Consider the following 57671-nt stretch of genomic DNA (forward strand, 5'->3'; position numbering starts at 1 on the left):
ATGCCCCGAAATTTCCAATTTACACCGCTACATTTTTTCGGGGAGACGTCACAGATTAAATCGGAACTATTCCATATTAGCACACTCTTTCAATTAGTATCAAGTTTCACTGGAGAGTAATCAAGGACACTTACGGGTCTCTGGCTCATCCAACTAGGTAATTTATCGCCTTTCAAATAGTAATTAAAAAACTCTAAAAGTCGATTGGTATAATCAATAGAGGCATCGCCATAAACTGAGTGCCCACAGCCATTATATTGCAACATATAAGCAGTCTTACCTAATCGTCGTAAGCCCGTAAACAATTCAACGCCCTGTGTAAATGGAACATCATCATCTTCTTTATTGTGCATAATTAAAAGTGGGGTTTGAATCTTATCAATTTTCATCACCGGGGAATTCTCCAAGTAGAGGTCAGGACGTTTCCATAGTGTTGTCCCAATTCTATCACGATACAATTCATATTGTCCCTGCCTAGAAAGACCACCGCCTATTATCGATCCATAAGCACTGACAAAATTAGTAAACCCGGCGGCAGAACATGCTGCAGCGAACCTATTGGTATGAGTAATAATATAATTTGTTTGAAACCCACCAAAACTGTGTCCCTGCAGCGCGATTTTTGTCGAATCTATATACGGATACTTACTAAGGACTCTTGCCGCACCCATAACTACATCAAATGAACTCCTTCCAGGATATCCAATTTTAAACTGTATATCGGGAGTAAAAACCAAAAAACCATTGCTAACAAAAAAAGGAATATTTATTGGCCCTCTTGATGCTCCAGCATCCTGAAACAAATGCAAGCACTCACTTATTTTCTCGTAGTAATAAATTATTACCGGGTACTTTTTCTGGGGATCAAAATCCTCAGGTTTATATAAAATACCTTGTGCCTCTCTATGATCATCTGTTCTAAACGTAACCAGTTCTGTAGTCAACCAATTGAAGCTCTTTTCTGGATGTACATTACTTATAGGTTTATATTTTATGAAATCTTTAGTCAAATAAAAGTTAGGGGCATTACTTGCATCCATTCTTTGTACAAGAAAAACATCAGCAGCCTTCGCTTTAATAGGCATAAATCGATTAACATACTTACTTTCTTCAGGTCCAGTAAACATTTCAGGAGACATGATCAACTTCTTTACAGCGTTATGTTTATCTTTTAATAAATAGTAGAATCCATCTTCCTTAGTGACTCTATTAAATGCTGTAAGTAGTATCTTATTTCCCTCCCAACTAGGAGGTGGGAAAGCAAAACGGAAAACAATATTTTGAAGCTTCCCATTGCCACCTGTCACGTTATGCGGTGGAGAACTGTTTGTCAAATCCACCTCATATATATCATACTGATCATATATATAAACCATACTTTCGGTCGAATCAAACCCAGCTATACCTATGTTAATAAATTTAGCAAATGGAATATCATCTTTGTCAAAAGTCGTCCATTTTGCGGAAACTCCTGCTGTAATATTTCTTCTCTCTTGGGTTAATACATTATAACTAAAATAAGAATCTGAATCCGCGTCGAAGTAAATTACCCAGCGACCTAAAGGAGACAAAATACAAGAATAGGCATTCCGATCAGGGGGGGCTAGAATAACTTTTTTTGATCCCTTCTTAAAATCAATTAGGCTACAGGAGTATATCGCACTCTCATTCCAATTCCACTCGGAACGATTTGCAATAGACTTATATACCAACTGCGATATATTAGATTCGTAAGGCGATACTTGGGATTCCCCTTCATCCTGTATCTGTCTTACTATCCCTTCATTTAAATACCAAATTCCATTAAAATTATAGTTCTGGCTGTGGACTTTGTCATATATATCTTCACTTTTCAATTTCACGGCCGCTGAAGACCAAACATCAACTTTAGCACTGCCATCCTTTTTTTCCATTTTTTTCTTCCTGATAGTGCAAAAAACAAAGCTTCCATCAGCACTAAATCTATCTATATCGTAAAAAAACTTATCAGAATCTATTTCCATCTTCGAAATTCTTTTCTCCTCTGTTTTATTTATTTTTCGGTTATAGTATAAGATTCTACTCGATAATGCGACATCCTCGTTATCATCTTTAACCGTAAACAAAATCTGATTAGCATTATTATCCATGATACATTTAATTGGTTCTTTTCCTCTGTAAATTTCAGTCTCTCCTAAATAATCCAAGCTAACAACTTTAATCGAGTATGTAGAGGAATCGTATTTATATTTCACAGCGGCAAAATTACCTGACCCACTCAACCAATAATCTACAGCTTCAGGAAAAACGCGAACATTCCTTCCTTTTAATTTCCTAAGGTACAATCCACCACCTGTTTTCAAGAAAACCATCCAATCCTCGCCTCTATCTCTAAAAATATCATATCTACTAATTGAGTCAATTATCTCCTCCTTGAATCCACTTACATTAACCACCATTAGCCGACTTGCTGGCAGTTGACAGAGAAAGTATTCTCCATCTGGCGTCAACTTCTGATTAAATCCATCAACAATACTCTTTTCACCACCATCATTTACCTTCTTTACGCATATAGTACTTCTACCTTTGGGTTTATTGTAAATCATATATGAAATAACCATTCCATTATCGCTTATAATAGGCGTACGAATACCACACCAGCCATCTAAATCCGATATTTTGATATGCGGCTTTTGTGCGATACAAGTGTTAAACCAAAAAAACAGACCAATAAACCCAAAAAATTTCATAATTATTCAATTATACATTCATATATAATATATCAATAAAAACAGGTAATTAACTTCATTGCAATACAAATATTACAAACCAAAATATCCAAAGTGGTATATACACCCCAAAAAAACGACTTTATTTTACTTTTAAATTACCGTCCATAGCTCATCTTCTAATCCATGAATGCTAAATGGATTACAACCTAATACAAAAAAGAAGGAGGTCTTCGACCTCCCTCTTTCCAACTAATAAAAATATTAGTTGTGATTGAATGTGATAACGCGAGTCTGTACGGTCGGGCATGCGCCAGGAGACAGAGTAGCATATTGAAGAGTACCACCTACTGATGTAATAGCGGAAGCGTTCTGTGTAACAACGCAGCCATCAAGAGGTTTATTCTGATCAACAGGCACGAAAATCTGCAGATCTTGACGAGCTTGAGTAGCTACTGCACCGGCGATAACAGCAATAACAGCAACAGCTGATAACAAAACTTTAACCTTTTTCATGGTTTGATAATTTTGAAGGATTAATTAATTGCCTACTTTATTATTAGGGGGTTCGGCTTTTCCCTTTATTGCGCAATATTATTACAGTTTCAATATTGTAATTATAAAGAGTGTTAGCCAATTGGCTATCTAGGTAAATTTTTAACGGCAACCAGAATACTGTCTACTACAACTGGTCTAGAAAAAATTTCTCTTACAACATAATTTCTATATATGCTTGTATGGGGTACCGTTTTAACATTGAAATATTTTAAATACGTCCCAGATGTATCAATGCCAACATAAACATTAGGGAAACGACTAATTTCATTCGTTTTATAGAACTCTCTCGCATCTTGTAAACTTGATATTGTTAAAAAACAAAATTTTGTATCATGAAACTTTGCAATACCATCTAATATACCTCCAACCTCCTTTTGACAAAATTGGCAATAAGGGTCAAAGAAAACATACACTACATTACCTGACATTATTTCTGATCGGGTATTTAAAACAGAAGCACTATCTAAAAGTAAAATATTCATTGATGGAACTGAATCTATCAGATTCCTGTCAGACCATCTATTGCCATTTCTGCATGCAAGCAACCACAATAGACAAAAAGCGAGTAAAACCTTAAACTTGTAGATATTTCTATTGCCCATAATAATCGCAATTAACTTGCTACTTCTTGGTAAAAATTCTTAATCCTCTATTTGGCATCCTCCTCCGTCTCTTTTCGCAATAAGAAATCAAGCAAAATAAAGTTACACACCATACTGAGTGTCAAAGAAAACATTTGAAACCTTAAAGCAATAGGAGAAGCAAATACACTAAAAACCAGATTAATAGTCCAGCAGAGGCCAAATAGCATACAAATAATAAACAAATCCTTATTCAGTTTTTTCAATCCAATCATAAGCGAGATTATAAATAATGCAACGAAAACGGCATTCATAACTGCTGATATCGTCGGATATGGCTCAAGTATTTTTACATTATTTGTATTCAGTCTATTATTAAGTTTATATGTTGTATATCCAAACCAGGTTCTAACATCATTGGGAATAGTATCCATACTGAACCCATAAGTTGATAGGAATTCAACTGGTGGAACATAGTACTTTATAAGGTTCGGCCATAGATAGGATTTTACAAATGCCCATGGATAGGTTTTAATTAATGTTGATCCATACTCACTATACAATGGTGCCATGTTCGACCACTGTTTAAACTCAGTAGCCGTAGTATCGCCCTTGTACTTTTTATGCATATAGGTTCTAAGTGGAGATGTCGATTTCCACATATATACCGTGCTTGCGATCAGCATTTCCTCTGGGAACCTATTCAAAAAACGTTTTGTTGTATCAAAATATAACCTGACCTCTCTATCTATACCTTCAAATTTGGATGGAAGCTTTTTCCGGTCAACTGAATCTACAAATCGATACGCATACATACCATTATTTGCCAACTGCCATCCTGAAAAGGGAGAAAACTGAAAAACACCTGTCAATCTCTTATAACGATATGAAGTAGATAAAACGAAAATACCAATTAAACCAACAGTTAGGACTATCCCTATAAGTGTCATTTTTAATTCTCTGCGTTTTAACCAGAAAACAATCAAAGAAATAAATGGATAGTAAAGCGCATTATACCTCACCATAAACACCAACACGACCACCAAGGCATGAATAATAATTATCCCCAAAGAGGCACGCTTTAATATCCAAATTAAAGTAGTAACCCAACAAATACTTAGAGATAAAAACAAGCTGTCTGTCGAAACGTAATTCGCCATGTATAGATACACCGGATTTATCAAAACAAAGATCAAAACAGAAAACTGAATACCTTTGCTCGGACTGAGAAAATAAAATAGACTAAACAAAAGCGCCAGAATGCTAAATTGATTAAAAACATACTGAAATACAACTAAACTAGTATCTCCGGCAAAAAATACGCTAAATAATCGCAAAAACTTCGAATATCCAATTGGGTATATATCGATCCCCACATTGTAAAAGGCACATTGCACATACCCATAAGAATCAGCATTAATAAATGCTGCATACGGGTAAAAATATTTAAATACAGATAACTGCAAAGCTATTAAAAGCATACTAGTCCAAATCATTAGGCGATTAAACCGGTCCCTAATTATAAAAGATTTAAAATCTTCAAAATCAGAACTCCCATTCGCTAAAAAATCAGAAAACATCGGCATAGCAACTATTTCAGTTTTATATATTTTACTCACACCTTCAGTGGATATGAATCCTTGATTAGGACAACACACAAAACAGGTTTTCATACATTGAGATTAACCAAATCTAATCTCTAAATAGAGGATTCATTTAAAAATAAGGTCTTACTATTTCCAGAAAAAAAACAAGCCTAACTTTTCACAGGTCTTTTTAGTTATTATGAATCATAATATACAAAGTAAACAATATTACTTCAACCCAACAACTCATAACTTGCAACACTAACCGTATTCAGTGAACAAAAGCCGTACGACAACCACAGAATTTGAAAAGTGTCGAACCACATATATCTACAATCATCAACAACTAAGAATTATAAATTAGCCGCCGATAATTAATCTCGTATAAAATGTATAAGAAAAATACACCATCGCACTTTCACCACCTACAAACAATAAATTTTAACAGATAGCTATAACTAAATATTACACCAAAAAGAGGTTCGTTAATTATCAATAGTCTTGACGGTAATATAAACACAAGGCGATCCAGCAGCAATTGTTGCATAGGACAATTGAAACCCCATATTAGTCGCGGTGTATCCCTCTTGTCTAACACGACACCCTGCAGTCCAATCGTTTTGATCATAAGGAAAAAAAAGAACATTATTAATCCTAGCTTTTGACGCCAAAAGCCCGGAACACATCGCTATTGCAATAATGATGAAAGCAATCAATCTCTTTTTCATGATTATAATTTTAAAATTGATAAGAAACTATATCAATCATTCGGCTTAAATAAGTCATGAATCACAGGCATATCCATTCGCAAACAATAACTTTCTCCAACTTCCTTCACACAATATTCCTCAATCGTCTCATTAAACACTAACTTTTAAACACCTCATTATCATTTTACAAATGACGCCAAACAATATCTATTCACTAACTATGCAACATAGTTTCTAACTACGCTCAAATTAGAGTATAACCAGGAACAACAGGACTCGCTAGGATGTAATAAGGAAACAGAAAATAGTCCAACATCAATTATATACCCAGCAATTCAGATATTCTAACCGCTTCACTTACATTCCCCCGGCGTCTCCTGAAACACTCTCTGAAACGCTCTCGCAAAGCTCCCCGAAGTACTATACCCAAGGGTAATAGCCACCTCTTTCACTTGGTGATCCTCTTGCAATAGTTGCTTGGCATAATTCATAGCGCGTTCAAGTTGGTACTGATAAATTGTTACGTGGTAGAGCATTTTAAATCCTTTTGTTAGTTTGCTTTCACTAAGACCGGAGTAGTGGACCAGGTGCTGTATATCTATTCTTTTTGGGGGCTGTTCGTCGATGAATGCTTTGGTCTTAATAATAGCGTTCTCCTGGAACTTTGTCAGTTTCATCAATTGATGGTTATGAGGGTATTGGCAATATATCATGCGATATACGTTTTACTCTAAAGTGCTTATGTTGCAATCGCAATTAAAAGTTAAGACAATTTTCAGGGAAATTCAACATTTTTTAAGCAACAAAAACCGGCTGCAACATAGTCGCAGCAAGGGTCATATAAGAATAGGGCAAGGAGAGAACTCCCCGCCCGTGAGGTCTTGTTGAGTCTAAAAAAGGTTAGCTGATCTTCCAGGGTTCGTCGTAGTTCTGGAATTGATCATAGGAGATCTCTTTCCAGTTGAGCAGTATGGCGCCGCTGTCTTCCAGGAGCCGGATGGAATTGATAGTCTCCAACGGATGGTACGCAGTAACATTTTCCGTTATACGGCCATCACTCAGTTGGTAGGAGTACCAATAATATTCTCCTGATGTTTCCTCAGAGAACAGGTCCGACAGTGGAATGGGGCGATGAATACCATTGATCAGCAATGGCTTTCCTGTCATCGCGGCATGATAATGCTGCAGCTGATGCAGGTCTTCCATCATCAGGGGTTCGCATAGCTCATCATAGATGTCATCTATGTAGTAACCAGGTCCCAGGCGCCGTAGCCGTATCCCGTTTTTAGCGACGAACAATCCCCGTTTGCCGGCAACACCTTTAAATCCGGCCAGGTGCAGTATCCTGGGTGTCAGGGATACCCCTGCTACATCCATCATGGATGTCCAGGTGGTATGTCCTCCTTCCGGGGCATCTGCTAATAATACTTCATGTCGTTCCGTATTGATTTCACGAACGAACATAACGGAGATGTCGTCTTGTAGCGGACAATCTACAATGTCTCCGATTTTTAAATTTAATAACTCCATATTAGTTTCATTTATGGGTTAGGAAAGCGCAAATATAAAGCTTGATTACAAATCTCCAAACCCTTACCTGTATTTAGTTTCATAGAAAAAATATTAAAAATTATCAACTTGATTTTGTGGTTTAAAATATGATAAAAAGACTCTCAAAAAAACGTCCTATTGATTGACCAAAAGAGTTACATCCTCAAAAAATACCGTCACCTTTTCCCTGAGCGGTTCCGTCATTCACCGGGAGAGCAATAATACGTCAGTGCCTTCCTATACATTTAGTCCCTGAACCCTATACCTCAACCCGTCTAATAACTTAAAAAAAATGAGTAGTTTTATAAACAATGAAAAATCAAATGCAACAATACTACTGTCCATATTGCTGATTTCTACCCTCAAGGCAATCATATTCAAGCGTTTCTATCCCGATCTGGACTTCACCTCCGACACCGCCTTCTATGTTTCTGCTGCGATTAAAAACAGCTCCTGCGGTATATGGCCCATAGGATATGCGAAGTTCCTATGGTTATTCCATCAGTTCTCTTCCAGTGAAACGGCGTTATTTGTAGTACAGTATGCCCTTCTCGAATTCAGCGTGATACTTTTTTATTTTAGCTGTTTATACCTGTTCCGGACAACCCGGTATTTCAAGTGGGGATTCTTCTTATTTATGATGGTCAACCCACTTTTCCTTTTTATATCCAACTATGTCATAGCTGACGCGCTATTTACTTCATTAACTATTATTTGGGTCACCACGCTTATTTGGATGATAGACAACCACAAAAACGCTTTATACATACTGCAAGGTTTGATACTGTCAATTCTTTTCACGATCAGGTATAATGCCGTATTCTATCCCATCGTAATGATAGCGGCCATTCTCCCGGGCAAATTAAATCTTTACAAAAAAGCGATATCCATCTTAATCCCTGTCCTACTGATAACCGCTTTCATCAACTTCACCCAAAGCCAAACCTATAAACAGACAGGCAAAAGCGTTTTTGCTGTCTTTGGCGGATGGCAACTGCTGAACAATGCGATGTACATGCTTCAATACAACAACACCGACACTATCAATACCCCGCGTGAGTTCAGGCAGATCAACCTGCTGACATTTAATTATATTGACAGCCTCCAAAAGGCGCAAACCTACTTATCCCCTAAAAACGGATCGGTATTTATGTGGCATACCGATGGCCCCCTTAAACAATTAATGAGATCTTCCCGAAATAACCCATCCGACACAAGCAACCCGTTTAAAACATGGGCCATCATGACAAAACAATATCAACGGTATGGCCAATACCTCATTAAAAAATATCCTTTGGATTTCCTTCACCACTACGTATTCGAAAACGCGTTAATTTACTTCTTTCCCAGCCCTGAGGTGCTACAAACGTACCTTAGACCGGGAACAGATATGAATACCGTAAATAACGAGCTATCAAGCCTGTTTGGCAATGTCCGGACTACAATAAAGTCTCCTGATACCAAATTACAGGGAGACATCATGTCTTTTTTCCCATGGATAATTATCGCTGCTCATCTGATTTTGATTGTACAAATTTTCTGGATTTATCCCAAAGTCGAAAAACGAACCAAATTCACATATCTATTTAGTGTATTCCTTTTGACCAACTTCCTATTCAGCATATTTGCATCGCCAATTGTACTTCGATATCAAATCCCCATGATTATCATCGTCATCGCTTTCACGTTGATGTTGGCAGACGAAATAACCATCCATCACACAAGAATAATCACAAATATAACGGATGATTTCGAATCGCCAAATTCAGTACAGAAAAGGGTTTTGATGGTGCGTAACTAACTTTATCAAAATAATTCCAGGATTATCAATAACGATAGGAATACTTACAAAGTGACAATTTTTCTGTCAAAATAAAAGAGCGAAATTCAGTATGATCCGGAAATTATTTTCGGGGAAACAAAAAATATTTTGAGGAAAGGGCCAGATAGTTATCTTGTAAAGACACAAAACAACAGGAGCCTCCAAAAGAGGCTCCTTAAAATTTATTTGAGAGCAGATAATGCCTCTCCGAAATCCATCGTCACCTTCGCTGTAGTATCTGCCACCACCGCCGCCGCCAGGAGCTTGCATACCGGCTGTAATACGGAGAAATGGTTTTTCCCCCTTATCAGGTAATAATGGGTATACGGATTCCGCGGATTCTCAGACAACTCACTGAGCGCCTGCAGCATCTCCGCATTGCCGCCTTTTCCCTCAAAAACAAATACCGGGGTGGAAATAGAAGGCAGCCAATTCATAGGTGATCGTAGCTCACTTTCCCTTTTATCCTTCGTATCATAGGCTAGCTCTTCTGCGCCGTAATTATCCATGGAGAGCGCCGGACCGAAACTGAAAACAGCCCGGAACCTTTTACTGCATTCGGCAGCCAGCAATACTTTGGTACCGCCGGTACTATGCCCTCCCAGGTATATCCGGTTAGTATCGATTCCTTTTTGTTTCGCCAGGAAATCTGCTGCCGCCAGGATATCATCAATCTCTCCGAAACCGGATTCGTCATACCCGGGATTACCATTACCACCCCGCTGAGAAGGAAACATCATCACCACTCCTGCTTTACGGAACGGCGTAGCTGCCTGGTCGTTATCCGCCGGATGCTCACCCCATACACCGCCAATATCATTGCCAAAACCACCGCTGATCCAAATAATGGCAGGATGTAAGCGCCCATCGTCCGGTATCTCTCCCAGGTAAGCAGCCATTTTTCCGATGTCCGTTGGATAATATACCAGGGAGAAGGTTTTGTCAGGAGGTGTTTCAGCAGGACCATCCATCCGTAACTTTTTAGTCAGCCGGGTGGTAAAGGCTTTCCGCGCATGCGCAAAATCCCAGGGCGGAAAAAAATCAGCCGTCGCCGTCGTTTCGTCAGTACGATTAAGATTGATTGCCCGGCCTGTATCTTTATCTTCCTGTTTAATGTTATGCCCGGAGTTAAACGTACAGGAAGATATCCCCAGCAACAGTAAAGAATAATACCCCAGTTTCATAGGTTCGATTTGCTGCAAAAATACGGCAAGCATCTTTATTTTTTTAATATCTTTGCGGCTCAAGTACCTACGAAATATTAATATGTCAACCTGCAGATCCCTTACACTGTCAGCCCTGTTACTGTGCGCCCAAAGCCTGGTAGCCCAAAACAAACCCATTTACGATTTCCAGGATCTTTCCCATGCCTATTATGAACGCCAGAAAGACTCCCTGAAAAAAGCCTGGTCCTGCCCTGCTATCTATAAGGATAAGGATACCCAGAAAAAATATAAAGAGATCTGGAACGGCCGTACGGATTTTATTACCGAAGCCATTGACGACGACGGTTACCTGTACGAAAACGAGATGCATAATTATCTTGATGGTATTATCCGGCAGATCGCCCAGGCCAATCCGAAGCTCATTCCCCAGGCGCCTATGCTGCTGATAGACCGCGGCACATCTGTCAATGCCTATGCCACAGGCAGCAATCTGCTGGCGGTGAATATAGGCTTGCTGGCCTTCTCCCGTACCCGGGAAGAACTGGCGCTGGTGCTGGCGCACGAGATGTCCCACAATGCCCTGCTCCACCCCGAAAACGGGATGAAGAAACGGGCGGAATGGCTCACGTCCGATGAATACAAACAGTCCCTGAATGCCGTTCTCGATTCCAAATATGAGCGCTATTCCCGCCTGAAAAAAGTGTTTGAGGGGTATTCTTTTGATAGAAGTAAACACCAGCGTTATCACGAAGGAGATGCCGACTCCCTGGCGATCGTACTGCTGAAAAACGCCCATATCGGTGTAGATCCGGCTGTCTTCCTGCGATTGGACAGCGCCGACATCCAATACCGGCAACCGCTGAAGAAATCCCTGAAGGAATACTTCGCCGCTTATCAGCTGCCGGTGGACGAAAGCTGGATGGTGAAACGGACCAAAGGCTTATCTGCCAAGGCTTATAGCTTCAATACCACTACCGCCGGACTGGCCGACTCCCTGAAAACGCACCCCGATTGTGTAGAACGCTATAACAAAAACAAACACGAACAAACCAGTGGTCCGTTTACACCGATACCTGCCAGCTTGCGTAACAAAGCCATGAAGATGATGGTCTGGAACATCTACTGCAACGGCAACATGACCGCAGCCCTGTACCGTATCCTGCTGGAAAAGGACCTGGGTAATACCGACCCCTGGTACGATTTTATGTTCAGCAATGTGATGTCCGGCCTGTATTATGCGGATCAGAAACTGAACCGTTTTAATGCCATCGCGGTAAAACCCAAGGAATACATCTCCACCAACTATTACGAGCTGGAAATGATGTTTGAGCAAATGCCCCGGGAAAAACTGGAAGCCTTCCACAATACCCTGCAACAGGCTTCTTTCTGGAGTAACATGACGCCACCGGAACAAGGTTTTAAATCCCTGATGCAAACCCTTGTCACCAGTACCAGCGACAACGACAAACAGAAAACCGCCGCCAAATCATTTACCAGCAGCTTTCCCAATAGTCTGTACTGCGAATTTGCCACACCCTTTACCAAAAAATAACAGTAACCCATTTATCCCACAACTACCCACATGAAACAAGTATTCATTGCGTGTACCTTACTGCTGTCCGTCATCAGTGGTACCCGCGCACAAACCCGCGTGTTTAAGGAAGTAGGCAACGAAATATCCTCTTCCATGCGCGCCATCACCCAGGACGATGCTCTGGTAGGCTATCTCGTTTTCACCGAACTGGAACGGGCCAGCAAAGACTCCTTTAACTACAAGCTCACCATCATGGATGAAAACCTCAACGACATCGGGGTGGTTAACTTCCGGGAAATAAAACTGGACCTGAAGACGGTGTCTTTTGAACAGGATGTACTCTGCCTGGGCTACCTGAAAAGTAACCTGTTGGGCTACACGTATAATCACCGGAGAGACAAAAAAGAAGCTATCAGAAACGGTTACCTCGCGGTATATACGCAGTTTATCGATCTTACCGGCAAGATGTTAAAAACCAATACCATTAAGCTAACTACTAACCTGGGAGCCACATTCAATAACAGCGCCAACTACATCAGTTCAATTGGCCTGACAGAACCGCTGCGCATAAACAATGTGAGTGGCAAAGGTTTCGCCTGCTTCTTTGGCGACGACCGGGGCAAGTTCCTGTATGTGTATGATAAGAATGGCGACCAGACCTGGCAGAAAAGAGTAGGTCTTGAAGATGCCCGCTACAACATGCTGGTATCCGGTCATGATGTATATTTCCTGATACACCACAATACACCGGGTTCCGTGAGCGGATATGCGATTCAGGGCTACGGTCTCGATGACAGCACCACCATCTCCCGGGTAAACCTGAAAGACAAAAAAGGCAACCCGTTCCGGGTATACACCTTCGACAAGAATCCCGCCACCGGCAAACCCTTTGTTTCCGGAGCTATCATCAATCCACGCAGGGATAGGGGAATTGTCACCCTCAACTCCATTTCCAAAGGGAGGTACCTGGGCGTCTTCACTATCAACGTCGATGGCCGCGGACGCGATAGTATCAAAGCATTGTATAATTATTGGAACGATAAAAAAGCAGGACTGACCAATACTACCGGCCGTTTTGTTCACAACAAATCCTACCTGCTGGCGGGACCGGCATTCAAGGATTTTGCCGGCAATACCTACTTCGCTGGTTCAGCGGCCAACCGTAGCCTCGCTGTTGGCCTGGTGATAGCGGAAGTAGCCACCATCCCGCTGATCATTCCGCCACTCTATTTGTTGGGTGGCTCCGGTACTCATAAGGGATATTTCGGAGATGCGATGGTCATCAAACAAACACCGGAAGGTGTTTTGTCGGTGGATAATAACATCGCCGTAAAACGCAGCCGCCTCTGGCCGGCGAGAATTGTCACAGAAGACATGGATAACAAATCATACTACAGCATCCATTCTCCTGAAAAGAAAGCCACCTACCTGGTGATTACAGAAGCAAAGAATATTACCCTCTATCATGTAGATGGGAAGAAAGTGCTGCGTACCATCCCCCGCAAAGATGGTAACATAGAAACGATGATCTTCCCGGCTAAAGAAGGACATATGCTCGTAGCGGAATATGATAAAAAAGAAAAGACGAGGAAGTTTTCGATAGAAGCGCTATAAAAAAAGAGGTGGAAGATTTCCACCTCTTTTTTTGACCATCCTTAGCATATTGCAGGGATACCGCAGCAACAATTACAATTGTATATCCCCGACGCTTTCAGTTACCTAAATAATTGGAGTTCCCTCCAAAAACCACGTAACTTTCGGTCAGGAAACAATGATAGCTTATCACTATTCCAGCCGTCGAAGAAACCATTAAAAATTTCATGCCATGAAAAAAGCTATTATTTTACTATGCTTAACAATGGCTGTAGTAATAATTGTGGGGAATGAGGCGTCTAAAGCTCGATTATCGCATATCACCTATACCCATGCCTGGGTAGAACCAAGAAACATTTGTACAGTTACTGTTACCGCAATGGACTTCATGGAGATCCCCTCGGGTAGAGATCGTGCTACAACAATTTACGGCGCAGAATGTGCCTACGGATTTGCATATTCAGTCGACAATTGATAATTATATAAATGTTATGTTTATGAAAAAGAAAATTTCAATACTAGCATTCCTGATCTTCACCGGAGCTTTGATCGCAGGGTGGGGAGCTCCAAAGCAAGTACCTCCAGCCAAGTTTATCTGCATGGAGACAACGATGACCCCGGAAAATGTTGTGTAACTCAATACGGACGCTATTTTTCTGCAGATGAACAATATGTAGACACAATGGCGACAACGGTACCCTGTGCAGATTGTGTAAAAGGTTTTACAAGAGAGGTTCTTGACTAGACTGATAAAAAATACCGAAAATCTCCGGAACTCCTTAGCCTCGGGGACCAAATTATCAAATACCTCCAACCCATCACCTACAAGCGGTTTATGTTCCCATTAAGAACCTCTTGATCTCAGTGAGATAACATAATTTTGGAAGGAATACCTGCAAAATTCTTTCCCATCCTTACCTTACCAGAGTAGTCCGAAAGCACGTCGTACGAAACATCCCTGTTTCTATCAAAAGAAGAGAGAATTATGAAGGAATAACATCAACAACATTAACTAAAAAAACTCTACCACTATGAAAAAGATTATTATCCTTCTTTCGCTAACACTAATGGTGTCAATAATCGCAGGGCGAATGGCCTCCAATGCGCGTCTAAATAATATTGTTTATCTCCATTACCCAACAGATCCCCTTAACGTTTGTACTGTTCGGATGGACTCTGCAACCATCATAACAGATCCCTTCGGCCCTGTTCTTGCTACCACCATATTCGGCGCACCTTGTGTCCAAGCTAGGACTATTACGCTTTCCTATAATTAACCGGCAGCGCTTTCTTGAGAAAAGTCCTGGAACAGTAGTAATAACACAATGAGAAAAAAGAAAATATAGAAATCATTGATGGATCTCGAAAAATTTGAAAGAGGTGGAATTTTCCACCTCTGTTATTAAAACCTCCTTCTCTATAGACCGTAAATATTTAGAATCAATATTTAAACAAAACATCCATAATTTTTAACCAGAATAGTTCATCTCTATATATGGTTGGCAACGCTACCCTGTGTTACATACCTGAGATTCTTCAATCCTTAACAGAGCATCATCAGTAAAGTCAAAATCAGCATCCAATATCTCATATACAAACCCGCTCCATTAACTTCACCTGTTCTATACTAACCTTAGACGGATCATAAGCCAGGTACAGGCCATTCTTGGTAGGCACCCTCCCCTGCCATATCATCTTCAGCCCATCGTCCAGCATGTAGCCAACGGCTACAGTGAGCGCGCTGCAATGTTTAAGTGCCTGCAGGATCAGGTTCATATCTGGTATTACGCGGTGGGGTGTAATAGCCGGACGTTTAGGGAAATTCTTCTGCCAGAACCGGCGGATGATGGCCAGATCGGTGGTATAGGAAAACCAGCGCTGGGATTACAACCAGGCTTCTGCCTGATCCCAGTTTTCTTCCCGAACGTATTGATCAAATGCAGTAGTGTCGATTGATTTACTGCCAGCGTAAAATAGTCTGCCATAATCGGTCGGCACTATTTTCGGTTTTCTTTCAAACAGGTCTTGCCTACATAGGCTCCCAGTAAAGAAAGATGTCGACTCACATTGGGCCGTGAAATAAATAACACTTTTGATGCGGCTGTTAATGACCCTGCCTGATAAACTGCTTTAAATGTTCGGTACCATTCCAGATTGACCATGCCTTAAAGTTTATAATTCTTTTTATGACCGCCCATAAATTAAGCTATTTCCCTATTAGATTGCCGTGATAGAAATTTGCATTCAAATAATCATCAACATGGAAATCATTACCACAAGTACAGGAAGCATTGACTTACATGGACAATATCGATGTAACCCATATTGCGACCGGATCTAGGCTGACAGGGCGTTTTTTGAAGCGTTGATTCCCCTGGCGGGAGAAGAAGAAGCGGTATTCGCTGTCGAAAATAAAAGCGTTGCATTACCTGGCCGGGACATCAAAATCTGGATATACAGACCCAACGACCAGCAGCATTTACCGGCTGTCTTATATTTTCATGGCGGCGGATTCTATAAAGGCAGTCTGGACTCACACGACCGTTCTTTGCGGCAACTAGCCAATTTATCAGGTATCGTTGTTATTGCCGTAGATTACCGGCTGGCACCTGAATACCGGTTTCCCAATGGTTTCAATGACTGTCTCGATATCACGAAATGGGTATTCAACCAGGCCGCGGCGCTGAGAATAAACAATCATCGTATAGCCGTGGCCGGAGATAGCGGCGGAGGTACCTTAGCTACTCTGGTGGCGGCAAAAGTGCCGAATCTTGTCTGCCAGGTACTCATCTACCCTGCCACTGACCCCTCGTTTTCTACCCCTTCCTGGAAGGAGCTAGCAGACGGTCCAGGTTGGGCTATCCCAAAAAGCTATTCAGGTAAGTAGCAATAATGCCCGTCTGTTGCATCAGGCTTACATGCCCCTGTCCGGGCACAATGGCTAATTGTGTTTTGGGCGTCGCACCGAAGTCGAGAGGAGCAGTTCCCCCTAATAATTGAAATGTTTTTATCAACTCTATTTTATCCATCCCATCATGGTCGCCGGATATGATTAACACGGGCGCCTGAATATTGGCAATATTGTCGTCTCCCAGGTCAAATGGCGCCGCCGCAGAAGCAAACATCTGCTCCAGGAAGGCTGTCCATTTCGTTTTATCAGGTGCTACGGCATCGTACGCAGTTTTCATAGGCGTGTTTTCGAAAAATTCGGTCCTCATGTTTTTAAACGCATTGACCACCTCCGGCTGCCAGCCACTGCTTTTATAGGTGGCAGAAATGATGACCAGTTTCCTGAGTCTTTCAGGGCTTTGTATCGCAAACTGATAAGCTACTTTGCCACCAAAGCTATATCCTACGATATCCGCCCGGTCAATTTTCAGGTAATCCAGTATCCCAGCTACATCACTGGCTAACGTAGCCAGTGATAATGCCCGGTCTGAAAACGCAGTATGTCCATGCCCTTGCAGCTCTACAGCAATTACCTTTCTGGATTTCGACAGCTCCGGGATCAACGTGCTCCAATTCAAACCGATGGTCATATAGGCGCCGTGTAGTAAAACAAGCGGCTGGCCTTCGCCGTATACTTCGTAATACACTTCGATACCGTTCACTGGTATGTAGCCTTTTGCTGAAGGGCTGGTAGATTGTTCTGCAGTAGACATAATAATCTCAATTTTTGACCATACAAAGATGGGGCACATTTTAGTATTTAACACTGTGCAGAAACGACAATTTAGGGGGTTGATTCCGTCGATCGGTGCAGTTTGAGTGTTACCTGCATATTGAAATAAAAAAGCCTCACATTACTATGAGGCTTTTCGCGGAGCGTCAACCGCTAATATCGCTTTAAATATTTTTTAGGGAAATAGAAATATTGCAGAACAACAATGACTCCTCCCTACCTTACCATATCTTGATCCGCTTATCTTCGTCCAGGAACATCCTCTCTCCGGGTCGTACATTAAAAGCTGAATAAAAAGCGGGGGTGTTCATTAGCGGGCCATTTACCCGCCATATTGGTGGAGAATGGGGATCGTTATTAACCCAGTAGCGCAGGTATTCGTCTTTCATTTTCACCCGCCAGATCCTGGCCACTGAAAGGAAAAATCGCTGATCAGGGGTAAAGCCTCCGATCCTCGTTGTGTCCTGCCCTTGTTTAGTCATTTTAAAAGCATCATAGGCTACGGCGATTCCACTGATATCTGCTGTATTTTCTCCTACTGTAAGCGCCCCTTTTATATGAATACTATCCAGTACGGTGAAGGTGCTGTACAGGTCAATGACCTGTTGTGTTTTAGCCTTAAACTTTTTATAGTCTTCAGGTGTCCACCAATTTTTCACATTTCCGTCTTTATCAAACTGGGCACCCTGATCGTCAAATGTATGCGTCAATTCATGCCCGATCACCATGCCGATGCCACCGTAGTTAAGCGCGTCGTCAGCATTGTTGTCAAAGTAAGGAGGCTGCAGAATTCCGGCAGGGAACACAATTTCATTAGCGGCAGGATTGTTATAAGCTGTAACGGTGGAAGGTGTAGTGAACCACTCAGTTTTGTCAACCGGCTTTCCCAATTTAGCGAGGTTGTATTGGAAGTTGTTTGCGGCGGCCGATACCACATTTTCAAAATATTTATCCCTCACAATATTTACATGGTTGTATTCGCGCCACTTGTCTGGATATCCGATCTTTTTGGTGATGGCAAATAATTTCACTTTTGCTTTTTGCTTAGTGCTGTCGCTCATCCAGTCCAGCTTGTCCACCCTAACGGAGAATGCCTTCTGTAAGTTATTCACCAGCTCCAGCATCCGTACTTTGGCCGATTCCGGGAAATATAGCTTCGTATATAATTGTCCTAATGCCTGGCCAAGATAGGTATCTACTACGCTGGACATGATCTCCCCGCGCGTTTTTTGCATGGTTTGTCCCGTAAGGACTTTATTATATTCAAAGGATGACTTCACAAAGGGTTCGCTGAGGTAGTCTGCATAGGTACTAATATAATTTCCGCTCAGGTATACTTTCCAATCCTCGAGCGGAATCGATTTGAGGAGTGTGTTCAATTTGTCATAATAACCTGGTTGGGCTATATCCAGTGAATCTACGGTAGCACCCAGATGTTGGAAGAAAGCAGTCCAACCTATATTGGGTTGTTGCTTATTTAAAGCAGCCAGCCCTACCTTATGGAAATTGGCTTTTACGTCCCGCAGCTCAACATTGGTCTTATGTGATGTTGCCAGCTCCTTTTGGATATTGTAAACAAGTATTGCATTTTTTTGCGCTAATGCAGTATCGCTCCCTGTCAACGTAAAAAGATCTGCGAGGTACTTCTTATATGCCTGCTGTATAGCAACGGTGGCGGTGTCAGTCCTGAAGTAATAGTCTCTGTCCGGCAAGCCGATACCAGTTTGATAAATATGCCCAATATTCATGCTACTGTTTTCCTGATCGGGAGAAACCTGAAAAGCAATAAGGGCGGTGTTTGATAATTTGGTTTCTTCCGCCATGAATGTAAGCATATCAGGAATACCCTTGATAGCATTGATCCGCTGCAACCCGGCTTTGAGTGGCTCAAAGCCACGCTGATTGATGACATTGATATCCATTCCGGAAGCAAAGAAATCTCCGATCTTTTGTTCTATGCCTCCAGAGGGATTGTTACTTTTTGATACACTATCAAGGATACCCAGCAGCTTGAGACGTTGCTGATAATTCATAAACCGGTATGCACCTACTCCCGACTGGCTGGCCGGTATTTGTGCGGTATCATACCATTTCAAATTTACATAATTATAGAAATTATCACCCGGCCGAATGGTCGAGTCGATTCCTTCAATAGCAATGAAGGATCTTTCATTTGTTTGCGATTGGCAGGCAACAAAAACTAAGAAAACGGATAGCAAAAACCAGTTCTTCATATACATTTAGATTGGTTGCGAAGTGATGTTGATTGATTAATAAAGATATCGTTTATATCGAATACTTTTTCAAATAAAAAAAGATAAAAATATCCCGAACTTTAATATCAAAACGAGTGGAAAGAATAAAAAAGATGAGAGAAGCATCAATTCATAAAGAACAGCGTTGAGTCTTTTCTGCGGTAGTACGAATTGGAATGATGGAGGTTTTAATACGCAGTATAATTGCCAATGTCAGGATGTTTGTGATAAGACTACCACAATCCCCTTTAAAACAAAAGGCCTTTGGTGATGAACCAAAGGCTTTTTTAACTTTTGCGGAGAGTCAGGGATTCGAACCCCGGGACCTGTTACAGTCAACAGTTTTCAAGACTGCCGCAATCGACCGCTCTGCCAACTCTCCAGTGGCGCAAATGTATAAAAGGGAACGATGTAAAAAAAATTTTTAGCCCGTTTTTTTAAAAAAATTTACGCAGTGAAGCGGCCGCCCTGTTGCCGGACAGCGCCCAAAACGCAACAAATCAGCCACCACACCACCTTTCAGCACGGGTACATTTTTACGGTTATATAGTACCCTGAAGCACAATCATTTAGACAAACACATAAACATATCCATTTTCCTTAATTTTAGAGATGGACAATATATTCTTTGAAGGACCTGTCATGTGGTCTCAGATAGATGCCAACATGCACCTGCGGCACTCCGCCTATGCTGATTTTGCCGCCCAGGCCAGGCTGGCCCTGCTCGAAAAAGCAGGTATGAGTGCCCGCCAATTCGTTATCATGCATATCGGTCCCATTCTCTTCCGGGAGGAGCTGATCTACCTGCGTGAGGTGAATGCCAACGATACCCTGCGGGTAACCTGCGAAATGACCAAATGCCGCCCCGACGGCTCCCGCTGGTCCATACGCCACGAGATTTACCGGAAAGACGGCACCAAATCAGCCGTGGTGAATGTAGACGGCGCCTGGATAGATACGCAGCAACGTAAGCTGGTAGCCCTGCCGGACGATCTGATGGAGAAATTCAAAGCCATCCCCCGCAGCGCGGATTTTACGGAAGTTGTTCCAGGATAAAAGCCACCCTGCCGGCGACGCTCATACACGGCACCGTTACCAGCTGATACCCGCAACGGGTATAGGCTGCGTGCATGGCGTTATACGTAGCCACTGCCGTGGCATAGTCCTGTTTACGTTCGGTATCTCCCTGGTAGATCTCCTCCCAGGGCGGGAAGATAAATACCCGCGGATGATACCGCAGGGTGACGGCATATTCCGGCAGTACCGCCGGTACCGGCAAATTTTCCAGCCGGGAATAACCGATCAGATCGGGAATACCCCGGTCAAAAAATACAGGCTGCCCATCCGGCGGCAGGCGGTAAAAATCGTCCAGTGCCGCGCTGAGCATCTTGTCGCGGAACAAGATCTTATCTGCCCAGGGTAATGCTGTTCCCCCGCTGGCCACCTGTTCCTGTATAATCTGTCTTCCGGATTCCGGCACTACCGGAAACCCTTTTGCTGCCAGTGCTGTAATCACCGATGTTTTGCCCGCACCCGGACCACCGGTAAATACATACCCGTTCGTTTTAATCATGCTGATAAATAATTGGCTAAATACTGTTGGTGCAGTGTTCGCACCGGATGAGTGAGGGCACAAATCTATAGAAAATAGGGTAAACAAACAACGGACGAAAGTACAATCATCCATTGTAGGGAGGATGCTTTGGGGAACAATCATGGGAAAGGGACGGGGAACAAATAACGGTGAGTTAAAAACAACAGATCACGGGTCCTTCTGCATCACGGTCAGCGGTAAATATCCATGTTACCAGCGGGTGACGGGCTTAGCACTGGAAAATACCTGACGGTCAGATTCCAGGGCTTTGATGAAAGGCAGATCGTTTTGCAGGTATGCTCTGGAAGACTGTTCCAGGTAATTATCCATTTGAAAAAACTTGGCTGCGCGGGTTGCTCCCAGCAGTTTGTTCATACGCCGGAAATAGCGCATCTGCAAACGACCGAACTCAAGATCATTATTAATCAGCTGTTTGGTCAGACTATTCATTTTCTTCTCATCAAGGCAGGTAAATTCTTCATTATACATCCTTAGTAAAGCGATGCGTTCCGCCAGCCACGGACGCTTTTCATCTTCATATTCCAGAAAGGCATCTGTAAAAGCCCGTTGTTCCACAGGTGATATCTGCAGAAACTCATCATACAGGGTTCCTCTGTCCTTTCCAAAAATTTTGGTAACCAAATCCGGCTCATTATACAAATTGGCATCAACAGATATGGCAGATTGGGAGAATACTTCCAGTCCCGCCGACAGCAGGACCATCAACAAACAAAGTGATTTTTTCATGTTACCTGGGTTTTTAAAGGTGTTATCGGCATTCAATTGCCGCCCGCCGCGAAACTTTCATTTCTCAGGTCTCTTATGTTGTAACAAATGCACATCTATTGACAAATATCTCGTTCCCTCATGATGAGGCTGGTATAAGTCCTTTCGCTGCGACAGCAGTATTTTCTTTTAATGATTTTTCTGAAGATGTTCCGACCGGCCTGTCAGTACACCTGCCCTTGAGGATGGCAATCAGTTATGAAGTATGGAGGCGTTGGTTATGAAGTAACAAATTATCTCAGGGTTACGAAGGTAAGTAGAATAATCTTACAATAACAAATTTATTTTTCGACTAAAAATAAAAAGGCGATAAGCCCGGTAATGCTGGACTTATCGCCTCCCTCCTACGGAGAAATATCTAGTTCAGTGAATGGCCACTGGCCTTTAAAAACTGGCTATGCGCCTCTTTTGTCCATTGCTGATAATCTTCCAGGTTGATACCTAATTTCTCATCTCTTACCACCTCTTTATAGTCCCTGCAATCCCAGTATCCTTTGGCCAGTTCCTGCACGCTGATCAGCGTATCGGGCGTGCTGGATTCATACTGCGGATAACTTTTGTAATTACCAATTGCCAATTCCTGGATCTCAATTTTTACTGCTTGTACGGTTTGTTTAGCCATGGTTAAAATTTTTTGGTTCTACCCGGCTGAAAAACAAAAATGAAGCCTTTTACTGCCAGCCACGGACTTTTTAAGATTTCATTACCATAAAAAAATGTTAAGGAATCCTAACGCAACAGTCCGCTACAGGAGTATTCTTTTGATATATACCTTCCCCCAATTACCCCAATCCTTTAGCGTTTTGGAGATCGTTTCCCCCAGTTCCGTAATGGTTACCTTCTTCCCTTTCGCCGGCGGGTTAAGGCTTTCGGGCTTCACTTCATCTACCAGCACTTTGGTGGCAAACCAGGTGATATGCTCATGCGGCAATGCCAGTCCCAGTATCATCCCCGGCAATCCGGTAAAGGATTCCGGCCCGCCCGGCGTAACAATGGCATCGGTATAAAAAGCCACTACATACACCGAATCCATGATCACTGCATTGGCCCGCCGACAATCAAAACCAGCGATCTTGCGGGTTTCATCGGTGATCTTCCAACGTATACTGCGGATAGAATCCTGCTGCAGAAAGGTTTTATCAAATACCTCCTTTTGCGACACACTACGCCGCGCCGCCAGGTCTGAATAAACGATGTTATTCTCCGAAGGCATATCATTATCATGGTTCTCTCCCGGCAGCCGGCGCCCCGGCTTATAATAGGTAACAGTACCACTGAAATAAAGATCATGGTAGGACGTCTTAAACTGCGGCTGTCGCTTTTTTTCCAGCTCTTTCCATTCCTGCCCTTCTGCATCGCCCCACATCTCATCCAGGATGGCATGTATGTTCTGCTTCTTTTCAAATTCGATACGGCCCTTATCCAGGAAAACAGCATGCTGTGCCTGCCCGGCATGATAACCCAACAACAAAACCGTATATAAAAAAAGTTTGTGCATATATTTATTTTTGTGCGGCGCCACCACCCATTTTATTGAAGTTCCAGGTCACACTCAGCATAGCATAACGGCTAATGGCAGACCAGGTATTCTGCGTGATAAAATTACTGTTGACAGAGCGGTTAAAACCAATGTTCTGATTCAGGATATCCTTTACCGAAGCCCTTAGTTCGAGCGCTTCCTTTTTACCGAACTTCTTTGCCAGCCAGGCATTCCAGAGTATCACGTTATTATTGCCGGTAAATACAGGTGTCTTCTGCCTGAAATTACACACCACATCGGTTTGCAACTGGAACTTCCAGGGCAGGAACAGCGTCTCCGAAAAGGTAACGGTATAGGTCCAGTAGTTAGTGCGGAGCGATTGCTGTACAGAGGACCTGCTGGTATTATAACCTGCTTCTACAGATAGATAATGCTCATACTTCTTCTCTTTGGAACCCATCAGGTCAATTTCGGCAGTGGTATTGGTACTCTTTGTTACATTCAGCTGGTCGTTGATATAACCGGCATTCCGGTAATAGTTGCTCCGTAGCCCTGAACTGAGCTGCAGATACGAAGAAAGTTTCCAACCCAAGTTCACGTTCACACCCGCATTCTGATTACCATTGACATTCACATAACGGGTGGTGCGCCTTCCTTTTTCATCAATAAAGGAAGATTCTCCAAAATCATTGCTGGTGGTGGAATAGTTCATACTCACCCAAATGGAACGTTCAGACAACACCTTAAAATCATTATAGGATAGCCGGAAAGTATTGTTGAAAGAAGGTTTCAGTCCGGGGTTACCTATCCTCACATCCTGGTCGTCATCGTTGGAACGCAGCGGTTGTAACTGGTTCATGGACGGCTGCTGCGTGTAACCGTTATAGTGAAGTCCCAAACGCCGCTGCTGACTAAAGACATACCGGATGGAACCCGCGGGGTACCAGTTCACAAACCGGCGGTCCATGTTGTTTTGATGATACACGTCGTCCTGATGGAAGGTGGTAAAACCAAGGTTATTACCGGCTTGTATACGGAGCTTTTTCCCATTATACATATAAGCCAGTCCCGCTTTATGCATGAGTAAATTAAATACGTAACTATTGCTGTAAGTACTGTCTATCTTGTCGTACTTACCACCGTCCCCGGCATTGAAAGAATTACGGAACGATTTGCTGTTGGTCATCGTAAGGCCATAATTGGCCACCAGTGAGGACAATTCCGACAGCGGCTCGGTGTACGTTACAGTACCGGAGGCATTGATGTTTTCATTCCTGAACACCCTCCGCTGATCGGTAAGTGCAGAAGAATCAATACCTGTCACTTTTTTAAAATATTCGGTAAAAGAATATAACACACCATCGCCGTCACTAAGCGTGTAGTTCTCCGACAGGTTTACGGATACAGTACGTCCTTTTTTCTTCAATTTTTTGCGCCATAGCAGGTTGCTGTTTAACTGCCGGGTATCATCCGCTACAGACAAACTGCGGTTATTACGGTTTACCAGCGAACTGTCCGCATCCAGGAATTCAGACAGGAAACGGCTATTGGATTTTTTATGATCCAGCCCAGCGTTCATGTCCAGCCGTAAAGAGGAGGAAGAGTCCAGTTGCATCTCATAACGGCCATCCACGCGGTTGCGCAGGATATTATTATTGAAATGCTCTTGCTGACGACGATAACTGGTGGTGTTATCCGGCAGTATATTCTGGGTGGTAGTAGTACTGTTACCATCCACGTACATTCGCATGAACTTATAATTACCACCGAAATTTTGTTTATCCTGATTCCATTTATTGTTGAAGTGAATACCGCCTGTTTGCGACAGCGGATAGCCTTTACCGCTATACCGGCCATCCCACCCGGAAAATTCATCCTGGTTCATGAAAATAAGATCGTCTCCGTCGGGAGAAATCATATTCTCCACCTGGCTTTGACCATATTTCTCCTGTTCGTCCCAGGTGAGCCCTGTTTTGCCCGTACTGGAAATAAAACCATACCCTCCTACTTTCATTTTACCTTTGAACATATTGATCATAGCCTGGGTATCATGAATCCCATTGGTGCCGGCGCCGGTGCTCACCGTACCAAAATAGCCGTTTTTCTTGTTGTCTTTTAGTTTCAGGTTCAGTGTTTTGCTGTTTTGCCCGTCATCCACGCCGGTGAAGGCAGCCTGCTCGCTCTTTTTATCATACAGCTGTACCTTATCGATCATATCGGCGCGAAGGTTTTTGGTCACCAGCGTAGGATCGTCTCCAAAAAACTCTTCCCCATCTACCAGTACTTTTTTCACCTTTTGTCCCTGGGCTGTAATCTGGCCTTTATTATCCACCTGGATACCGGGCAGTTTCTTCAACAGGTCCTCCACAGAGGCGTTGGGCTGCGTTTGGTAGCTGCCGGCGTTAAACTCAGTGGTATCCCCTTTCATTTTGATGGCGGCTACTTTCTGTTGCACCACCACTTCCTGCAGCAGGCGGGAGCGCAACGTCATCATGATATTATCGTCATGCACATGACTGGTATCCGATAACGTTACCGGCTCTACGTAATCTGCAAAGGCAGGATACGTAATCATCAGCAGGTATTTCCCTGCCGGAATATGTTCAAACCGGAACGCTCCTGTTTCACCGGTCCGCACAAACTGATACAGGATAGAATCTTTTGCATGTAAGAGCGCTACGACGGTGTTGGATAGTTTAACATGATTCAGCGTATCAGTCACCTGACCGCTGATCTTCGCGTGCTGGGCGTGACTGGTACTATAAACGGCCAAACAAATAATGAATGCCAATAGTTTTTTCATGTGGGCAGCTACTACAGGTGAATGGATGTTATGGAAAACAAATTCCACAATAAAATCTGAAAAAGAGAGGAGGCAGATGATAAACATCTGTTAAATATGAATTTATTTATCATGTGTGAAACCGCATTGTGTTGCAAACTGTCGTTTTTAACCGCAGTCACATGGCAGGAAGACTTTGCCTGTAATGATAAACTATCTTATCAACCCCTAACAAAAACGTTATAGCACCGGCATACCCTCTATTATGACTCCGAAAAAAATTGTTGTATATTCAACAGCATGGAATCATCAACACTCAGAAGCAGCCAGTGGTTTGCCCGTGATGGCAAAGACGGCTTCATATACAGGGCATGGTTAAAAAAGCAGGGCATACCGGCGCATGAACTGGACGGTAAGCCCGTCATCGGTATTTGTAATACCTGGTCGGAGTTAACGCCTTGCAACTCCCACTTCCGGGAGCTGGCCGAATCCGTAAAACGGGGCGTGATCGAAGCGGGCGGTTATCCGCTGGAATTCCCGGTGATGTCGCTGGGGGAAACGCTCATTAAACCTACCGCTATGCTGTACCGTAACCTGGTAAGTATGGACGTGGAAGAATCTATCCGCGCCAACCCGCTGGATGGCGTTGTATTACTTTGCGGTTGCGATAAAACCACTCCCGCATTGGTCATGGGCGCCTGCAGTGTGGACCTGCCCACCATCGTGGTATCCGGCGGCGCTATGCTAACGGGCAGGCATATGGGAAGAAGTATCGGCACCAGTGATATATGGCGTTTCAGCGAAGAGCTGCGTTCCGGCAAAATGAGCACCGAAGAACTGGCCATGGCCGAAGCGGGCATGTGCCGCAGCGACGGACACTGCGCCGTGATGGGCACCGCCTCTACCATGGCCTGTATGGTAGAATCCCTGGGACTATCGTTGCCACAAAACGCCGCTATCCCCGCGCCGGATGCCGCCCGCAAAGTGCTGGCCCACCTCTCCGGTATGGAAATCGTGAAAATGGTACGGGAAGACCGCCGCCTGTCCCATATCCTCACCCGGGCAGCCTTTGAAAATGCGATTATGGTCAATGCCGCCATCGGCGGATCTACCAACTTTGTGGTACATCTGCTGGCCATCGCAGGGCGTATAGGCGTAGACGTAACACTGAAAGACATGGATACCTGGTCTGCCGAAATACCGCTGCTGGCCAACCTGCAGCCCTCGGGGCTGTATTTTATGGAAGACCTGTACTATGCCGGCGGACTACCGGCAGTGATGAACGCGCTGCTCTCCCGTTTGCATAAGGACTGCCTCACGGCCAACGGTAAAACCATCGGCGACAACTACCGCCACGCGGCCAGTTACAACCCGGAAGTCATTACCTCCCTGGAAACACCGTTTAATAACATATCCGGCATCGTGGTACTCAAAGGCAATATCTGTGAGCAAGGCGCCGTCATAAAACCTTCAGCAGCCACTCCCCGGCTGATGCAGCATACCGGTCCCGCTGTTGTATTTGAAGACATCGACGACTATAAACGCCGCATCGATGATCCCGCCCTGGATGTAACGGAGAATAGTGTACTGGTATTGAAAAACGTCGGACCTAAAGGATATCCCGGTATGCCGGAAGTAGGCAACATGGGCTTGCCGGCCAAATTGCTGGCCCAGGGCGTTACCGATATGGTGAGGATTTCTGACGGCAGGATGAGTGGCACCGGTTTCGGTACGGTGATACTGCACGTATCACCCGAAGCAGCTGCCGGCGGTACACTCGCTATCCTCCGCGATGGCGATATAATCACCCTGGATGTCCCTAACCGTACGCTGCATGCAGACATTTCCCCGGAAGAAATTACCCGGCGGAAAGCAGCCTGGCAACCGGTTTACCCGGTAAGTAACAGGGGCTACGTACAATTATACCAGCAACACGTGGAACAGGCACACCTGGGGGCCGACCTCGATTTTCTCAAAGGCAGTTCCGGCAGCCAGGTAACCCGGGACTCTCATTAATATATACATTCCCGTTATGACAACAATATCCAAAGTAGCAATTGTTACCGGCGCCGGTCAGGGCATCGGATTCGAAATCTGCCGGCAACTGACGGTAGCCGGCATCGCTGTTATCCTAAATGATGTAGACGCACAACTGGCCGCGCAAGCAGCCAACACCATTACTGAAGAAAACGGCCGCTGTATTGCCTTCCCCGGCGACGCCAGCGACGTTACCTTTATTCAGAAAATGGTACATGCTGCCGTCGTGCAATTCGGCAGCCTCGATATTGTAATCGCCAATGCAGGCATCACCCTGTTCGGCGATTTCTTTACCTATACACCGGAAGCCTTCCAGCGTGTGATGCAGGTGAACCTCGCCGGTACGTTTTTCCTGGCACAGGCAGCCGCCAACCAGATGAAAAAACAACAACGTGGCGGCGCTATCCTCTTCACCTCTTCGGTGACCGGACATCAGGCACACAAAGACCTCGCCGCCTATGGCATGAGTAAGGCCGCTCTTGAAATGCTCGCTAAAAATCTGGTGATTGAATTATCGCCGTTTCAGATTACCGTCAATACGATTGCTCCCGGTGCTACGCTGACGGAAAGGACTTTGTCCGAGCCCGGCTATGCCGATACCTGGTCCAGGCTTACACCGATGGGACGGGCGGCCAGCACCGCAGATATCGCGCAGGCGGCGTTGTTCCTGGTATCAGAACAAGCCCGGCATATCACCGGGCAAAGCCTCGTGATCGATGGCGGCTGGACCAGCACCAGCCCTCAACCTTAATACCCTACGGAAATAAGGTCCATCAACTCTTCCGCAGAAAGACGCCCCGACTGATCACTGCCTTCCAGCAGGCGATCGGCCAGATCCCTTTTGCTGTGATGCAGCGCGATGATCTTTTCTTCGATGGTCTGTTTCGCAACCAGCCGGTAAATAGTCACCGGTCTCGTTTGCCCGATACGATGCGCCCTGTCGGAGGCCTGTTCCTCAATGGCAGGGTTCCACCAGGGGTCCAGGTGTACTACATAATCGGCTGCGGTCAGGTTCAGTCCTACCCCGCCGGCTTTGAGGCTGATCAGGAACAGCTGTCCCCTGCCGGACTGAAAATCACGTACCAGCCGTTCCCGTTGCGGTATAGGCGTGGCGCCATCCAGGTACAGGCAGTCGATGCCCCGCTGTTCCAGCGCCGTTTTTACCAATTCCAGGTGGCGGACAAACTGGCTGAACACCAGCGCACGGTGGTTATTGGAAATCAACTCCTGTACTATTTCCAGGAAGACATTCAGTTTGGAAGAGGTGATACCGCTTTCGCCATCCACCAGCTGCGGGTGACAGGCAGCCATGCGTAAACGGCTGATCTCTGCCAGCGCCTTCATCTGGCGGCGGCCCAGGTTCTCTTCGGGCACCGCCAGCGCTTCTATTGCTTTACGGCGTATCGCTTCATAAAACGACATTTCCTCGTGAGACAGCTCCACCAACCGCGTAATCTCGGTTTTAGAAGGCAACTCTTCCAGCACGGCTGTTTTGGTACGCCGCAGCAGGAAAGGCGCCAGCAGCCGGCGCAAATGCTGCTTCACCGTACTCTCCGGGTTGCGGACACTGGGAAATACAAACTGCTCGTTAAAATGATCGAGGGAACCGAGTAACCCGGGATTGAGGAAGTTAAAGAGGTTCCAGATCTCGCCCATATGGTTTTGTATAGGCGTACCCGTTAGCATCAGGCGGAAATCGGCCTGAAGGGCCATGGCCGCCTTGGAAGTCTTGGTTTGATAGTTTTTGATGGTATGGGCTTCGTCCAGCACGGCGGTACTCCAATGCGCACCGGCAAACAATTGCGCTTCTGCTTGCAGGATACCGTAAGTGGTCACCACCACATCGAAGGCGCCGGCGTTTTTAATCAGTGCAGCGCGTTTGCCGGGTTGTAACTCCACAATATTAAGCGAAGGTGCAAAACGGCTCAGTTCATTGACCCAGTTGGGCAATACCGAAGCAGGACTCACCACCAGCGCCGGACCATCAGCCGCACGGTAGAGCAATAACGCTATCGCCTGTACGGTTTTACCCAACCCCATGTCATCAGCGAGGCAGGCGCCGGCTCCCCAGGCGGCCAGGTGGGCCATCCAGCGGAAACCTTCTTCCTGGTAGGGGCGCAGCGTGGTCTGCAGGGTGACCGGTATTTCCGGGTGCAGGTCCATGGCCGTATCACGTTTATGGATAAACGCACGCCAGGCTTCGTCCACTTCCGCCTGACCGGCCTGCAGCAACAGATCGTCGAGCATGGAAGCGGCATAACGGGGAATACTCAGTCCCTGCGGCCCTTGTATGGCAATGTCTGCCAGTTCGTTGAGCCGTTTGCGTAAGTCCGCCGTGAGGGACAGGAATTCGCCATTATCCAGCGCCAGGAAACGTTTTTTGACGATACGTTTAGTGTCAAGCAGTTCGCGGAAGGTGAGGACAAGGTTTTCATCCACACGGATCTCCCCATCGCACAGGAACCAATGTCCTTTTTCTTTCAGCGACAAGGCCACATGAGAGAAATTAACCTGGTCTTTCACATGATAACGTTCACCCTCCGGCCATTCGGCACGCACCAGGTCAGGATGGGCATGTATCAGGTCCAGCAGTTCCAGGCAGTCTGCCGGGTCTTCGAACACCAGGGTATCGGCCACCAGTTCCTGGGGTACGATCTGCTGAATCAGTTCCAGCAACCTTGTTTCATTGGCTTTTTCTTCTTCGAGGTTACGGTTGGCCTGCCAGCGTTCGCCGTTACTGATGCCGATGATGTGGGCGGCGCCTGCACCTGCCTTACAATAGGGCGGATCTATGGTGAAAGGTTTCACAAACAGTCCCGCCTTGATACCGGCGCCAAAAGGCAATAACTGTATCACGATACGGGCATCGCCCTCCCGTTTGCGGATATTGAGTGAACCATCGCCCAGTTCGGAGTGTACGGTGAGGTGGGCGCCGATGCTTTTCAGTACCTGCATCAGCTTCTCCCGTCCTTCTGCAGGAACCACAGGCACCTGCGCCAGTGTTTGCAGCACTTTACGTTGCTGTGGCGTAAGCCGGATAATCTTCAGGCGTGTAGGCGTCTCCTTTACAAATACCAGCTCGCTGCTATAATCATTGATGTTGACAGTAAACGTATAGCCTTTCCCGTTAAAGTTTACCAGCAACTCCGGCGTACCTTTTACGATCTCCACGGGAACAGCAGGGTTATCTTCCAGGAAAAGGTAGGGATGCCCTGCCAGCTCTTCCCATACACGGCTATCGAAGGAAAAAGCTTCTCCGTCGTGGTTATAGAAATGATCTTTTTGTATCGTGGTGCTGATACGCTGGTCCTGGTCGGTCATCGCTTCGGCCCTGCCTTCCTTAAGTTTTTTCAGCGGCACATTACGGCCGGCGCTCCAGCTACCATCGGGATTAGCCGTTTGTGCAACAGGCTGCAGCTTATAATGATCAAAATCCACCAGGTAGATCAGCCGGTGCACCGGCACCGGTTTTGCCTTACCGCCGGCATCGTCGGGCGTGAGCAGCGTATTGAGCAACCGTTCCCAGTCTGCCGTGAGCCTTATCTGCGACAGCACCGGTTCATAACGGATCACCGCACCAGCGGCAGTAAAAGCGGGTGCGTAGCCGGCATAACCCGCATCGCGGAAGAGGTATAAATATTCGTAGGTGAGTAACCGGTAGTGGTGTTCCATACCGCGGCGCAACAGTACATCTGCCTGCACCCGGAAAGTGATCAGCAGTTTGCTGCGGGGATGCAGCAACTGCAAGGCGATCACGGACAGGTAACTTAACAGCGGCTGTTCATTGCGTTCCAGCAATAGCAGCAACAGACTCTCCGCTTTTTCTTTTCTGCCGGCGTGCAGGTGCAGCAGGCAGATAGCGGGTGTAACAGCGGGAAATATTTTTCGTTCATAGGCTGTCAGCAATTTTTGTATAACCGGGTTGCTTTTTTCTCCTGGCAGCAAAGTCAATGTGAGCGCATAGTAAAAGGCAAACAACGGAGATACAGGCAACGTATTTTTTTTATCCTGCTGCCGTTGCCGTTTAATGCCTTTATCAAATGCGATCAGTGCCGCCGCCGGATTGCCTTCGTACAAGGTAACCAGCGCTTTCCCAAACAGTTCATCGGCGCTGGCATCTCCCAAAGGCGTATGCAAATCGCCCTGTAACAATTGCAACTCAGGGAAACGGGCATCGCTGCGTGTTTGTAAAGCCAGCAGCTCCTCCATGGGCGGCAGTTGCAGCAGATGGTATTTAATGGCAAAAGAAAAGATGTTGTCCATTGCCGGTTCGGAAAATAGTTTCAGCAATCCGTCGTAGGCGGGAAAGAACAACAGATAGGATAACCAGGGTTGATATTCGTTCAGCTCCAGTTCCATCCGGCGTATAGGCGGCGCCAGCAGGTAACGGTCGCCGGTAAACCAGGCTACCAGCAGCTGTTGCAGTTCCTGTAACCTTGCACTCACTGAGTAAAAGGCATGTACCGCTCTACCGGTGCGGTCTACCACCGGCTGGTATTCCGGCCGGACAATATTGAGCGGCAACAGTTGAAAACTTAACGCAGGCGGCAGGTTATAGTGGCCGTTCACATTCATCTGCAACAGTTCCTGCTCCCGCAGGTCGAGCAGGATATCTTCCAGCTCGGGGCGTGGCAGGGAAGTAAGCAGATTGACCGCATCAAACAACGTGTGTTTGTCTAACGGGTACAGATATATGGAGAGCACGTCTATCACCAGTTGCACGGCATCGTGCCGGGATTGATAACGCTGCAGATACCAGGCTTCATTGATCATACCGCCAAAAATAGCGGTTTTCAGGACATAACGGACACGCCTTTGGCTTTGAATTGTGCAGCCACCGTTGCAGGTAGCTGCCTGTCTGTAACGAGGTAATCAAACAGACTGAGCGGAGCGTATTTCAGGTAGCTGTCTTTCCCTATTTTGCCGGAATCACAGAGCAGGTATACCGTATCTGCCTGGCCCGCCATGGCTTTGCTGATGGAGGCTTCCTTTTCGCTGAAGGCGGTCAGACCGTTTTTCAGCGACAGGCCATCCGTACCAATAAAGGCTTTGACGCCATGATAACTTTCAATATGTAATAAAGCCCGTTGCCCGTGCATGGCTTTTCGTTCCGGGTCTACTTCGCCGCCTATCAGGTTAATGGTGATCTGGTCACAGTCCATCAACGCCGCCAGTACCGGCAGCGAATTGGTGATTACCCGCAGCGGGCCTGTTTTCCGCAAGTGCCGGCACATCGCAAACACCGTACTGCCACAGTCCAGGAAAATAGTATCTCCCGGCTTTACCTGCGCTGCCGCCAGTTTTCCGATATGCTGCTTATGCTCCTGCCCTACGCCGGCTTTATCTGCAAATGCAGTAAACGGATGCAGGGCAGGCGCTTTCATGGCGCCGCCATGAGTACGTACCAGCAGCCCTTCTTCCGCCAGCTGCTGCAGGTCACGCCGGATCGTGATCGCCGAAATACCCAATGCATCTGCAATCTCCTGTACCTCCCTGTTATCATGCTGGTCCAGCAGTTTTAATATTTTTTGTTTTCGCTCCGGAAATCCCATTTTTTATTTACTTTTGATCAAAACAATCAAATTCGATCAAATATAATCATTTTTATGACACCCGAAGTAAAAATCATTGACACGACTGTATTGTCCAACAATTGGTATACCCTGAAAAAGGTGACCTATGACTACCGGAAAAGGAACGGCGACTGGGAACGGCAATCCCGTGAAGCCTATGACCGTGGCAACGGCGCAGTGATCCTGTTATACAACAAAGCACAACAAACGGTGATCCTCACGCGTCAGTTCAGGATGCCCACCTATATTAACGGCAATCCTGACGGCATGTTGATAGAAGCCTGTGCCGGCCTGCTGGAGAAAGTCAATCCGGAGGAATGTATACGCCGGGAAGCGGAAGAAGAAACCGGTTACCGGATTACCGATGTTAAAAAGATATTTGAAGCGTATATGTCGCCCGGCTCCGTGACGGAGATACTGTACTTTTTTGTGGCCGCCTACGACGATAGTATGAAAGTAACCGATGGCGGCGGACTGGAACATGAGCAGGAAGAAATAGAAGTCCTGAAAATACCTTTTACGGAAGCCCTGCAGATGGTCGCAGACGGCCGCATCCGCGATGCCAAAACAATCATGCTGTTGCAATATGCACAATTACATCAGTTGCTCTGACTTTAGTATCTTTAGGATGCCGGTATCAAAACGGCCTGCTCCATGCAATACCAGACCTTCCAGCCATCAGCCAGGTTTCGCGGTATCGTGAGATCGTACTGGATATTGGAGAGTGATGAGCCATACACACATCACTCCATGGCCGATATGTGCCCGGAACTGTTATTCCATTACAACGGACGATTTGATGAATTACTGTCCGGCGGCGCCCGTGAAGCCTCCTTTACGGCCGGCATCCACGGACAATGCTGTACCACCCGCAAATTTAATATCAACCAGGGCTTCGGCATGTTTGGGGTGTATCTTTATCCACAGGCCATCCCCCTGCTTTTTAATATTCCTGCCAGCGAATTAACCAACCAGATGCCAGACCTGACCACCATATTGGCCGGTATTGGTCAACAGCTGGAAGAAAAAATTGCCCTGGCAGGTAACCATCCGCACAGGATTCGTATACTGGAAGATTTTTTCGCGCAACGGTTGTCCGGGCAGGACAATATACAACCACCGGTATTCGAGGCTATACGGACCATCATCCAGCGCCAGGGCGCGATATCCGTCAAACAACTGGCGCAGGACCACTACCTCTCTACCCGGCAATTTGAACGGCAGTTCATGCAATACGCCGGTTTGAGTCCTAAAATGTTTTCCCGTATTGCCCGTTTTCACGCCGCGATCAAACAATACGGCCCTGATGCGCCATCCCTCACACAGATAGCGCTGGAATGCGGTTATTACGACCAGTCTCACTTCATCCACGATTTCAGGGCGTTTTCCGGGGAGCATCCCAAAGCATATTTCTCCGGCCGCTCCGGTGCTACCGCCTGGATGGACTAAAATGTCGCGTTTTTCCAATTTCCGCAACAGCAGTCAGACTAGCTTCGCAGTATTGTTTCACTTTAATACTTTATTACAATGAAGATTCCAGCAGGCCATCACACCGTTATGCCTTATCTCATGCTCGACAATGCAGCCGGCTTCCTGACCTTTGCGCAACAGGTATTTCAGGCCAAACTCAGTCATCATTCCCTGCATGACGACGGAATGGTACGTCATGCTGAGCTACAGATCGGCGACAGCACGCTGATGATCAGCAGTGGACGTGACCCATGGAAACCCCAGCCAGGACAACTGTTTATTTATGTGGAAGACGCTGACGCCAGCTACCAGGCAGCCCTTGACCACGGCGCCACGGTGGTCATGGAAGTAGCCGATCAATCCTATGGCAGAAGTGGCGGAGTAAAAGACCCCTGTGGCAATACCTGGTGGATCACCTCCGTGAAATAACGGTCTAGCGTAAACGTTTTCCGAGCGCTATCACTTTTTGTATACCTTTTTCTTTACCACCCGGCTTCATGAACTTAACAGGGGCTATGTATGTAGTCCCTGTTATTTTGATACCACAAAAACGCAGGGTCATGCTACGGAACGCGCGCATACCCGCAGAACCGTAATACAGCGTATGAAACCACACCGGCGTATCCATGGTGCAAATGATGCGGGAGGTTTTGCCTTTGAGTTTTTTCTCTACCAGCATACTGTTGGGTATATTACCGAATGCCAGTCCCGGTAGAAAAAGACGGTCGATGAAACCTTTGGTCAATGCCGGCAGAAAGCCCCACCACATGGGGAAAATCCAAACGATATGTTCAGCCGCCAGTATTTTTTGCCAGGCATCCAGCAGATCGGGTTCCAATTCCATTCTTTTACGGTAACCATAGCGCAGATTAGGATCAAACTGCAATGATCCAAGGTGGATTTCCGTTATATCGGCGCCGGCTTCCAGCGCGGCGGATTTATAAGCCTCGTGTAATTCGTAGTTGTAACTTTCACGGTCAGGGTGACCGTTGATGATCAATATCTTTTTCATGCCTGCAAAGCTAGCAGTGGCGCAGCTGCCGGCACTGAACAAATGTTAATTTTTTCGCAGACGGCTCAGGTGTTGCGGGGTGATGCCTAAATAGGAAGCCAGGTATTGCAGCGGCACCTGTTGTATCATACGCGGGTGTTTACGGACCATTTCATCGTAGCGTTCTTTGGCCGTGTATTGCTGAAAAGAACGGGTACGTTGTTCCATCATCACAAACTCCTGTTCTCCGAAAATCCGTCCGGTATTGGCCCAGCGGATATTCTGTTCATATAACCGGTACAGGTCATCCCGGTCCAGTACTGCCAACTCACAATCTGTAATGGCCTGTATATTTTCAAATGCCGGCGCACCGGTGATCAGGCTGGAATAGGCAGTCACCAGTTGCCCTTCAAACATAATACAATCGGTAATTTCCTCTCCATTATCCTTTACATAAAAAGAGCGCAGGATACCTTTGCGCAGCAAAGCCAACTGCCGGCACACATTTCCTTCCCGGATAAAATAATCCTGTTTCTCCAGCTGTACGGTTTTCATGAGCTGTTGCAGCTGGTCCCTATCGGCTTGTGTTAACTGTGATTGTTCGAAAATATCCATACCAGGCAAAGTTCTGTCTTTTTTGGGTGATAAAGAAACCTCGCGGATATTAAGTTACCTGGGAGATGCCGCCGCTTTTCTGAGCTGTTGCAAACATTTATACTTTTGATTATCGGCAGTATGTTTGTTTTTCCAGCCCATTTTTGCCGCCAGTCGCGCCATAGGTTGCTGATAAAAGAAGAGAGCCTTTAAAATTCGTTTACAGTTCACCGTTATACGTTCCAGCCAGCTTTGTACCTGCGTTGCAGCCGGCTGTTCGGGGAAGAAGTCGGGCGTACCGGTTTCTTCCGGCAGGGCTGCTTCGCCCGGCAGCAGGAGACGGTTATCCCGCAGACGTTTGCTCCAATGATTGCGGGCGATAGCATAGAGGTATGTTTTCAGGGAGGCTGTCAGGGTAAAATCAGGAGATTGTATTTTCTGCACCAGTACCAGCATGGTTTCCTGGAACACATCTTCCGCATCTGCCGTATGACCGCCGTGTTGCTGTACATAGGCGGCTATCACCGGGAAGTATTGCCGATATATAGCTACTGTAGCGTGGTGACTGCCCGCTTTCAGTTCCGATATCAGTTCCCGGTCAGTATAGGTTGTCATACAAAAAGTTTAGTCAGCCGTTAATACCTTAAAAACCGGATAATCACCCAACCCGTTGAAATTTATTTTCATGCTCCAGTAACCATTGTTTGCGCCAGATACCACCGCCGTAGCCGGTCAGATCCCTATTGCCTCCCACAATACGGTGACAGGGCACGATAATGGAGATACGGTTCATACCATTGGCATGGCCTACCGCGCGAACCGCCGCCGGCCGTTGCAACAGCACAGCCTGTTGTTTGTAGGTGCGTACATCTCCATAGGGCACAGTAAGTAACAGTTCCCATACCGCCTGCTGGAAGGCTGTTCCCGGCATATGCAATGGCACCGTAAACGTATGCAGGGTACCAGTGAAGTAGGCGTCCAGCTCCTGTTGCAACCGTGTAAAATGAGGATGATTCTCCGCTATAATGGTTGCTTTCAGCTGTTTGCGCAGCGAAGCCCATTGTGCGTCCATGATTTTCCGCTCCATAAATTCCAGCAGGCAGATACCTTCATCCGTGGCACCGGCCATCATAGGTCCGAGGGGCGTTTCCAGCTGTGTTTGATAAATTTTCTTCATGGTGATACCGGGCAATATCGGGCATTTAGCCGATATCGGAAAAAACAAGGGACAGGCGGTGGTCATCTCCCGAAAAAAAGAACAAAAAGGGCCCCTGCCGGCAGTTGGCAGAGACCCGTGGTCACACGCCGGATAATCTTTATTGCACTTTTACGGCATATGCTTTACCATAGGTCAGTTTTCGCCATATCCATTCCACCGGGCCAAAGCGGAAGTGACTCATCCACCAGGTGCTGACAGTAAGTTGGATTCCTAATACCATCAACCAGATGAGTATATACATCGTGGGGCTGGCATAGCCATACAGTCCTCCGCCGAAGCTGTAATAAATCCAGACACAGGTAACAGATTGCAGGAGATAGTTGGTTGCCGCCATTCTGCCGGCAGCCTGGAAGGGCCGCATCCATTGCTGCCAGGAGTTGCGCTGCAACAGGCGGGTAAGCGTAGCGATATAAAAGATACTGACAGCCGGACTGGCAATATAGGTATCGATCATCATGATATAGTCGTCCAGCGCGCTGCCAAGATGCGCATGACCAGCCCACAGCACTCCGATTACCAGCGGCCATCCGATCACAGCGCTCCATAGCTGTATTTTCCGTATCAGCGGAGCATAAGCCTCCGGCTGACGGAAGAATCCTCTTTTACCGGCATAGGCGCCCAACAGGAACATGGCCAGCATCATAGGCGTTTCAAACAGGTATCCCATACGCGCGGCATTCAGGTCGGCAGCGTTTTGTGACCATAGTTGACGAAGTGTACCAGAGCGGTATACCTCGATGGCTTTATAACCCAAATCCTTATACGAAGCAGCGTCCGTATAAAAGTCAGGCCCCATCATCACCCCGAGGGCAATAAACAGCGTTACCGGTACCAGCAGCAGTCCCAGTGCCCATTTCAACAGTGCCGGAGGAGACATTTTCCTAAAAAAAAGCAGTAATATACCCAGTACGCTATAAAAACACAGTACATCGCCAAACCAGATCAGGTAGGCATGTATCCAGCCGATACCCAGCAGCACCAGCAGCCGGCGGAGGAAGAGGCGTACCGGCGGCAGTCCTTTCTTTTCCGCACTTTGCAGAAAAAGGATAAAGCCCAGGCCAAAGAGAAAAGAGAACATGGATACAAACTTGCCTTCCGCAAAGAAACCGACCATCCCTTCCACTATTTTATCGGGCGCACTGGTCCACACATCTGTAGCATTGAGGTAAAGCGCGGGGAAAGCAAAAAGTCCCATGTTGACCAACAGGATACCACCCAGGGCGACACCCCTGATGGCGTCCAGCGCGTCTATACGACGGTTGGCAGGTGATGGTTGGGCGGGTACAAACGGCTGCATAAATCATGTTTTTTATTTGAACGCAGCAAAGTTGAGAAACAAACAGCAGCCGGCATTTGACATATATCAAATAATTATCCCTTTGCACGGATACGGCTGAGGGTTTCCAGCGTGATGCCCAGGTAGGAAGCAATATGGCTCAGCTGCACCTTGCGGACGATCTCCGGATAACGTGCCAGCAATTGTTCATAACGTTCTTTCGCCGTAGCAAACTGCAGACTGGCCAATCGTTCCTCCAGCCAGATCGCATAAGATTCCGCGCTGAGGGTCCAGATTTTTTCCAGTACCGGGAAACGTTCCCGCAGGACCATTAGTTTTTCCACAGAGATTTCTTCCACCAGCGTATCTTCCAGCACCTCAAATGTTTCCGGGCTGGGTGTTTGCCGGGTAGCACTTTCCAGCGACATCACCATATCGTCCGCAAAATTAAAAGAGGTGGTAATATCACGTCCGTCTTTGATGTAATACCCTCTTACCACACCGGAAAGGATCGAATAGGAGTAGCGGCACACCTGCCCCTGTTGCAGCAGTATGTCCCCTTTTTTAAACTGCTTTTGCTGTACCGCCTCATAGTAGGCGTTACGCAGGGTTTCATCCTGAAAAGCAGTAGTGAGTAATTCCGCTATAATGGCTTCCTGGTGTTTCATGGTCCGTTTTTCCGTTCATCAATAAAGGTAATACTATCATAACGCAGAAATGGGCGTATCCCTCTCTTTTTCATGTTGATTTACGGCAATTATGCTACCCTTGCCACCGGATGATCCCTTAATATTGTTTATCTTACAGCTATATTAACATTCCCTGCACATGCACCACTCCACTACCCACCTGTCCGCATCTGTCACCGTCCACGCACCCATTCAAAAAATATGGGACTACTGGACCGCACCGGAACATATCCTGCGCTGGAACAATCCTTCCGATGAATGGAAAACCACCAGTGTAGAAAACGATGTCCGCACAGGCGGAAAATTCCGTTACGTTATGGAAACAAACGACGGCGGCGGATTCACTTTCGAAGGTCAGTATGACGAAGTGATACCCTTCGAAAAATTAAGCAGCGTTCATCCCAACGGCAGAAAAACCGTCAATACCTTCAGCGTTACCGCCGACGGCGTTACCATCACTGAAATATTTGAACCCGAAGCAGGTGTACCCGCAGCAGACCAACAGGCTTTTTGCGCCGGCGTACTCAAACAGTTCGGGGATTATGTCGCGCGGCATTAACCAACATAAAACGGGACGGCATCATCCGCAGTCCCGTCCATTCTCCCCCGAAAACACTATCTTCGCCGTTATGATTTGAAATTGTGTGTTAACGCTATGGAATACAACATCAACGGCAGAACATATACCTATATCGCTGACATAAAGGACAATACCCCCGTCCGGCTTAGCTTTGACCAGCTTTCCAACAGCACCTTCCACCTCAGCTTTGAGCCCTGGTACCAGGATGGTTACTGGGATCATACCTGTATCCCTTATGTACTCCTGGATAGCGACACCGTTGTAGCCAATGCCACCGTTAATATACTGCCCGTACGCTGGCAGGAGCAGCAGCAAAACTGGCTGCAGCTCGGCACCGTGATGACACATCCGGACTACCGCCGCCAGGGCCTCTCCCGATGGCTGATGAATAAAATCCTGGAAGAATGGCAAGGAAAATACGACACCATGATGCTTTTTGCCAATAAAAGGGTACCCGACTTCTATCCCAAATTCGGATTTGCACCGGCAGCAGAATACCAATACATTACCCGGCAGTTATTACCTCAACCTGCCAAAGTACGGCAGCTGGATATGGATAACGCGGCCGACAGGGAACTGCTACTACAGAAATATGCACAGACCAACCCGTTTGCAGCGCTCACTGTAACCGGCAATCCCGGTCTGCTGATGTTCTATTGCACCCGGTTTTACAAAACCAATGTGTATTACCTGGAAGAATGGGATGTGGTAGCTATCATAGAACAGGAAGAAGGTACCCTGACCTGTCATGATATATTCGGGAACACCAGCCAGTCGCTGCACCGCATTTTATCCGCCCTGACGGACAATAACACCCGACAGGTGAACCTTGGTTTTACACCCGGGGCCACCACCGGTTTCACCATGCAACCGCTGAAAGATGATGATCTCACGTTGTTTGTACTGGATAAAAAAGAAAATGTTTTTGCTACCCATCAGTTAATGATGCCAACATTGTCACATACATAAATACATATCTCAACAGAAAAATTATGAAGAAGTTTTTATTGTTTTTGTTCGTTTGTTTTTCCCAACATCTTTTTGCACAGGATACACCAGATTTCAGCGACATGCGCAGCTGGTCATTATATGTAAACGGTGATTCCACTGATCGTTATATTTTTTCCGACACCGCCTATATCAGGGTATCTCCCGACACCAAACAAGCGCCGATTGACACGCTGCTGGCGGGTGACAACATCACGGTTACCGCTATTATGCCTAATGGGCTGACCATCCGCGGCATCCGGGGACCATGGTTAAAAATTGCGTATCATAAAAACGGTGAATCCCGGAACGGTTATATCTGGCAGGGACTCGTGAGCTGTGCACCATTGCGCCGGGGTGACCTCAAATTTGTATATGGCATCGAACGCCGCTTCGACTCCGTCGCGGTATCCGGCAACCAAAGAGATACCTTCCCCAAATACCAGGTACGCCTCAAAGTAGTGCAGAACGGCGTATTACTGGCAAAAACCGCCTTCTCCATCTGGAACGATGAAAGCGCCAATTTCAGCTACGGGAAGGTGATGAGCGGTATGGGCCTCACCAATGTGCAACATATTGTAGTGCTGTCATTTTCCGGCGAAGCCTGTGGTATTCCGACCAACGACTATTACTTCGCCTGGACTAAAGATGGTCAGCTGGTTTCATTGCCCAACAAAACCAATGTTGGTGATGCAGGCGCCTTTTATCATTCCGAAGAATTTACTTTTCCCAATGAAAAGAACGGCCAGCCGGATATGATCGTCTGGAACCTGGAAGTATCTGAAGCCACGGATAAACAGGGCAAAAACGGTGAGTACATCATGAAAATAACAGAGAAAAAAAGTACCCGTTACGTGTGGGATGGTGAGAACAAAAAAGTCACACAAATAAAATAATCCATTGTTATATCGGGCAGGATTTTTGCGCGCTGCCCTGTACAAAATTTGGCTATGAGACCAGCACCCGAGCTATATGCACCTTATGCCGCATATGATAAAGCGGCTTATTTCAACAACATACATCCCGTAGAATGGCGCGCCCAGCTGCAGTCTTCTACCGGCGGGCGGCTGTTCCGTATCCGGTACTACGGCGATCTGTATCGTTGGGAGGTAAAGCAGGAACCCAGGCATATAGAACATCATGAAAAACATTACGGTAAACACTTCAATGGACTCATCACCAATTCCGATGATGCACCCGAATTGATTTATGCTGTAGATATTCACAGCGGAGAAGAAATACTCCTTTTTGATGGCGGTCGCCAGGGGCACGACAATTTATTCTGTAATGAATGGACCCCGGCACAGCTCAACAACCGGCCGTTAACACATGATTATACCGACGCCGCAGGAAACAGTGTTTTCGAAATCGTATTACATGCCTTTTTCAACATTGATTACGAGGACGAGCTGGAGACCTTCCAGGATGAAGCCGGCGAAATCCGGTTTATCACCGGCGAAAAAACAGATCTTGCCTACCTGCAACGCAATGGTTTCGATGCTTTCGCCATCGACGCCTATTCAGAGCAGGGGGATTTTATAGCCATCCATAGCGCCGAACTGGCGTAAAACATTAACCTGTAAAACAATTGTCATGTCCGAATCAATCGTTTTTTTCGCTGAAGGCGATAGCCCCGAAATGCTTGATGCCGCCGCCAAAGCACAAGCCACTTTTAAATACTTCTGGCGGGAACTTTCCTGGGAACATCGCCGTATTATTCCCGGACTGAATGTAGCCTGTGTAAAAGTGCCGTTTGCACAACAGTTCCCCGGCGACGATAAACCAACAGTTGAACACATGTGGATCAACGATATCAGCTTCGATGGAGACAACATCTACGGTATCCTGATCAATGATCCGAATAGTCTCACCAATGTGAGCAATGGTGATGAAATCACCGTGCCGCTCAACCAGATCAGCGACTGGCTGTTCGCCATCGATGACCGCGCCTATGGCGGGTTTACCATACAGGCCATGCGTGCCGGCATGACCGAAGAAGAAAGACAGGACCACGATGAAGCCTGGGGACTGGAGTTTGGCGATTATAACCGCATCCTCGTAGTTAACAAGGAAGAAGAAAATCCTGAAAACCTGGTGGAGCATCCCATGAGCAAAAACATGAAGCCCAGTTTCGTAGATTTCCTGCAACAAAATCCCGGTGAACTGAATAGTGCAGACGAAGCCGGTTTCACGTTGTTACACAAGGAATCCATTGCCGGCAATCTCTCTATTGTGGAAGTATTGCTGCAACAGGGCGCCGACACCTCCAAACAAACACAAAGCGGCAAAACCGCACTCGATTTTGCCAAACAGCTGAAATGGGAACACCTGATCCCTGTGCTGGAAGGAAAATAAAAATAATGCTTAACCAGGGTTTAGGGTCGATTTCCAAACCCTGGTTAAATTGACATTCCGCTCCGCACTCCGTATCCTACTCCTCTCCGCTCTTTCACCAAACGTTCAGGCCGCTTATTGAAAAAAAAACTTGTGCAACCGATTATTTGCACATATATTTGCAACCGAACGGTTGCTATAATAAAAACAGATCCATGAGAAGAGACATATTTCAGGCAGTAGCGGATCCTACCCGGCGGGCTATTATGGTATTGATAGCCGCGCAGGCGCTAACGCCTAATGCCATTGCAGCGCATTTTGATACCACCCGGCAGGCAGTATCCAAACACCTGAAAATACTGGCAGAATGTGAACTGATTACCCAGGAACACAAAGGCAGGGAGATATATTATCAACTTGAACTCAGTAAAATGAAAGAGATAGATATATGGCTGGAACAATTCCGCAAAATGTGGGAAGACCGTTTCAGTCAATTAGATAATCTGTTATCAAACTTAAATCAACAAATATGAGTGTTCATTTGCAATTCGATTTCCTGGTTGACAAGACCAACAACACCCTCACTATCCGCCGGGAATTCCGCGCTAAACGGCAACTGGTATGGGACGCCTATACGAAAAGTGAGCTGCTGGACCAATGGTTTGCGCCCAAACCGTTTACCACTAAAACCAAACACATGGACTTCAGGGAAGGTGGTTACTGGCTGTATGCCATGGTAGATCCGGAAGGCAAAGAGTACTGGGGACGTATGGATTACGAAAAAATCCGTCCCGTAGAGAGTTACTCCGGATTGGACGCTTTCTGTGATGAAAACGGCCAGCTGAACACCGGCCTGCCCCGCGCCAACTGGGACGTGACATTTCACGATAAAGGGAATAACGCGGTAGTGGAAACAATAGTAACCTACGCCTCCCTCAGTGATATTGAAACAGTGATTAAAATGGGCATGGAAGAAGGTATGGCCTCTACACTGGAAAAACTGGACGAACTGCTGTCTGCTTTACAATAACTATCAAAGATACTACTATGCAAACATCCAAAATTACGGTGCAGACTGTTGTCGCATCAGCAGCACAAAAAGCATGGGATCACTACACCCAGCCGGAACATATCACCAAATGGAATTTTGCGTCGGACGACTGGCAATGTCCCAGCGCCAGCAACGACATGAGGGTTGGCGGTAAATACAGCGCCCGCATGGAAGCCAAAGATGGCAGCTTTGGATTTGACTTCGAAGCCATCTACGAAGATATCGTTCCCGGCAAAAGTTTCACCTATGTCATGGGAGATGGCAGGGCTGCACAGGTATCCTTCGACGGCCAGGGCCAACAGACAGCCGTTACCGTTACTTTTGACGCGGAAAACGAAAATCCCGTTGAGATGCAAAAAGGTGGCTGGCAGGCTATCCTGAACAATTACAAAAAATATACAGAAGCCCATTAATTCTTACCAGGGACTCGTTTCTCCGTTCCTGTCATTACTAAAGTATTTTCCGGTAGGACCATCGGCACCGAGGGTGGCGAAGCGGACCAACAGCGCCGCCGCGTTTTCCACGGTGCCGGGACCGCTATGATGATTAAAATCCGTCGCCGTATATCCGGGATCGACTGCATTGACCTTAAAGTTTGTTTCGCGCAGTTCATAGGCCAGTGAAAGCGTATAGGCATTCAGCGCTGTTTTAGACGGGCCATAAGCAGCGCCCTTAAAGGAGTAATACACCCACGATGGGTCACTGTGCAATGTCAGCGAAGCGAGGCCGGAAGTTACATTCACGATCCTGGGTTGCGGCGATTTTTGCAGCAGGTCCATAAAGGCCTGCGTTACCTGGATAACACCGAAAAAATTGGTTTCAAAAACATCGCGTATCATCTGCACCGGCACCGTGGCAGGCGCTTGCGGAAAACCACCGCTGATACCGGCATTATTGATCAGTACATCCAGTTGGGTAGTGCTGCGTCCTATCAGTTCCCGCGCCGCCAGGATAGAATGTGTATCCGTAACGTCCAGTTGAACCACGGCAGTGTTGGCATGCCCCAACATAGCAACTGCCTCCTCTCCTTTGGCGATATCACGGCTGCCGATATATACAAAATAACCTGCGTCCAGCAGTTGTTGAGCGGTAGCTAAACCGATACCCTTATTGGCTCCTGTAATGAGTGCTGTTTTCATCATGTGTATGTTTACAGCACAAAATTACCGGTATGCCTTTGGCCGCAACTGCACACATCGCGGGATCAATGGTACATTTTCCGGGAGGCTGTACGAAAGGCCAGCGGCGTCTGTTGATAACCGCGTTTAAAAAAACGGTTGAAGTAGGATGCATCTTCAAATCCCAGTGCAAAGGCAATCTCTTTGATAGAATGGTCGGTATAAAAAAGGAGGCGCCGGGCTTCCAGCAATACACGTGCATGTATATGTTCAATCGCTGATTTACCGCTCTGCGCCTTGATCACATCCCCCAGGTGCCCGGCGGTGATATTCAGCAACCCCGCATACGCCGCCACCTCATGATGCCGTGTATAATTGACTTCCAGCAGGTGCAGAAATTTTTTCAGCAGTACCCTGTCCGGCTGCCGATTGGGCACGGTAAATTGTTCCGTATACAAACGGCTCAGGTAAATCAGTAATACATGCAGATAAGCCTGTAACATGGTGTTATGCCAATCCGGCCGCAACTGATGTTCATGCACCATACGGAGCATGGTATCACGGAGATATTCCGTGTCTTCCCGCGTCAATAACAATTCATGTCCGTTATCCGGATTTTGCAACACGGGCAATTGTTTGAGCTGTTGCTGTAACGCCGTGCTCAGAAAAACGTCTGTAAAACACAGTACAATGCCCTGCATAGGCTCCGCTTCCTCTTTTACATGTACCTGGTGAGGTGCCGTAAAATAAAAAGTATCCGGCTTCAGCGTATAAGGCTGCATGTCCACCCAATGCCGGCTACTGCCTGTTTCCACCAGTACCAGCATATAAAAATCCTTGCGATGCGGCGTCAGGAAAATAGACGGATGCTCCCGGTAGGTACCATCCGCCAGCCGGATATCAAACAAATTATTCCGGCCGCCGGATTGCTCCAACGAATATGTCGGGATAGAAGATGCATGGTTATACATGTTGTAAATATATAACCCGGCTTTCATATTCTGAACAATATACACAAGCCTTACGGCCAGGATGCTTCACCACGGGGCAGAAAAAAACCCTTTATGCAATTGGGGTTCCGGATACAAATCTGAATATGTGTTTTTTCATAAAACCCGGCGCCGTCATATAAAAGCCCTCCTTCTGTAAAAACACCTCTTACAGAATCAAAAGGAGGTCCCTCCATTGCCGCTATCATCTCATGAACATTTTCTACTACACGACAGTCAAGCTCCCGTAAGACCCGGTCATTGGAGCCCGGAACATTTTTATTTTCAGGGAGTTCAGTACCATCTTCCTCACACATACGCTTTAAATTCTGATAAGATAGCCTTACCAGGTCAATGTAATTGTTATCGGACAAATCCAGACAGTTGTGCAGGCTGACAACCGCACCTAATACAGCAGGCGCATCGTACCTTCTTTTACCGGGAGGATGCTGTGCAAAATCTAATGCCCGCTTATAATTACTCTGCCAGAAGTAATAACCGGCGCCTAGCCAGTCATAAGCATTCTCGCTTTTCTTCATCATACACTGATGCGTAACGACTGCATCCCTCACTGCCTGTTCACATCCGTGAAAACATAAAACCAAACCTGGATCGGCTGTATAAAGTAGCCGATGATTGGACATAGTACAATAAATAAAGAAGTGACAATATTATGGCTGCTTTTTGGGAGCGCGCTTTCCTGTCTTTGGGGTAACCTTTTCCTCTTGGGGAGCACGCTTTTTTCTTTTGGGTATTTTCTTGAAGATAATTTTTCCTTCCGGGGTTAAAACAATACCAAGGTTATAGCGGAGTCGTGCGCGAGCTTCTGCAGAAGCTTCCAGCTCCTTTCCCTGCTCAATCAGGGCATTCTTCAGTTTTTCGTAGAATTCACCTGTCATCATACTTCGAAGATACAAAACTTCATTTATTCAGCATTCATCGAAACAAAAAAAATTGAGAAGGAGAAGCATTTATCTCCCCCTTCCCAATACCTGCCTTTGATACGTCAATTCAACGAAACCCTGTACCGCTGCAGCGCTTCCATGAAATAATAATCCGCATACACCAACGGAACATCTATTTCATTATTGTGAGGAATGCTACCCACACTATGCATCAGTACAAAATTCCCATTCGCTCCTTCCTGTGCACGATATGCCGGGCTACCCAGCGAATGCAACGTGGCAATAGCAGCCTGCCGGTATTGTGCTGCCTTACGTGCGCCCACATAACCGCTTAACTCAAACAAGGCTGATGCCACGATGGCAGCGGCAGAAGCATCGCGGTGCTTTGTTTTGACGTTCAGTGCATTGGAACGGATACCGGGCATATACCCTTTTTCTACTGCATTAAAATCCCAGTACGGTACTTTGTCTTTCGGAAGGTTTTTATTGTTCAGGTACCAGTCAGCCATACCTACGGCGGTTTTCAGGAAGCGCGGATCTTTTGTCTCACGGTAAATCATCGTAAAACCATAGATACCCCAGGCCTGACCACGGGACCAGGTGGAATTATCGGCATATCCCTGCGCAGTTTCCCTCGCCAGTACTTTACCATCGGTAGTATCATAACACACTACATGATAGGAACTGTAATCCGGCCGTATCTGTTTATGCATGGCGGTTTCAGCGTGACTGACCGCAATATGCCTGAAACTGGTATCCCCGGTTTCTTTGGAGGCAAAGAACAACAACTCCAGGTTCATCAGGTTGTCAATGATCACCGGGTAACGGTATTGCTGCTCTCCATGCCAGGATTTAAAAACATTCCACGACTTAATACTCCTGGTAACCGGGTTATAGCGCGTACTCAGCGAACGGGCGCCCTGAATGAGGATATCCCGGTAGGCTTTATTGCCGGTGAGCCGGTAAGCGTTGCCATAGCTGCAATACAGCATAAACCCAAGATCGTGATGCTGGGTAAAATGTTGCAATGGCGCCAGTTTTTCGGTCCACCGGATAGCCTGCTGCTCCCATGCCGGATCTTTTGTTTGTTCATAGGCCAACCAAAGCGAGCCCGGAAAAAAACCCGGTGTCCAGTCATACATCGACGTGGTGGTCATCTTGCCCGCTTTGTCGGTAGTGCGGGGAAATGCCAGGCTATCGCGCGATTCCGTTTCTTTCAGCATATGTTTCAGTTGCCGCTGCGCAAAGCCGGTGTTGCTGCTGATAAAATCCTTTTCTCCAAAGGTACCGTAGGCCGTCAATCCGGCGGCGACTACGAGGCAAAGCAATGGTTTCATCATCTTTATGGTATCACTTTAATGGTAAATTCACGGATGGTAGTTTTCTCTTCATCCAGCGTATGGTTATAGGCTACAAAAGTGGCCCGGTATACACCCGGTGTCGGGTATGCATATACGTATTCCTGTTTATCAGGCTCATTGATGCTTTTTACGCCTGCGCTTACGTCAGGGGCTATACGTCCGACGTATAATGGTTTGGTGATGATCCAGCTGGTATTGGATGCGGCGGTTTCATTGCCACCGGTAATTTTCAGATCAGAGGCAGACGGCGTCCAGCGGCCGTTAGCCGGGTTCCAGACATTACCGAAACGGGTCCAGTAGGCTACATCGTTCGATAAGGAGGTCAACACGACACTCCTGTCAGCCAACACATTATTAACGGTAAAATCGGTGATGGTCCAGGTACGTTGGGTGGTACCCGTTACCCCGGTGTATTTAAGTGCGATAAAAAGCGAATCATTGGCATTGCTCACCAGGTCAGTCAGGTCCGCACCGCCAAAAGCTACTACGGTACTGCTGGTGGCCAGTTTACCGCGACTGCTGATATCTTTCCACGCAGCATTCACCATGGAAGCAGAATCTGTTCCGGGTATTTTGTTGGTAGCCAATACCTGCAGGGTATTGGTTTGTGCGCCGAACTCTGATTTGGAAGAGAAACTCAACATGATTTTGCCGAGCTTATAAGTGATAACGCGACTATCATACCGCTTGCCGGCTTCTCCGGAATAGAACGCGATATTGCCCACGGTACCACGAAATAAAAAGCGGGTACTATCGCCTAAACGATACACAAAAGTATCTGCCACCTGGCGGGAAGGGTCCAGGGAGACGTTGAAATCCGGCGCATCGACCTGCAGCTTTTTGGAACAGGCGGCGGCACAAAAGGATAACAGTATGAGAAGTGTTTTTTTCATGAGTGATGTTTTTTTGAATTACCAGCCTTCGTTCTGTGTCAGTAAACGGTTAAGATTCAGTTCATAGGTGGGCTTGGGCAACAACACATGCCGCTGCATCACATTACGCACTCCTTGTAAACCGTTGGGGTTACCGGTGGCCGTTACACCCGCACCGTTGTTGGTGGCCCATGCAGCGAATTCCTGCATGTCTGTCACAAAATGTCCCCAGCGTATCAGGTCCGCTTTCCGCAACGCCTCAAAACACAGTTCACGCATCCGCTCGTCGCGGATGGCCAGTTGAAAGGCTTCCTTGCTAAGACCGGGTGTAAGATCCGATTCATTGCCGATGGTGATGGTAGCAGTGGCAGTGGCGGCCTGACCGGCATAGGTAAACACGGCGCCGGTAACGGCAGCACTGGAAGCGCCGCTGGTATGCGTAGGCGCGGTATTGGTGGAAGTACCGGCGGTCGTTACGGTATACAGGTTACCGCCATTGGTAATTTGTGTTCCGGCATTATAACTTACGCCCGGTGTCCAGAAAGTACCGATCACCACTACCGGCGGGGCACTATAGTAAGAACCGGCCGTCAAAGCGCCCGGGCTGTTCAGGTAAATACCGGTTACTTTTCCGCCTGCAACAATAGCCGAAGCGGTAGCCCCATTACCACCGCCGCCGGTGATGGTCACCGCCGGGGCTACGGTATAACCTGCGCCCTGGTTTACCACCGTCACAGATTTCACCACGTTGCCGTTCTGTATACCATAACCTCTTTTACGTACCTGGTTGATATACGTATAGGCGTTACCGGGACCGTTCACATAGTTCTCCGCTTCTGCACGCATCAGTAATACGTCTGCATAACGGATCACAGGCCAGTTGATGTTGTAGGTACCGGCTGTACCGTTTGTATTACGGATAGATTGCGGTACGTATTCCCTCCTGAACTTACCGGCACACATCTGCCATATATTAGGCCGCGCAGCCTTTACACGGGGATTGGTACCGTTGTAGACATAATTGGCACAGTTCCAGTCCCGGCGAATATCCAGGGAGGCCTTGTTCGGTGTGGCGGTGCTGTTGGCGTCTACTTCATAGGCGTCGAACAGTTTTTTGGTGACCCATACCCAGCCAGCAGCGTTGTATGAACTGGTATCTGTTGCCGAAATAGCCGACTGGATACCCACGAAATTGCCGATATCATTACCGGATTTGTTCACCACACCGGCGGCAGCGCCCAGTGAACCTATCTCCCAGATATTCTCCTTCACATCGTATTTGTCTTGCGCCAGGTTGATAAATATTTGGCGGTAATCGGGGTTCAATGCATGAAGGCCGGAGTTGATGACTTTATCCGTATAGGTAATGACATCCTGGTATTTGGCAGTATTGTTCTGCGGGTAACCGGCCCAGTAAAGATATACCCGCGCCAGCATGGACTGCACGGCAGTCAGCGTTACCACATCATTGAATTTGGATTGTACCACGGTATAATCTTTCAGCAGCACTTCGGCTTCCTTCATATCTTTTTCTACCTGTGCATACACTTCCGCCTGTTTCGATGCAGCCATATTCACCTCACTGATCGCGAGCGGACGCAGCACCAGCGGCACATCTCCATAATTACTGGTCAAAATAAAATATAAAAAACCTCTCAGAAACAATGCCTGCCCTTTGATAATGTTGCGCTTTCCTTCATCCATCTTAGGTTTATCGATATTCAACAATAATACGTTGAGGTTATTGATACCTACGTAGGCAAACTTCCAGATATAACCTGCGTATACCAGGGAGGCATCATAATTGTAACGAAGCCCCCGGGCATCGCCATCAGCGGTGCGGTTGGACATCACTTCATCGGTGGTGGATACAAAGTTGAAACCCATCACCTGTGCATATAATTCCGGGCGCATCAAATCGCCGTATACGCCGGTCAGCGCCTGTTGCAGCTGTGTTTCTGTTCCATAATAATTGTCGGGTGTATAAAAATCCGTCGGTTTGGTATCGAGGAATTTTTTGCAGGAAGTAAGTCCTGCTATTGCTATACATGCCAATATGCAAATACGTTTCATGTTCATCATTTTAGAAGGTGACGTTTAAACCGGTTACGTAAGACAGGGAATGCGGATACACGGCATAATCGAAGCCAGGGCTCAGGTTACTTTGTCTGCCGCTTACCTCTGGGTCCATACCGCTATACTTTGTCCATGTATAGATATTTTGTGCGGAAGCATAAATACGCAGCTTGCTGATTTTAGCACGTTTCAACCAGGTATTGGGTACGTTGTATCCCAGGGATACGGTACGCAGCTTCAGGTAAGAACCATCTTCCACTACCCGGGAAGAGTAGGCCGCATTGCCCATGCCACCGGCACGGAACAGGGTATTGCTCGGGTTGGTGGGTGTCCAGCGGTTTGCATAGGTAGCAAACTGGTTCAGATTGGGATTGTTCACAATCCCCCCTTCAAACACATAACGGTTGGCGTTGATGATGTCGTTGCCGTAAGACCATTGCAACAGTATATTGAGATCGAAGTTGCGATAACGGAAATCGTTGCTGAAACCGCCGGTATGTTTAGGTAAACCGCTACCGATGATGGTATAGTCCTGGTTATTCACCTGCATATCGCCATTCAGGTCTTTGTATTTGATGTCACCCGGCTGTATGGCATTACGCGCGGAGCCATTGGTAGGCACGTCCGGTTTCAGAAGATAGGTACCGTTGGGCATCAGGTCGAAATCGGAATACTGGTATACGCCATCGAATACAAGACCATACATTTCACCCAGCGGCCGGCCAATCACAGAAATGTAAGGGAACAATCCGGAATAGGTGGTATTGAAAAAAGTACCGGAGCCATAGAGAATAGACTGCTGCCCTTCTGCCAGGGATAATATTTTGTTTTGATTAAAGCTGATGTTGAAGTTACTGTTCCAGGTAAAGTCTTTTTTATCTACTACAGTGCCAGCCAGTGTGATCTCCAAACCTTTGTTCTGCAGCTTGCCCACATTTTTAAAACCGGTAGCGGATTCAATACCATGTGAATAAGGCAAGGCTGCCTGCAACAACAGGTCTTTGGTGGTACGCTGATAAACATCCAGCGTCAGGGACAGCCTGTTTTTCAGGAAAGCCAGGTCCAGACCAATATTGGTTTGTTCATTGGTTTCCCAGCGCAGATTGGGGTTACCGGAGGAAATCATCACCGCGCCGATATTCAGCGGTGCATTGCCTGCGGAATACCAATATGCCATATTGGTGAGTTGCAGCTGCGGCAGATAAGCAAAATCATCTACCCGGTTGTTACCGGAAGCGCCGTAACCCACCCTGATCTTGGCATCGGAAATAAAGCGGATATTCTTCATAAACTCTTCGCTGCTAAAGCGCCATGCGCCTGACACCGCCGGGAAATAGCCCCACTTGTTGCTGACGGCGAACTTGGAAGAACCGTCGGCACGAAGAGAAGCCGCAAAGAGGTATTGGGATTTATAATCGTAGTTCACCCGCAAGGCCCCGGAGGCCATGGTCCACCGGGAGCTGAGAGACACCAGGGACGTATTGGCTGGTGCCGCCAGGTCCAGTGCGTCCATACCGAGATCTTCGTTGGGTACCTGGTTGGCGGAAAATCTGCGCTGCGCATTTTTGTATCCCTGCGCTTCCACAACACCCAATACCGTCAGGTTGTGCACATCGTTCCAGCGTTTGCGGTAAGTGAGTCCGCCCTCGGCGCGCCACAGGGAAGTAGGCCGGAAGTCCACACTGCCATTGACACCGTTGGAGTTCCACTTACTGCCTGACTGAGTCTGGGAGTTATTGAAGACATTCATTTCTGTATTCACGGTATTGATACCACCGGCCACCCGCATGGTCAACTCTTTGGTGATAGCATATTCCGCATAGGCATTAGCGATAAGGTTGTTCACCTTATTCATGGTATACTGGTTCTGGATATTCTGTAACGGGTTTACCCGATAATCCTGGTTGTTGGCTATTTCATTGCCCGGATCATAAAAGTCGTCGATCAGGTTAGCAGCACTATCCCTGCCGGCGATACTGTTCGTAGGCCGGAAACCCCACACAGAATACAACGTGGTAGCCGACGCATAAAAATTGGTAGCCGATACGGGAATACCATAACTCTCATTATAGGCGTAGTTGGCGTTGATACCCACTTTCAACTTGCTGCTCACTACCTGGTCCAGCGAGAAACGACCCTGGTAACGTTTGAAACCGCCGTTGATGATAATACCTTTCTGGTTGTTGAAGTTACCGGACACGGAGTAACGGGTTTTATCATTACCCCCTCTCACCGCGATGTCGTGGTTCTGGTTCTGTCCTACGCGATAGATATAATCCTGCATGTCTATCGCGGGTTTATTACGGTAGTCGTCCAGTTTCACGCCACCAGCGAGATAGATGGAATCATACATCGATCTGTTGACATCGCCCACATACCGTACAAACTCATAGGAATCCAACAGCGGGATCTTTTTCGGGATCTGCTGCCAGCCCATATAACCGTTGTAGGTTACCTGCGGCGGACCTGTCTTTCCCTTTTTAGTGGTAATGAGGATAACACCGTTGGAACCACGGGCGCCATAGATAGCGGTGGCAGATGCGTCTTTTAATACGTCGATGGATTCAATATCACCGGGGCTGATCGCATTGGCATTGGAGCTCTCTGTCGGGAAACCGTCGATCACATACAGCGGGGAGTTGTTCTGCGTAATGGAACCGGCGCCACGGATCACGATATTGGCGATGGAACCTGGCTGACCGTCATTACTGGCGACAGCCACACCGGCTACGCGGCCGGCCAGCGCTTCGTCAAATGACTTGACCGGCGCCTTTTCAAATTCCTTCATGTTCACACTACCTACTGAACCTGTCAGGTCTTTACGCTGCTGGGTGGCATATCCCACCACGACAACGTCGTTGAGTGTGCCTACCTGGTCTTTCATACGCACCGTATAGTCAGCCCGGTTGTCTACCAACTGCTCGGTTTTCTCATATCCGATAAAAGTAAATACGAGGGTAGCGCCCGGAGCGGCGGTAATGGCAAAACGACCGGCATCGTTGGTAGTGGCGCCCGTCTTTTCATTTTTTACCAGGACGGTCACTCCTATCAGCGGATTACCATCCTTGTCTTTTACAATACCGGTGATCGCTTTCTTTTGCTGGGCAAAAAGAGAAAGTGGCAGTATCATCACCCACAAAATCCCCATTAAAAAATAACTGAAGGCGAAGCGGGACCTCCTTCCCTTCCAGGATGATTGGCATCTCATATTCATAAGAGTGGAATTGAACAGTATTTCTGGTTGATACACAAATATGTTGGAACGCGGTCAAACTGCAGGGAGACAATCGTAAATGAATGGGGTGATTTTTATAAACACCCTCCCAACCTACTGATTATCAAAAGACTAAAAGAGCGCTTTCTCCGAAAAAAATCTCTCTGGGGGTAAATACAATGCTTATATTAGCGCATGATCCTGCGGTGCTTTCTGCTCTTATGCCTGTTGATACCTGCTGCTTTTATACCTGGCAGCGGACAAGACATCACATTTTCACACCTCACCGTGGAAGACGGATTATCCCACAACGCAGGGTTATCCATTGTACAGGATGAACAGGGTTTTGTTTGGGTAGGTACGCATTATGGCCTCAACCGGTACGATGGTTACCGCTTTAAAATATACCGCCACCATGCGGAAGACAGCACGTCCCTGCCGGATAACCAGATCATGACCCTGTACCGGGACAAAAGCAATACGCTCTGGATAGGCACCACCGGCGGCCTTGCCCGATACGATCCGGTACATGACAGGTTTAATTATGAACAACTGGAACCGGCACCCAATCGTACCAATATCAATTGTATTTATGAAGATAGCAAAGGCCGTCACTGGGTAGGCGCCAACAACGGGCTTTTTGTCCGGGAGGGTAAAAAATGGCAGCTGATCACACCGGGAAAGATCGCCGGTTATGTGGTGAAATGTGTCTATGAAGATAAACAAGGCAATATCTGGATCGGTACCAATAAAGGCCTCACCAAAATGACAGGCGACCGGTTTGAAACCTTCCGCCATGAAGACGGACAGCCTTCCGGTCTCACAATGAACTTCATCACCGCCCTGAACGAAGACCGTTTCGGCCGCTTATGGATCGCCACCCAAACGGGAGGTATTAATATATATGATCCTGCTGCGGGCCGTTTTTCCCTGCTCGCTCAACCAGCTATCATCAATAATATTGTCAGACGTATTGTGCGCGACAAAGCCGGTAACATGTGGGTAGGTACCCAGGAAGGCCTTAGTATTGTGGACCCTGTCAACCTGAGCAGCCGGCACTACCAGCAGGAACCACACAATAATAATAGTCTCAGCCAGAATTCTATCCATAGTATTTATGAAGATAATTCCGGTACCATGTGGATCGGGACTTACTTCGGCGGCGTCAATATCGTACATCCGGATGGCAGTTCTTTTAAAGCATGGGCGCAACATCCGCCCCTGGATGGTATCAGTAATAATGTGATCAGCAGTATCCACGAAGACAGCCGGCATAACTACTGGATAGGTACTGAGGGCGGTGGCCTGAATTATTATGATCGTAACACCGCCCGCTTTACCTATTATAAACATGATGTCAATAACCCCGCCAGCCTCGGTTCCAACCTGGTGAAGGTGGTGTATGAAGACAAGGACCATAACATCTGGACCGGCACCCACGGCGGTGGCCTCAACCTGCTGGAAAACGGCGGTTTCCGGCGGTTCTTCTACAATCCCAAAGATCCGGCTACCTTTTCCGGTGAGGTGACATCCATCCTGGAAGACAGTCAAAACCGCTTCTGGGTGGGTACCAATGTGCAACTATACCTGATGCACCGCAAAGGCCGGGAACTGGAGCAGCAGGCAGATACCGCACTGATGGGCATCGCCAAAAGGCAATCTGTTCGCTACATCCTCGAAGACAGCCGCCGTCGTATACTGGTAGGCACTATCAACGGACTGTATGTGCTCACCGGCGATTCGGTGCAAGTCCTGCAACGGGGATATATCAACGCCATACAGGAAGACTCAAAACACAATATCTGGGTGAGCCTGTATTTCGGCGGGCTTGTTAAATATGATACCCGCCTGCAACTGCAAAAACATTACCGGGAGAAGGACGGGTTGCCCAATGACAATGTGCTGGGATTACTGGAAGATGACCAGCATTACCTGTGGATCAGTACC

53 protein-coding genes and 1 tRNA gene (1 of these 54 running past the window's edge) are annotated in these 57671 nt (G+C 46.7%); 20 read left to right on the forward strand and 34 right to left on the reverse strand.

The window, feature by feature from the left end:
- Nucleotides 1–89: 89 nt before the first annotated feature.
- The 7 genes from ICL07_RS15335 to ICL07_RS15365 form a co-directional block, all read right to left on the reverse strand.
- Nucleotides 90–2729, reverse strand: a complete 2640-nt coding sequence (locus tag ICL07_RS15335; RefSeq protein ID WP_188088913.1) for an alpha/beta hydrolase family protein — start codon at nt 2727–2729, stop codon at nt 90–92.
- A gap of 243 nt (nt 2730–2972) precedes the next feature.
- Nucleotides 2973–3224 (reverse strand): hypothetical protein, encoded by a 252-nt coding sequence (locus ICL07_RS15340; RefSeq protein WP_188088914.1) that lies wholly within the window; start codon nt 3222–3224, stop codon nt 2973–2975.
- 125 nt (nt 3225–3349) lie between these two features.
- Nucleotides 3350–3868, reverse strand: a complete 519-nt coding sequence (locus ICL07_RS15345) for a hypothetical protein (protein ID WP_188088915.1) — start codon at nt 3866–3868, stop codon at nt 3350–3352.
- Nucleotides 3869–3915: 47 nt separating this feature from the next.
- Nucleotides 3916–5520, reverse strand: coding sequence for a hypothetical protein (locus ICL07_RS15350; protein WP_188088916.1), 1605 nt, complete (start codon nt 5518–5520; stop codon nt 3916–3918).
- A 398-nt stretch (nt 5521–5918) separates the two neighbouring features.
- Entirely contained in the window at nt 5919–6161 is a 243-nt protein-coding gene (locus ICL07_RS15355; protein WP_188088917.1) for a hypothetical protein, read from the reverse strand.
- 335 nt (nt 6162–6496) lie between these two features.
- On the reverse strand, nt 6497–6820 hold the full coding sequence (locus ICL07_RS15360) for a helix-turn-helix transcriptional regulator (protein WP_188088918.1): 324 nt from the start codon (nt 6818–6820) through the stop codon (nt 6497–6499).
- Between the two features lie 223 nt (nt 6821–7043).
- Entirely contained in the window at nt 7044–7673 is a 630-nt protein-coding gene (locus ICL07_RS15365) for a hypothetical protein (RefSeq protein ID WP_188088919.1), read from the reverse strand.
- A 313-nt stretch (nt 7674–7986) separates the two neighbouring features.
- Between ICL07_RS15365 and ICL07_RS15370 the strand changes: the two genes are divergently transcribed.
- Nucleotides 7987–9495: a hypothetical protein gene (locus tag ICL07_RS15370; RefSeq protein WP_188088920.1), complete on the forward strand. Its 1509-nt coding sequence runs from the start codon at nt 7987–7989 to the stop codon at nt 9493–9495.
- Nucleotides 9496–9698: 203 nt separating this feature from the next.
- On the opposite strand, the gene ICL07_RS15375 is transcribed toward ICL07_RS15370, so the two are convergent.
- The gene (locus ICL07_RS15375) at nt 9699–10733 is read right to left on the reverse strand and encodes an alpha/beta hydrolase family protein (protein ID WP_223151940.1); all 1035 of its coding nucleotides are present in this window, start codon (nt 10731–10733) and stop codon (nt 9699–9701) included.
- Nucleotides 10734–10782: 49 nt separating this feature from the next.
- Between ICL07_RS15375 and ICL07_RS15380 the strand changes: the two genes are divergently transcribed.
- The 3 genes from ICL07_RS15380 to ICL07_RS15390 all read left to right on the forward strand — a co-directional run bounded on the left by ICL07_RS15380 (nt 10783) and on the right by ICL07_RS15390 (nt 14444).
- Nucleotides 10783–12234, forward strand: a complete 1452-nt coding sequence (locus ICL07_RS15380) for a M48 family metalloprotease (RefSeq protein ID WP_188088921.1) — start codon at nt 10783–10785, stop codon at nt 12232–12234.
- Nucleotides 12235–12264: 30 nt separating this feature from the next.
- A complete protein-coding gene (locus tag ICL07_RS15385) occupies nt 12265–13830 on the forward strand; it encodes a DUF6770 family protein (RefSeq protein WP_188088922.1) in 1566 nt (521 codons plus the stop codon).
- Nucleotides 13831–14306: 476 nt separating this feature from the next.
- A complete protein-coding gene (locus ICL07_RS15390; protein ID WP_188088923.1) occupies nt 14307–14444 on the forward strand; it encodes a hypothetical protein in 138 nt (45 codons plus the stop codon).
- Nucleotides 14445–15396: 952 nt separating this feature from the next.
- Here the strand turns inward: ICL07_RS15390 and ICL07_RS15395 are convergent.
- The gene (locus ICL07_RS15395) at nt 15397–15585 is read right to left on the reverse strand and encodes a hypothetical protein (RefSeq protein WP_188088924.1); all 189 of its coding nucleotides are present in this window, start codon (nt 15583–15585) and stop codon (nt 15397–15399) included.
- A gap of 221 nt (nt 15586–15806) precedes the next feature.
- Nucleotides 15807–15971: a LysR family transcriptional regulator gene (locus tag ICL07_RS32440; protein WP_246485071.1), complete on the reverse strand. Its 165-nt coding sequence runs from the start codon at nt 15969–15971 to the stop codon at nt 15807–15809.
- Nucleotides 15972–16174: 203 nt separating this feature from the next.
- Here ICL07_RS32440 and ICL07_RS15405 point away from each other — a divergent pair, with 203 nt between their 5' ends.
- Nucleotides 16175–16696 carry an alpha/beta hydrolase gene (locus ICL07_RS15405; RefSeq protein ID WP_188088925.1) on the forward strand — a complete coding sequence of 174 codons (522 nt, stop codon included), beginning with the start codon at nt 16175–16177 and terminating at the stop codon, nt 16694–16696.
- On the opposite strand, the gene ICL07_RS15410 is transcribed toward ICL07_RS15405, so the two are convergent.
- The 3 genes from ICL07_RS15410 to ICL07_RS15420 all read right to left on the reverse strand — a co-directional run bounded on the left by ICL07_RS15410 (nt 16668) and on the right by ICL07_RS15420 (nt 20128).
- Complete coding sequence (locus tag ICL07_RS15410) at nt 16668–17471, reverse strand: alpha/beta fold hydrolase (protein ID WP_188088926.1); 804 nt, start codon at nt 17469–17471, stop codon at nt 16668–16670. The two genes, ICL07_RS15405 and ICL07_RS15410, sit on opposite strands and share 29 nt — an antisense overlap.
- Nucleotides 17472–17712: 241 nt before the next feature.
- Entirely contained in the window at nt 17713–19731 is a 2019-nt protein-coding gene (locus ICL07_RS15415) for a M13 family metallopeptidase (protein ID WP_343071049.1), read from the reverse strand.
- A 312-nt stretch (nt 19732–20043) separates the two neighbouring features.
- Nucleotides 20044–20128, reverse strand: a tRNA-Ser gene (locus ICL07_RS15420).
- 230 nt (nt 20129–20358) lie between these two features.
- Here ICL07_RS15420 and ICL07_RS15425 point away from each other — a divergent pair.
- Nucleotides 20359–20802, forward strand: coding sequence for an acyl-CoA thioesterase (locus ICL07_RS15425; RefSeq protein ID WP_223151942.1), 444 nt, complete (start codon nt 20359–20361; stop codon nt 20800–20802).
- On the opposite strand, the gene ICL07_RS15430 is transcribed toward ICL07_RS15425, so the two are convergent.
- From ICL07_RS15430 to ICL07_RS15450, 5 genes are all read right to left on the reverse strand, one after another.
- Nucleotides 20780–21319: an AAA family ATPase gene (locus tag ICL07_RS15430; protein ID WP_188088928.1), complete on the reverse strand. Its 540-nt coding sequence runs from the start codon at nt 21317–21319 to the stop codon at nt 20780–20782. The two genes, ICL07_RS15425 and ICL07_RS15430, sit on opposite strands and share 23 nt — an antisense overlap.
- 231 nt (nt 21320–21550) lie before the next feature.
- The gene (locus tag ICL07_RS15435; protein WP_188088929.1) at nt 21551–22087 is read right to left on the reverse strand and encodes a hypothetical protein; all 537 of its coding nucleotides are present in this window, start codon (nt 22085–22087) and stop codon (nt 21551–21553) included.
- 397 nt (nt 22088–22484) lie between these two features.
- The gene (locus ICL07_RS15440; protein ID WP_188088930.1) at nt 22485–22748 is read right to left on the reverse strand and encodes a hypothetical protein; all 264 of its coding nucleotides are present in this window, start codon (nt 22746–22748) and stop codon (nt 22485–22487) included.
- A gap of 123 nt (nt 22749–22871) precedes the next feature.
- Nucleotides 22872–23624 carry a GLPGLI family protein gene (locus ICL07_RS15445; protein WP_188088931.1) on the reverse strand — a complete coding sequence of 251 codons (753 nt, stop codon included), beginning with the start codon at nt 23622–23624 and terminating at the stop codon, nt 22872–22874.
- A gap of 4 nt (nt 23625–23628) precedes the next feature.
- A complete protein-coding gene (locus ICL07_RS15450) occupies nt 23629–26496 on the reverse strand; it encodes a TonB-dependent receptor (RefSeq protein ID WP_188088932.1) in 2868 nt (955 codons plus the stop codon).
- A 192-nt stretch (nt 26497–26688) separates the two neighbouring features.
- Between ICL07_RS15450 and ICL07_RS15455 the strand changes: the two genes are divergently transcribed.
- Both ICL07_RS15455 and ICL07_RS15460 read left to right on the forward strand, forming a co-directional pair.
- Complete coding sequence (locus ICL07_RS15455; RefSeq protein ID WP_188088933.1) at nt 26689–28404, forward strand: IlvD/Edd family dehydratase; 1716 nt, start codon at nt 26689–26691, stop codon at nt 28402–28404.
- A gap of 16 nt (nt 28405–28420) precedes the next feature.
- On the forward strand, nt 28421–29176 hold the full coding sequence (locus ICL07_RS15460) for an SDR family NAD(P)-dependent oxidoreductase (RefSeq protein WP_188088934.1): 756 nt from the start codon (nt 28421–28423) through the stop codon (nt 29174–29176).
- On the opposite strand, the gene ICL07_RS15465 is transcribed toward ICL07_RS15460, so the two are convergent.
- Together ICL07_RS15465 and ICL07_RS15470 are read right to left on the reverse strand one after the other, a co-directional pair.
- On the reverse strand, nt 29173–33198 hold the full coding sequence (locus ICL07_RS15465) for a DEAD/DEAH box helicase (protein WP_188088935.1): 4026 nt from the start codon (nt 33196–33198) through the stop codon (nt 29173–29175). The genes ICL07_RS15460 and ICL07_RS15465 overlap by 4 nt on opposite strands.
- Before the next feature lie 20 nt (nt 33199–33218).
- A complete protein-coding gene (locus ICL07_RS15470) occupies nt 33219–33977 on the reverse strand; it encodes a DeoR/GlpR family DNA-binding transcription regulator (RefSeq protein ID WP_188088936.1) in 759 nt (252 codons plus the stop codon).
- Nucleotides 33978–34031: 54 nt separating this feature from the next.
- On the opposite strand from ICL07_RS15470, the gene nudK reads away from it, so the two are divergent.
- From nudK to ICL07_RS15485, 3 genes are all read left to right on the forward strand, one after another.
- Nucleotides 34032–34610 carry a GDP-mannose pyrophosphatase NudK gene (gene nudK / locus ICL07_RS15475; protein ID WP_188088937.1) on the forward strand — a complete coding sequence of 193 codons (579 nt, stop codon included), beginning with the start codon at nt 34032–34034 and terminating at the stop codon, nt 34608–34610.
- A gap of 42 nt (nt 34611–34652) precedes the next feature.
- Nucleotides 34653–35447, forward strand: a complete 795-nt coding sequence (locus ICL07_RS15480) for a helix-turn-helix domain-containing protein (RefSeq protein WP_188088938.1) — start codon at nt 34653–34655, stop codon at nt 35445–35447.
- A 78-nt stretch (nt 35448–35525) separates the two neighbouring features.
- The gene (locus tag ICL07_RS15485; RefSeq protein WP_188088939.1) at nt 35526–35897 is read left to right on the forward strand and encodes a VOC family protein; all 372 of its coding nucleotides are present in this window, start codon (nt 35526–35528) and stop codon (nt 35895–35897) included.
- Between the two features lie 4 nt (nt 35898–35901).
- Here the strand turns inward: ICL07_RS15485 and ICL07_RS15490 are convergent, their stop codons facing one another.
- From ICL07_RS15490 to ICL07_RS15515, 6 genes are all read right to left on the reverse strand, one after another.
- The gene (locus ICL07_RS15490; protein WP_188088940.1) at nt 35902–36480 is read right to left on the reverse strand and encodes an NAD(P)H-dependent oxidoreductase; all 579 of its coding nucleotides are present in this window, start codon (nt 36478–36480) and stop codon (nt 35902–35904) included.
- A 45-nt stretch (nt 36481–36525) separates the two neighbouring features.
- The gene (locus ICL07_RS15495) at nt 36526–37074 is read right to left on the reverse strand and encodes a Crp/Fnr family transcriptional regulator (RefSeq protein WP_188088941.1); all 549 of its coding nucleotides are present in this window, start codon (nt 37072–37074) and stop codon (nt 36526–36528) included.
- Nucleotides 37075–37128: 54 nt separating this feature from the next.
- Nucleotides 37129–37668, reverse strand: a complete 540-nt coding sequence (locus tag ICL07_RS15500; RefSeq protein WP_188088942.1) for an RNA polymerase sigma factor — start codon at nt 37666–37668, stop codon at nt 37129–37131.
- A gap of 43 nt (nt 37669–37711) precedes the next feature.
- On the reverse strand, nt 37712–38230 hold the full coding sequence (locus tag ICL07_RS15505; RefSeq protein ID WP_188088943.1) for a methylated-DNA--[protein]-cysteine S-methyltransferase: 519 nt from the start codon (nt 38228–38230) through the stop codon (nt 37712–37714).
- Between the two features lie 139 nt (nt 38231–38369).
- On the reverse strand, nt 38370–39569 hold the full coding sequence (locus tag ICL07_RS15510; protein WP_188088944.1) for a DUF418 domain-containing protein: 1200 nt from the start codon (nt 39567–39569) through the stop codon (nt 38370–38372).
- A gap of 74 nt (nt 39570–39643) precedes the next feature.
- On the reverse strand, nt 39644–40216 hold the full coding sequence (locus ICL07_RS15515; RefSeq protein ID WP_188088945.1) for a Crp/Fnr family transcriptional regulator: 573 nt from the start codon (nt 40214–40216) through the stop codon (nt 39644–39646).
- 160 nt (nt 40217–40376) lie between these two features.
- On the opposite strand from ICL07_RS15515, the gene ICL07_RS15520 reads away from it, so the two are divergent.
- The 8 genes from ICL07_RS15520 to ICL07_RS15555 all read left to right on the forward strand — a co-directional run bounded on the left by ICL07_RS15520 (nt 40377) and on the right by ICL07_RS15555 (nt 45602).
- A complete protein-coding gene (locus ICL07_RS15520; protein WP_188088946.1) occupies nt 40377–40796 on the forward strand; it encodes an SRPBCC domain-containing protein in 420 nt (139 codons plus the stop codon).
- A gap of 96 nt (nt 40797–40892) precedes the next feature.
- Nucleotides 40893–41786, forward strand: coding sequence for a GNAT family N-acetyltransferase (locus ICL07_RS15525; RefSeq protein ID WP_188088947.1), 894 nt, complete (start codon nt 40893–40895; stop codon nt 41784–41786).
- A 23-nt stretch (nt 41787–41809) separates the two neighbouring features.
- Entirely contained in the window at nt 41810–42700 is an 891-nt protein-coding gene (locus tag ICL07_RS15530; protein ID WP_188088948.1) for an SH3 domain-containing protein, read from the forward strand.
- A 54-nt stretch (nt 42701–42754) separates the two neighbouring features.
- The gene (locus ICL07_RS15535) at nt 42755–43372 is read left to right on the forward strand and encodes a hypothetical protein (protein ID WP_188088949.1); all 618 of its coding nucleotides are present in this window, start codon (nt 42755–42757) and stop codon (nt 43370–43372) included.
- A 25-nt stretch (nt 43373–43397) separates the two neighbouring features.
- Nucleotides 43398–44159, forward strand: a complete 762-nt coding sequence (locus ICL07_RS15540) for a DUF2314 domain-containing protein (protein WP_188088950.1) — start codon at nt 43398–43400, stop codon at nt 44157–44159.
- A 194-nt stretch (nt 44160–44353) separates the two neighbouring features.
- Nucleotides 44354–44671 (forward strand): ArsR/SmtB family transcription factor, encoded by a 318-nt coding sequence (locus tag ICL07_RS15545; RefSeq protein ID WP_188088951.1) that lies wholly within the window; start codon nt 44354–44356, stop codon nt 44669–44671.
- Entirely contained in the window at nt 44668–45168 is a 501-nt protein-coding gene (locus tag ICL07_RS15550; RefSeq protein WP_188088952.1) for an SRPBCC family protein, read from the forward strand. The genes ICL07_RS15545 and ICL07_RS15550 overlap by 4 nt, the downstream gene beginning before the upstream one ends.
- 17 nt (nt 45169–45185) lie before the next feature.
- Entirely contained in the window at nt 45186–45602 is a 417-nt protein-coding gene (locus ICL07_RS15555; RefSeq protein ID WP_188088953.1) for an SRPBCC family protein, read from the forward strand.
- A gap of 3 nt (nt 45603–45605) precedes the next feature.
- Here the strand turns inward: ICL07_RS15555 and ICL07_RS15560 are convergent, their stop codons facing one another.
- The 8 genes from ICL07_RS15560 to ICL07_RS15595 all read right to left on the reverse strand — a co-directional run bounded on the left by ICL07_RS15560 (nt 45606) and on the right by ICL07_RS15595 (nt 55724).
- A complete protein-coding gene (locus ICL07_RS15560) occupies nt 45606–46331 on the reverse strand; it encodes an SDR family oxidoreductase (RefSeq protein WP_246485073.1) in 726 nt (241 codons plus the stop codon).
- A 62-nt stretch (nt 46332–46393) separates the two neighbouring features.
- Nucleotides 46394–47278: an AraC family transcriptional regulator gene (locus tag ICL07_RS15565; protein WP_188088954.1), complete on the reverse strand. Its 885-nt coding sequence runs from the start codon at nt 47276–47278 to the stop codon at nt 46394–46396.
- 50 nt (nt 47279–47328) lie between these two features.
- Nucleotides 47329–47838: a hypothetical protein gene (locus ICL07_RS15570; RefSeq protein WP_188088955.1), complete on the reverse strand. Its 510-nt coding sequence runs from the start codon at nt 47836–47838 to the stop codon at nt 47329–47331.
- 129 nt (nt 47839–47967) lie between these two features.
- Entirely contained in the window at nt 47968–48198 is a 231-nt protein-coding gene (locus tag ICL07_RS15575; protein WP_188088956.1) for a hypothetical protein, read from the reverse strand.
- 104 nt (nt 48199–48302) lie between these two features.
- On the reverse strand, nt 48303–49541 hold the full coding sequence (locus ICL07_RS15580) for a glycoside hydrolase family 88 protein (RefSeq protein WP_188088957.1): 1239 nt from the start codon (nt 49539–49541) through the stop codon (nt 48303–48305).
- Nucleotides 49542–49543: 2 nt separating this feature from the next.
- Nucleotides 49544–50455: a DUF5017 domain-containing protein gene (locus ICL07_RS15585; protein ID WP_188088958.1), complete on the reverse strand. Its 912-nt coding sequence runs from the start codon at nt 50453–50455 to the stop codon at nt 49544–49546.
- Between the two features lie 18 nt (nt 50456–50473).
- Complete coding sequence (locus ICL07_RS15590; protein ID WP_188088959.1) at nt 50474–52507, reverse strand: RagB/SusD family nutrient uptake outer membrane protein; 2034 nt, start codon at nt 52505–52507, stop codon at nt 50474–50476.
- A 10-nt stretch (nt 52508–52517) separates the two neighbouring features.
- Nucleotides 52518–55724, reverse strand: a complete 3207-nt coding sequence (locus ICL07_RS15595) for a SusC/RagA family TonB-linked outer membrane protein (RefSeq protein ID WP_223151944.1) — start codon at nt 55722–55724, stop codon at nt 52518–52520.
- A gap of 195 nt (nt 55725–55919) precedes the next feature.
- On the opposite strand from ICL07_RS15595, the gene ICL07_RS15600 reads away from it, so the two are divergent.
- Nucleotides 55920–57671: the beginning of a hybrid sensor histidine kinase/response regulator transcription factor gene (locus ICL07_RS15600; RefSeq protein WP_188088960.1), read on the forward strand. 2223 nt of this gene lie beyond the right edge of the window; 1752 of the gene's 3975 nt are visible here — the first part of the coding sequence; the start codon lies at nt 55920–55922; its stop codon lies off the right edge, out of view.

The organism is Chitinophaga qingshengii (assembly GCF_014529935.1).
In the GTDB taxonomy this organism is placed as follows: Bacteria; Bacteroidota; Bacteroidia; order Chitinophagales; family Chitinophagaceae; genus Chitinophaga; species Chitinophaga qingshengii.

Bases quoted from the DNA above. Each gene is read 5' to 3' on its own strand.
- ICL07_RS15335 (WP_188088913.1), bottom strand. From the start codon at position 2,729: ATGAAATTTTTTGGGTTTATTGGTCTGTTTTTTTGGTTTAACACTTGT.
- ICL07_RS15340 (WP_188088914.1), bottom strand. From the start codon at position 3,224: ATGAAAAAGGTTAAAGTTTTGTTATCAGCTGTTGCTGTTATTGCTGTT.
- ICL07_RS15345 (WP_188088915.1), bottom strand. From the start codon at position 3,868: ATGGGCAATAGAAATATCTACAAGTTTAAGGTTTTACTCGCTTTTTGT.
- ICL07_RS15350 (WP_188088916.1), bottom strand. From the start codon at position 5,520: ATGAAAACCTGTTTTGTGTGTTGTCCTAATCAAGGATTCATATCCACT.
- ICL07_RS15355 (WP_188088917.1), bottom strand. From the start codon at position 6,161: ATGAAAAAGAGATTGATTGCTTTCATCATTATTGCAATAGCGATGTGT.
- ICL07_RS15360 (WP_188088918.1), bottom strand. From the start codon at position 6,820: ATGAAACTGACAAAGTTCCAGGAGAACGCTATTATTAAGACCAAAGCA.
- ICL07_RS15365 (WP_188088919.1), bottom strand. From the start codon at position 7,673: ATGGAGTTATTAAATTTAAAAATCGGAGACATTGTAGATTGTCCGCTA.
- ICL07_RS15370 (WP_188088920.1), top strand. From the start codon at position 7,987: ATGAGTAGTTTTATAAACAATGAAAAATCAAATGCAACAATACTACTG.
- ICL07_RS15375 (WP_223151940.1), bottom strand. From the start codon at position 10,733: ATGCTTGCCGTATTTTTGCAGCAAATCGAACCTATGAAACTGGGGTAT.
- ICL07_RS15380 (WP_188088921.1), top strand. From the start codon at position 10,783: ATGTCAACCTGCAGATCCCTTACACTGTCAGCCCTGTTACTGTGCGCC.
- ICL07_RS15385 (WP_188088922.1), top strand. From the start codon at position 12,265: ATGAAACAAGTATTCATTGCGTGTACCTTACTGCTGTCCGTCATCAGT.
- ICL07_RS15390 (WP_188088923.1), top strand. From the start codon at position 14,307: ATGAAAAAGAAAATTTCAATACTAGCATTCCTGATCTTCACCGGAGCT.
- ICL07_RS15395 (WP_188088924.1), bottom strand. From the start codon at position 15,585: ATGAACCTGATCCTGCAGGCACTTAAACATTGCAGCGCGCTCACTGTA.
- ICL07_RS32440 (WP_246485071.1), bottom strand. From the start codon at position 15,971: ATGGTCAATCTGGAATGGTACCGAACATTTAAAGCAGTTTATCAGGCA.
- ICL07_RS15410 (WP_188088926.1), bottom strand. From the start codon at position 17,471: ATGTCTACTGCAGAACAATCTACCAGCCCTTCAGCAAAAGGCTACATA.
- ICL07_RS15415 (WP_343071049.1), bottom strand. From the start codon at position 19,731: ATGTATATGAAGAACTGGTTTTTGCTATCCGTTTTCTTAGTTTTTGTT.
- ICL07_RS15425 (WP_223151942.1), top strand. From the start codon at position 20,359: ATGGACAATATATTCTTTGAAGGACCTGTCATGTGGTCTCAGATAGAT.
- ICL07_RS15430 (WP_188088928.1), bottom strand. From the start codon at position 21,319: ATGATTAAAACGAACGGGTATGTATTTACCGGTGGTCCGGGTGCGGGC.
- ICL07_RS15435 (WP_188088929.1), bottom strand. From the start codon at position 22,087: ATGAAAAAATCACTTTGTTTGTTGATGGTCCTGCTGTCGGCGGGACTG.
- ICL07_RS15440 (WP_188088930.1), bottom strand. From the start codon at position 22,748: ATGGCTAAACAAACCGTACAAGCAGTAAAAATTGAGATCCAGGAATTG.
- ICL07_RS15445 (WP_188088931.1), bottom strand. From the start codon at position 23,624: ATGCACAAACTTTTTTTATATACGGTTTTGTTGTTGGGTTATCATGCC.
- ICL07_RS15450 (WP_188088932.1), bottom strand. From the start codon at position 26,496: ATGTTTATCATCTGCCTCCTCTCTTTTTCAGATTTTATTGTGGAATTT.
- ICL07_RS15455 (WP_188088933.1), top strand. From the start codon at position 26,689: ATGGAATCATCAACACTCAGAAGCAGCCAGTGGTTTGCCCGTGATGGC.
- ICL07_RS15460 (WP_188088934.1), top strand. From the start codon at position 28,421: ATGACAACAATATCCAAAGTAGCAATTGTTACCGGCGCCGGTCAGGGC.
- ICL07_RS15465 (WP_188088935.1), bottom strand. From the start codon at position 33,198: ATGATCAATGAAGCCTGGTATCTGCAGCGTTATCAATCCCGGCACGAT.
- ICL07_RS15470 (WP_188088936.1), bottom strand. From the start codon at position 33,977: ATGGGATTTCCGGAGCGAAAACAAAAAATATTAAAACTGCTGGACCAG.
- nudK (WP_188088937.1), top strand. From the start codon at position 34,032: ATGACACCCGAAGTAAAAATCATTGACACGACTGTATTGTCCAACAAT.
- ICL07_RS15480 (WP_188088938.1), top strand. From the start codon at position 34,653: ATGCAATACCAGACCTTCCAGCCATCAGCCAGGTTTCGCGGTATCGTG.
- ICL07_RS15485 (WP_188088939.1), top strand. From the start codon at position 35,526: ATGAAGATTCCAGCAGGCCATCACACCGTTATGCCTTATCTCATGCTC.
- ICL07_RS15490 (WP_188088940.1), bottom strand. From the start codon at position 36,480: ATGAAAAAGATATTGATCATCAACGGTCACCCTGACCGTGAAAGTTAC.
- ICL07_RS15495 (WP_188088941.1), bottom strand. From the start codon at position 37,074: ATGGATATTTTCGAACAATCACAGTTAACACAAGCCGATAGGGACCAG.
- ICL07_RS15500 (WP_188088942.1), bottom strand. From the start codon at position 37,668: ATGACAACCTATACTGACCGGGAACTGATATCGGAACTGAAAGCGGGC.
- ICL07_RS15505 (WP_188088943.1), bottom strand. From the start codon at position 38,230: ATGAAGAAAATTTATCAAACACAGCTGGAAACGCCCCTCGGACCTATG.
- ICL07_RS15510 (WP_188088944.1), bottom strand. From the start codon at position 39,569: ATGCAGCCGTTTGTACCCGCCCAACCATCACCTGCCAACCGTCGTATA.
- ICL07_RS15515 (WP_188088945.1), bottom strand. From the start codon at position 40,216: ATGAAACACCAGGAAGCCATTATAGCGGAATTACTCACTACTGCTTTT.
- ICL07_RS15520 (WP_188088946.1), top strand. From the start codon at position 40,377: ATGCACCACTCCACTACCCACCTGTCCGCATCTGTCACCGTCCACGCA.
- ICL07_RS15525 (WP_188088947.1), top strand. From the start codon at position 40,893: ATGGAATACAACATCAACGGCAGAACATATACCTATATCGCTGACATA.
- ICL07_RS15530 (WP_188088948.1), top strand. From the start codon at position 41,810: ATGAAGAAGTTTTTATTGTTTTTGTTCGTTTGTTTTTCCCAACATCTT.
- ICL07_RS15535 (WP_188088949.1), top strand. From the start codon at position 42,755: ATGAGACCAGCACCCGAGCTATATGCACCTTATGCCGCATATGATAAA.
- ICL07_RS15540 (WP_188088950.1), top strand. From the start codon at position 43,398: ATGTCCGAATCAATCGTTTTTTTCGCTGAAGGCGATAGCCCCGAAATG.
- ICL07_RS15545 (WP_188088951.1), top strand. From the start codon at position 44,354: ATGAGAAGAGACATATTTCAGGCAGTAGCGGATCCTACCCGGCGGGCT.
- ICL07_RS15550 (WP_188088952.1), top strand. From the start codon at position 44,668: ATGAGTGTTCATTTGCAATTCGATTTCCTGGTTGACAAGACCAACAAC.
- ICL07_RS15555 (WP_188088953.1), top strand. From the start codon at position 45,186: ATGCAAACATCCAAAATTACGGTGCAGACTGTTGTCGCATCAGCAGCA.
- ICL07_RS15560 (WP_246485073.1), bottom strand. From the start codon at position 46,331: ATGATGAAAACAGCACTCATTACAGGAGCCAATAAGGGTATCGGTTTA.
- ICL07_RS15565 (WP_188088954.1), bottom strand. From the start codon at position 47,278: ATGTATAACCATGCATCTTCTATCCCGACATATTCGTTGGAGCAATCC.
- ICL07_RS15570 (WP_188088955.1), bottom strand. From the start codon at position 47,838: ATGATGAAGAAAAGCGAGAATGCTTATGACTGGCTAGGCGCCGGTTAT.
- ICL07_RS15575 (WP_188088956.1), bottom strand. From the start codon at position 48,198: ATGATGACAGGTGAATTCTACGAAAAACTGAAGAATGCCCTGATTGAG.
- ICL07_RS15580 (WP_188088957.1), bottom strand. From the start codon at position 49,541: ATGATGAAACCATTGCTTTGCCTCGTAGTCGCCGCCGGATTGACGGCC.
- ICL07_RS15585 (WP_188088958.1), bottom strand. From the start codon at position 50,455: ATGAAAAAAACACTTCTCATACTGTTATCCTTTTGTGCCGCCGCCTGT.
- ICL07_RS15590 (WP_188088959.1), bottom strand. From the start codon at position 52,507: ATGAAACGTATTTGCATATTGGCATGTATAGCAATAGCAGGACTTACT.
- ICL07_RS15595 (WP_223151944.1), bottom strand. From the start codon at position 55,724: ATGAATATGAGATGCCAATCATCCTGGAAGGGAAGGAGGTCCCGCTTC.